Source organism: Streptomyces sp. NK15101, from assembly GCF_020400725.1.
GTDB lineage: Bacteria > Actinomycetota > Actinomycetes > Streptomycetales > Streptomycetaceae > Streptomyces.
The window spans coordinates 1-49,752 of sequence record NZ_JAINVG010000057.1; the positions used below are offsets into that span (position 1 = coordinate 1).

Consider the following 49,752-nt stretch of genomic DNA (forward strand, 5'->3'; position numbering starts at 1 on the left):
TCGTAACTCAAGCTGTTGCGCCCTGCCCGCGTCCCTCGGACGTGGGCGGGGCCGCCGCGCGCCTCCGGGACCGGCTGCCGGCGCCCCGGCGGCTGCTCGTCGTCGTCCCGGACGGCGACGGGATCGCCCGCCGGGCCGCCGGGGAGCTCGTCGCCGAGGCCGGGAGCGATCCCCGGCTGCGGACCGTGGAGGTCTCGGTGTCCCGGCCGATGGTGCCGGACCGCGAGGACGAGTCCGGTGCCCTGGTCCTGCTCAGCGCGGGCAGCTGGACGGCGGCGGAGCTCGCCGGCATCGCCGAGGCGTGCGCGGACGCGGGGCACGAGATCGTCGGCGTCGTCCTGGCCGGCGCGGTCCGGGCCCGGCCGTCGCGGTCCGCCGGCCGTCCCCGGGACGCCGCGCCGGCGCTCGTCGGGAGCGGCGACACGACGGGGGGCGCACGGTGACGACGCGTACGACGGCGGACTCGTCGGCCGCCGCTCCGCTGCTCGACCTGCAGGCGCTGGTGGCGGCGGTGCGGAGGCGGCGGCGCTTCTGGGGCTCCACGGCGCTGCTCGGCCTGCTCATCGGCGTGGCGGTGGCGGTCCTGCTGCCGCAGCCGCCGACCGCGGTGACCAAGGTGCTGGTCGCCCATCAGGAGGACCAGCCGAACGACCCGGGAACGCTGATCCGTACCGACGTCGCGCTGCTGCAGACCACGCGGATCGGCGGAGAGGCGCTGCGGGCCCTCAAGTCCTCGGAGAGGCCCGAGGACTTCATGCGGGACTACGAGGGCATCGGCCTGACCAACAACGTGCTGCAGATCAGTGTGCGGGGCGACAGCGAGGCGGAGGCGGTGGCCCGCGCCCGGGCGCTGGCCGACGCGTTCGTCGCGGACCACGTGCGGCGGCTGCGGGAGGCGGCGAACGCCGACGCCAAGGCCCTGCTCGACCAGCGTGACCGGCTGCGGGACGAACTCGCCCGGATCAACAGGGAGATCGGGGGCGCGTCGCCGGAGGGCGCGCCGAGGGCGTCGGCGAACATGGAGTCGCTCTTCGCCCGCCGGGCCGAGCTCACCTCGCGGATCTCCGATGTCGGCCAGCGCGCCGAGGAGGCGCGCATCGGCATGCCCCGGCTCATCGCCGGCACCCAGATCGTGGACGAGCCGCGCGCGGTGCGGCGCTCGCTGCTCAAGACGGCCGCCACCGACGCCGCGATCGGGCTCGCCCTCGGGCTCGCGCTCGGGCTCGCGGTGGCCGCGGTCGGCTCGGTGGTGGCGGACCGCCCCGTGCTGCGCCGGGAGATCGCGGCGCACCTCGGCGCCTCGGTCATCGCGGAACTGCCCGGCCGGCCGCCCCGGCTGTGGGGGCGCCGAAAGGGCCGGGCGGCACGGACGAGGCTCATCTCGTCCCTGGCCCGGACCGTGCGCAACTCCGCGGAACCGCTGTCGCTGCTGGAACTGGGCTGTGCGCGCGGCACCGGCGCGCTCGCCCTGGACCTCGCCGGGGTGCTGGCGGCGGAGCGGCCGGTGGTCGTCGTCGACGGTCTGCCCGGCGGGCAGCTCGCCGACCGCCGCCCGAAGCCGGGAGATCCGGCCGTGGTGGGCGTCGAGCGCGCCGCGACCGTGCCGCACCAGGAGCGCCGGCTCGGCGTCGGCTCGGTGGCGCCCGGCGCGGCGTGGACCGAGCTCCCGTACCTCGGCACCCGGACCGTGCTCCTCGTGCGCGCCGGGCACGGCAGCGCCGCGTGGCTGCACACCGTGGCGCGGCAGCTCGCGGACCAGCGCATCGCGGTGATCGGCGTGGTGCTGATCGACCCCGATCCGCGTGACCGGACCGACGGCACGCTGTGGGAAGGGCCGCGGACCGCGCCGCGCGGCCGGAACGAGCCGCCGGCCCGGCCGAACGGGGCGGGCCGACGGCGGAAGGAGCGGCTGCCGATGTGGGCGGCGGCGGGCTCGGAAAACGACCAGGAGGCGCGGTAGGACATGTGTGGCATCGCGGGTACTTACCGGTGGCCGGACGGGAAGGTCGTGACCGACCGGCTCACCGACACCCTCGCCCATCGCGGTCCGGACGGAGCGGGCCGGTACGGCCACCCCGTCGGTGACGGCGAGGTGCACCTCGGGCACCGCCGGCTCTCCATCGTCGACCTGTCCGAGACCGGCGCCCAGCCGATGGCCTCGGGCGGCCTCGTCCTGACGTACAACGGCGAGCTGTACAACGCGCCCGAGCTGCGTGCCGAGCTGACGGCGGCCGGTGTGCGCTTCCGCGGCGCCTCCGACACGGAGGTGGTCCTGGAGGCCTGGCGGCGCTGGGGCACGGACTGTCTGCCGCGGCTGCGCGGCATGTTCGCGTTCGGGATCTTCGACGAGCGCACCGGTGAGCTGGTGCTCGCCCGCGACCAGCTCGGGATCAAGCCGCTGTTCCTGGTCCGGCGCGGCGGGGGTCTGGTGTTCGCCTCCGAGCTCAAGGCGCTCGCGGCCGTGACCGGCGGGTCGCTCGAGGTGGACCACGGGGCGCTCGTGGCCTCGCTGCTGTACTACTGGGTGCCGGACTCCCGGTGCGCGTTCCGCGAGGCGGAGAAGCTGCCGCCGGGCAGCTGGCTGCGGTGCCGGCCCGACGGCCGGGTGGACCGCGGCCGGTTCTGGCACCTGAAGGACGTCGCCGCCGAGGGCCGGGACCGGGCCCGGGCGGGTGAGCGGCCGGACCTCGCCGCCATCGTCGAGGAGTCCACCCGGCGCCATCTGGTCGCCGACGTGCCGGTGGCGACCTTCCTCTCCGGCGGGCTCGACTCCAGCTATCTGACCGCGCTGGCGGCCCGGGAGCGGCCGGGGATCTCGGCCTACACGATCGGGTTCCGTGCCGAGGACGCCAGGTTCGAGGCGATGCCGGACGACCTGCGCTACGCCCGGCAGGTGGCCCGGCGGTTCGGTGTCGACCTGCACGAGATCGAGATCGCCCCGGACGTGCTCGACCTGCTGCCGCGGATGACGTACCACCTGGACGAGCCGATCGGCGACCCCGCCGCGATCAACACCTTCCTGATCTGCTCGGCCGCCCGGGAGGCCGGGGTCAAGGTGCTGCTCTCGGGGATGGGGGCCGACGAGCTGTTCGCCGGCTACCGCAAGCACCTGGCCAACCTGCTCGCGCTGCGCTACCAGCGCGTCCCGCGGCCCCTGCGGCGCGGTCTGTCGGCGGCCGTGGACCGGCTGCCGGTCGCCACGGCCCGCCGGGGCTACCGGTCGGTGCGCTTCGCGAAGCGGTTCCTCTCCTTCGCCGACCTGCCGGAGGAGACCGCGTTCCGGCGGAGCTACACCATGTACGACCGGGAGGAGCTGCTCGACCTGGTCGATCCGGACCTGGCGGGGACGGTCGAGGACGTGCTGACCGAGCACGCGGACGTCTACGCGGACAACGAGCTCGACGACTTCGTCAACCGCATGTGCCTGGGCGACGCGCGGATGTTCCTGCCGGGCCTCAACCTCGCGTACACGGACCGGTCGAGCATGGCCGCGTCGACCGAGGTGCGGGTGCCGTACGTGGACGTCGAGGTGGTCAGGGCGGCGTTCGCCGTGCCCGGCGACCGCAAGATCGTCGGACGGCAGGGCAAGGCGGTCCTCAAGGAGGCGGCCGCCTCGGTGCTGCCCCGGGAGATCGTGTACCGGCCCAAGGGCCTGTTCAGCGCCCCGCTGCGCGCCTGGATGAGCCGGGACCTGGCACCGCTGGTGCGCGAGGTGATCCAGGACGGCGAGCTCGTCCGTGCCGGCTTCCTGCGCCGTGACGCGCTGGCGCGGCTGGCCGCCGAGGACGCCGCCGGGCACCGGGACCACTCCAAGCATCTGTGGCACGTGCTGACCCTCGAGTACTGGTACCGCGGCGCGACCGCCAAGGCCGACCAGAGCCCTTCCTTCACGGCGTAGAGAACAAGAGGACTTCGGTGAAACAGGTTGTGCAGAACTACAAGAGCGGCGAGCTGGCGCTGCTCGACGTGCCGGTGCCCGGGTGCAAGCCGGGTGGCGTGCTGGTCCGGACCGCCTTCTCGCTGATCTCCACCGGGACCGAGCTCATGAAGGTCTCCGAGGCCGGCATGTCGATGGTGGGCAAGGCCCGTTCCCGCCCGGACCAGGTGGCCAAGGTCATGCAGAGCGTGGCCGTCAACGGCGTGCCGGCCACCTACCGCAAGGTGATGGGCAAGCTGGACTCGTACACGCCGCTGGGTTACTCCCTGTGCGGGGTGGTCGAGCAGGTCGGCGCCGGGATCGACGACGTGAAGGTCGGCGACCTGGTGGCCTGCGCCGGCAACGAGCACGCGCTGCACGCCGAGCTGAACTGGGTGCCGAAGAACCTCTACACGCCGGTGCCGGACGGTCTCGCGCCGCGGCACGCCGCCTTCGGCACCGTCGGGTCGATCGCCCTGCAGGGCATCCGCCAGGGCGAGCCGCAGCTCGGCGAGGTGGCGCTGGTCATCGGCCTCGGGCTGATCGGGCAGCTGGTCGTGCAGCTGCTCACCGCCGCGGGGGTCCGGGTCGTCGGCGCCGACCCCGATCCGGCGCGCTGCGAGCTCGCCGAGCGCCTGGGCGCCGCGGCCTGCGGCGATCCGGCGTCCGCGGCCGTGGAGGCCGCCGTCGCCGAACTGACCGGCGGTCACGGCGTGGACCAGGTGTACCTGGCGGCCGGCGGCGGCAGCAACGAGCCCGTCGAGCTGGCCGCCCGGCTGTGCCGGGACCGCGGCCGGGTCGTCGACATCGGCAAGTGCCGGCTGGACCTGCCGTGGAACGCGTACTACGAGAAGGAGCTCGACGTCCGGTTCTCCCGCAGTTACGGCCCCGGGCGCTACGACCCGGAGTACGAACTGGAGGGGCGGGACTACCCGATCGGCTACGTGCGCTGGACCGAGCGCCGCAACCTGGCGTGCTTCCTCGACCTCCTCGCCCGCGGCAGCGTCGACGTGGAGCCCCTGGTCTCCCACGTCGCCGACTTCGACGACGCCGTCGAGACGTACCGGTCCCTGAAGGACGGCGAGCTGAAGGCCGTGGCCGTGCTGTTCCGGTACCCCGGGCAGGCGGCGGAGGCCGAGGCGGGAGCCGAGGCGGTGGCACCGGCGGTGGCCGTGCCCGCGGTGCGCGTGAAGCGGAGTCCGGCCCGGCCCCTGAGGACGCCGGTGCGGCTCGCGTTCGTCGGCGCGGGCAACTACGCCACGTCGATGCTGCTGCCGCACCTGACGGGGCGCGAGGGCGTCGAGCTGTCCACGGTCGTCACCACGACGGCGCTGTCCGCGGCCAACGCGCAGCGGAAGTTCGGCTTCGCCGGGGCGACCACCGATCTCGACGCCGTGCTCGGCGACGGGTCCGTCGACGCGGTGTTCGTGGTCACCCGGCACAGCTCGCACGCCGAACTGACCCGGAAGGCGCTGCTCGCCGGCAAGGCGGTGTTCGTGGAGAAGCCCCTGGCGCTCACCGAGGACGAACTGGCCGGCGTGCTCGCGGCGGTGGAGGAGTCCGGCAACGACCGGCTGCAGGTGGGCTTCAACCGCCGGTTCGCGCCGCTGCTGCAGGAGGCGAAGCAGCGGTTCGGTGCCCGGAGCGGTCCGGCGAACCTCCGCTACCTGGTCAACGCCGGCCGGCTCCAGCAGGGCAGCTGGTACCTCCAGCAGGGCACGGAGGGCTCGCGGTTCGCCGGCGAGGGCGGGCACTTCATCGACACGGCGAGCTGGCTCCTCGACGCCGACCCGGTCTCGGTGTACGCGGTCGCCCCGTCCGGCAACGAGGACCTGCAGGTCGTCCTGCGCTACCCGGACGGCTCCACCGCCACCATCAGCTACGTCACCACCGGGGCGCCCGGCTTCCCCAAGGAGACCCTCGACCTGCTCGCGGACGGCAAGGTGCTGCGGCTCGACGACTTCGTCCGTTCCTCGGTGTACTTCGAGAAGAGCACGGCCGGCCGCAAGCGCTGGGTCAGTTCGCGGCTGCCGAAGGCCCGGGACAAGGGCCAGAGCGCCCAGCTGGCCGCGTTCGTCAGGGCCGTGCGGACCGGCGGGCCGATGCCGGTGCCGCTGGAGTCGCTGGTCGCCACCACGGCGGCCACCCTCGCCGTGCGGACCGGCCTGGCGGGCGGCGTGCCGGTGACGCTGGCGGGCGAACGATGACGATGAGCGCGGGCTGGTACCTGCGGCGGCTGTCCGCGATGGGGCCGCGGGAGATCGGCGGGCGGACGGTCGACGCGGTGCGCAGGCGGCGGTGGCGGTCGGCACGGCCGGTCTGCCCGGCCGTGACCGGCGCCCGGTTCACCGCCGTACTGCCCGCCGGGACGATCGACGCGATACCCCCGGACGCCGCGAAGCGCCTCGTCGCCGAGGCGGACCGGCTGATGGCCGGGCACGCCGAGTACTTCGGGGTGGCCCGCGACGACCTGGTCGACCCGGACTGGGGGTACGACCCGAAGACCGGGCGCCGGGCGCCGGGGGGCTACGCCTTCGACGTGCCGTACCGGGACGAGGACGCGATCGGGGACGTCAAGCAGATCTGGGAGCTGTCCCGGCACCAGTACCTCACCGTGCTCGCCGCCGCCTATGCGATCACCGGGGACGAGCGGTACGCCGAGCGGGTGGACGCGCACCTGCGGTCGTGGTGGGCGGCCAACGCGCCGCTGCGCGGTGTGCACTGGACCAGCGGCATCGAGCTGGGGATCCGGCTGCTCTCCTGGGTGTGGATCCGCCGGCTGCTCGACGGCTGGCCGGGGGCGGCCGGGCTGTTCGAGGGCAATCCGGTGGCACTCCGGCAGATCTGGCACCACCAGCGCTGGCTGGCCGCCTTCCCGAGCCGGGGGTCCTCGGCGAACAACCACGTCATCGCCGAGGCCGCCGGGCAGTTCGCCGCGGCCTGCGCGTTCGGCTGGTTCCCCTCCTCGGCGCGCTGGCGGACCGACGCGCTGCGGTCCCTCGACCGGCACCTGCGGAGCAACACCTTCCTCTCGGGCCTCAACCGCGAGCTGGCCTCCGAGTACCACGGCCTGGTCCTGGAACTGGGCCTGGCCGCGGTGGCCGAGGCGGACGCCGCCGGCGTGCCGGTCCCCCCGACGGTCCGGCTCGTGCTGCTGCGGATGACCGACGCGCTCGCCGCCGTCGTGGACGACCGGCTGCGGCCGCCGCGCCAGGGGGACTCGGACGACGGGCACGGTCTGGTCGTGGACGGCGAGGGCACCGACCGCTGGGGCTCGCTGCTCGCCACCGGGGACGCCGTGTTCGGCCGGCTCCCCTGGTGGCCCGGGGTGACCGGCACCGACGTGCGCACCCCGCTGCTCGCCGCGCTCGTCCGGCCCCATCGTCCCGCCGTGTCCCGCCCGGCGAGCCGGCCGGCCCATTTCGCCGACGCCGGCATGACCGTCCTGCGCGGTCCCGGGGGGATCTGGTGCCGCTGCGACGGCGGTCCGCACGGATTCCTGTCCATCGCCGCGCACGCCCACGCGGACGCGCTGTCCGTGGAGGTCCGGCACGACGGCGTCGACGTGCTCGCCGACCCGGGGACGTTCTGCTACCACGGGCAGCCCGAGTGGCGGCAGTACTTCCGGTCGACCCTCGGCCACAACACCCTGCGGCTGGACGGCGAGGACCAGTCCGTCTCCGGCGGTCCGTTCCTGTGGACCCGGCGGGCGGAGAGCCGCGTCCTGGTCGCGGACGCCTCCGGCGAGGGCGTGGCCCGCTGGTGCGCCGAGCACGACGGCTACCTGCCCTCCGTGCACCGCCGCCGGGTGGAGCTGACGGACGCGACCCGGGAGCTGAGGATCGTCGACGAGGTGCGCGAAGGGCCTCGCCGGGCCGTGCAGTTGGTGTTCCACCTGGGTCCGGCGATCACCGCGGACCTGGTGGGAAGCCGGGCGGAGCTCAGCTGGACGCGGGACGGCGAGGACCGCTCGGCGGTGCTCGACCTGCCCGGGCAGCTGTCCTGGCGGGCGCACCGCGGCGAGAGCGAACCTTCCCCAAGCTCTTCGGGCAGGGGATACCCCATCCTCGGCTGGTACTCCGCGGGCTTCGGGCGCAAGGAGCCCGCCACGACGCTGGTCGGCACGGGCTTCACCGACAGCGCCGAAGGGTTCACGACCGTGCTCGGGTTCCACGGCTAGGAAGGAAGACCTTGGGGATCAAGTGGCGGCACCGGGTGGTGCCGGCGGCACCGCTCGCGCTGGCGCTGCTCGCGGCGACCGGCTGCGACAGCACGCCGGCCGCGCGGCCGAAGCCCGCCGCCGCGCCGCCGGCCTCCGTGACCGTGGCCGGGAGCGGGGTGTGCGCCGAGCCGGCGGCCGGGCCGGCGAAGGCGCCGGCGGGCGCGGTGACGGTCGATCCCGGGGTGGCCGGTGACCTGGCCGCGAAGACCGAGAACAGCCCTCCGGGCACCACCTTCTGGCTTCGGCCGGGCCGGCACACACTCGGGCCCGGCCCCTACGACCAGGTCCTTCCCAAGGAGGGGAACCGCTACCTCGGCGCGCCGGGCGCGGTGCTCGACGGCCGGAAGTTCAGCCAGTACGCGTTCGGCGGCACCGCCCGCGACGTCACCATCCGGTACCTGACCGTGCAGGGGTTCGCCGCCCCGCACGACGAGGGCGTGGTCAACCACGACATGGCCGACGGGTGGGTGATCGAGCACGCGACGATCCAGCACAACTCGGGTGCCGGGCTGATGGCCGGTGCCCGCCAGCAGGTCCGCGCCAGCTGTCTGCGCGGCAACGGGCAGTACGGCATGAACGCGTACAAGACCGGTGACTCCATCAAGGGCCTGGTGGTCGAGGGGAACGAGATCACGGGCAACAACACCGACGACTGGGAGCGGCGGCAGCCGGGCTGCGGCTGCACCGGAGGCGTCAAGTTCTGGGCCGTCGACGGCGCCGACATCCGCGGCAACTGGGTGCACGACAACCGCGGAAGCGGGCTGTGGGCGGACAACAACAACAACGACTTCCGCATCGAGGGCAATCTCCTCGAGGCCAACGACGGTGCCGCGCTGATCTACGAGACCAGCTACAACGCGGTCATCCGGAACAACACGATCCGGCGGAACAACTGGGTCGAGGGCCGTAGGTACGCGGAGGACGGCGACGACTTCCCGTACGCGACCGTCTACGTGTCCGAGGCCGGCGGCGAACCACGGGTCCGGGCCCGCACCGACAAGATCGAGATCTACCGGAACGTGCTGGAGGACAACTGGTCCGGGATCACCCTGTGGGAGAACGCCGACCGGTTCTGCAACAGCCCGGCCAACACCTCCACCGGTTACTGCACGCTGCTGGTGAAGGACACCGGCCGCTGCGCGCGGCCGGCGATCGCCACCGCACCGCTCTACGCCGACTGCCGGTGGAGGACCCGGCGGGTGGACATCCACGACAACCGCTTCGTCCTCGACAAGTCCGTCGTCGGCTGCACGGCGATGTGCGACCGCATGGCGGTGCTCGCCAACTTCGGCACCTATCCGGACTGGTCGCCGTACCGGGGCGAGCGGGTGGCCGAGGCGATCACCCACGGACAGGACAACCGCTGGCACGACAACGTCTACGTCGGGCCGTGGAAGTTCGTCGCCCACGACCCGGGCCGGGTCCTCGACTTCGGGCAGTGGCGGGACGCGCCGTACCGGCAGGACGCGGGCAGCACCCTCCGCGCGCGGGCCGGTGGTTGAGATGCTCACGGACCACACGTCGATGCGCACGGACCACACGCCGAGGACCGTCGGGATCGCCTGGGGACTGCTCGCCCTCAACACGCTCGGCTCCGCCGGGGCGAAGACCGTCGTCCCGCTGCCCCGCTCCCTCATCCAGATGATCACCATGGGCGCGCTGGTCGCCGCGTTCGCGCTGGCGCTCCTCGTCAATCCCCGGCTGCGCATCCGGCCCAGCGCCTTCGTCTTCCTGCTGACCCTGCTGCTCGTGCCGAGCGTGATCTCCAGCTTGGACGCCGGGGCCGGCGCGCTGTTCCGCTGCGCCCGGCTGACCCTCTTCGTCGCCACGCTGTGGCTGCTCAGCCGCTGGTGGGACGGCGGCCTGACGTTCGTCCGCCACCACATCCGGATGTACTTCGCGGTGCTCGGTCTCGTGGCCGCCGGGCTGGTCGTCTCACCGGGCACGGCCATGCCCGAGTACTACGGCGGGCGGCTCGTCGGCGCCCTGTGGCCGCTCACCCCGCCGCAGATCGGACAGTACGCCGCGGTGATCACCGGGCTCGGCGTGCTGCTCCTGCTGGGCCGCCGGACCACCGGGGCCAGTGCGGCGGTGGTCGTCGTGCCGAGCCTCGTCCTGCTCGCGATGACCCACACCCGGACGGCCACGCTCGGCCTGATCATCGGGCTGGTCCTGGCGATCGGCTCGCTCTTCCTGACCAGCGGCGCCGCCCGCCGGGTCTTCGCCTGGGCGGTGGTGTGCGCCACGGTGGCCGCGGTGGTGTTCGGCTCCGCGCTGCGGGCCTGGTTCCTGCGCGGGCAGAGCCAGGAGAACTTCTCCAACCTCACCGGCCGGGCCAAGGTCTGGGACGCCCTCCTCGCCGCACCCCGGACGACCGGCGAGAAGGTGTTCGGCACGGGCCTGGGCGACAAGTCCTTCGGCGGGCTCCCGATCGACAACAGCTGGCTGGCCGTCTACAACGAGCAGGGCCTGATCGGCGTCGGCATCGTGGCGGCGCTCGTCATCGTGCTGGGCGGCGTCGCGCTGCTGCGGCCGCCGTCGCTGTCGCGGGCCTGCGCGATCTTCCTGATCAGCTACTGCGGGCTCTCCTCGTACACCGAGGTCGGGCTCGGCGACGCCTCGGCGTACCTGCTGCACCTGGCCCTGGCCGCCTCGCTGCTCGCCGCACCGGCCCCCGCCGCGGCCGCGCCGCTCCCGACGGCGGAAGTTCCTCGACGACGTATCCCGCAATGGGCCCGGAGGGTGACCTGAGCATGCATGTCCTGGTGGTGCACAACCGCTACTCCTCGGCGCAGCCGAGCGGGGAGAACAGGGTGGTCGACGAGGAGGTGGGGCTGCTGCGCGCGGCCGGCCACCGGGTCGACCTGTTCGAGCGGCGCAGCGACGACATCGCCGGCCGGTCCCTCCTCGGCAAGGCCGCGGTGCCGCTCCTCGTGCCGTGGAACCCGGCGGTCCGCACGGAGCTCGCCGCCCGGCTCCGCGCCGACCGGCCGGACGTGGTGCACGTCCACAACGTCTTCCCGCTCCTGTCGCCGGCGGTGCTCGCCGCCTGCGCCGACGTCGGCGTGCCCGTCGTCGCCACGCTGCACAACTACACCCAGGTCTGCCCGCCGGGCACACTGCACCGGGACGGCCGGCCGTGCACCGAGTGCGTCGGTTCGAGGACGTCGCTGCCCGCCGTCCGGCACGGCTGCTACCGGGACTCCCGCCTGGCGACGGTCCCGCTCGCGGTCAGCCTGTCGGTCAACCGGCGGCGGTGGTGGTCCGGCGTGGAGCGGTTCTTCTGCATCTCCGCGGCGCAGCGCGACCTCCTGGTGCGGTCCGGCATGCCGGCCGAACGCCTCGCGGTGAAGCACAACTTCGTTCCGGACACGGGCGCCCGGCGGACGGGCGACGGCGAGCACCTGCTCTTCCTCGGCCGGCTCGCGGAGCCCAAGGGCGTACGGCTGCTCATGGCCGCGTGGGACGAACTCGCCGCGGACGGCGGGGTGGGCGTGCCGCTCGTGCTCGCCGGGGCGGGGCCGCTGGAGCGGGAGGTGGCCGCCTGGGCGGCGGACCGGGACGACGTGCGGTACGTCGGCCTGTACGACCCGGAGGAGTGCCGGCGGGCCGTCGCGCGGTCGGTCGCCGTGGTGGCTCCCTCGACGGCCAGGGAGACCTTCGGCCTGGTGGTCGCGGAGGCGATGGCGGCCGGGGTCCCGGCCGTCGCCGCCGGTCACGGCGCCTTCGTCGAACTGGTCGAGGAGGGGGTGACCGGGCTGCTGCACCGGCCGGGCGAGGCCGCCTCGCTCGCGTCCTGCCTGCGCCGGATCACGGCCGGGCCGGTACGGGGCCGGGAGATGGGGCTGGCGGCCCGGCGCCGTTACGAGCAGGACTTCAGCCCGGCCGTCGGGCTGGAGCGCCTGGTGGATGGGTACCGCACCGCGATCGCGGGTCGGACGGAATCAATAGGGGGCAGTAAATGACACGATGCCGACTCTGCGGCTCGGCGGCGCTCACGAGCGTCGTCGACCTGGGGGCGACACCACCGTGCGAGAGCTTTCTCGCCGCGGACCAGCTGGACCGGCCGGAGCCCGCGTACCCGCTGCACCTGCGGGTCTGCACCGACTGCTGGCTGGCGCAGATCCCTCCGCTGATCACGCCGGAGGAGACCTTCGAGGAGTACGCGTACTTCTCCTCGTACTCGACCTCCTGGGTGGAGCACGCCCGCACGTTCGTCGCGGACGCCGTGGAGCGGCTCGCCCTCGGCGCCGACGCCTTCGTGGTCGAGGTGGCGAGCAACGACGGGTACCTGCTGAAGCACGTGGTGGACCGCGGGATCCGCTGCCTCGGCGTCGAGCCCTCGGTGAACGTCGGCGCCGCGGCACGAGAGGCGGGGGTGCCCACGGTCACCGAGTTCCTGAGCCCGGACACCGGCGCGGCCGTCCGCGCCGAGCACGGCCCGGCGGACCTGGTCGTCGCCAACAACGTGTACGCGCACATCCCCGACGTCGTCGGCTTCACCCGGGGGCTGCGCGCCCTGGTCGCCGACGACGGCTGGGTCTCCATCGAGGTGCAGCACCTGCTGACCCTCATCGAGGAGAACCAGTACGACACGATCTACCACGAGCACTTCCAGTACTACACGGTCGCGTCCGCGGCCCGGGCGCTCGCGAGCGGCGGCCTCGCGCTCGTGGACGTCGAGCTGCTGCCCACGCACGGCGGCTCCATCCGGCTGTGGGCCCGGCCCGCCGGGGTGGCCGGCGAGCCCACGGCGCGGGTGGCCGAGGTCCTGGACCGGGAGAAGGCCGCCGGACTGCAGGACCTGTCCGGGTACGCCGAGTTCTCCGACCGGGTGGCCAAGGTGCGCCGGGACCTGCTGCGCTTCCTCATCGAGGCGGCCGAGCGCGGCGAGACGGTCGTCGGCTACGGCGCGCCGGGCAAGGGCAACACGCTGCTCAACCACTGCGGCATCCGGCCCGACCTGCTCTCGTACACGGTCGACCGCAACCCCTACAAGCACGGCAGGTTCACACCGGGCACCCGCATCCCGATCCTGCCGCCCGAGCGGATCGCAGCCGACCGGCCGGACTACGTCCTCGTCCTGCCGTGGAACCTGCGGGCCGAGCTGGTCGAGCAGCTGTCCTTCGTGGGCGACTGGGGCGGCCGTCTCGTCTTCCCCATCCCGGAACTGAGCGTTGTCGAGGTGCCAGCGAAAGAGGTCACAGCATGAAGGTCGTCCTGTTCTGCGGCGGTTACGGGATGCGGATGCGCAACGGAACCTCCGACGACGTGCCCAAGCCGATGGCGATGGTCGGCCCGCGGCCGCTGATCTGGCACGTCATGCGCTACTACGCGCACTACGGGCACACGGAGTTCATCCTGTGCCTCGGCTACGGCGCGCACCACATCAAGGAGTTCTTCCTCAACTACGAGGAGACGACGTCCAACGACTTCGTGCTGCGCGGCGGCCGGACCGAGCTGCTGTCCACCGACATGTCCGACTGGACGATCACGTTCGCCCAGACCGGCATCGAGTCGCCGATCGGGGAGCGGCTGCGCCGGGTGCGGCACCACCTGGACGGCGACGAGATGTTCCTCGCCAACTACGCCGACGTGCTCACCGACGCGCCGCTGCCGGAGATGATCGACCGGTTCGCCCGGCGGGACGCCGGCGCGTCGATGATGGTGGTGCCGCCGCAGTCCTCCTTCCACTGCGTGGAGTTGGGCGAGGACGGGCTCGTGGGGGGCATCACCGCGGTCAGCGAACTGCCGCTGTGGGAGAACGGCGGCTACTTCGTGCTCCGCCAGGAGGTCTTCGACCACATACCGGAGGGCGGGGACCTGGTCGCCGACGGCTGTGCCGGCCTGGCCAAGGAAGGCCGTCTGGTGGCGCACCGGCACCGCGGCTTCTGGAAGCCGACCGACACGGTGAAGGAGCGGGCCGCGCTCGACGAGGCCTACGCCCGGGGCGACCGGCCGTGGGCCGTGTGGGAACGGGACACCACGGGGGTGACCGCTTGATCCGCCTCGGCACCGGGCGCCTGGACCGGATCGTCGCGGTGGGCGCGCACTGCGACGACATCGCCATCGGCGCCGGCGGCACGCTCCTCGCGCTGTGCCTCGCGCGGCCGGGCACACGCGTCGACGCGCTGGTGCTCTCCGGCGGCGGCGGCGAGCGGGAGCAGGAGGAGCGGGCCGCGCTCGCCGCCTTCTGCCCGGGCGCCGACCTGCGGCTGACCGTGCTCAAGCTGCCGGACGGCCGGCTGCCCGCCCACTGGGAGGAGGCCAAGGCGGCGGTCGAGGAGCTGCGCGAGCGGACCGATCCGGATCTGATCCTGGCCCCGCGCACCGAGGACGCGCACCAGGACCACCGCACCCTGGCGAAGCTGATGTCCACCGCGTTCCGCGACCATCTCGTGCTCGGCTACGAGATCGTCAAGTGGGACGCCGACCTCGGCCGTCCGGTGGCGTACCAGCCGCTGTCGCCGGAGATCGCCGAGGAGAAGGTGCGGCTGCTGCAGGAGCACTACCCCTCGCAGCGGCACCGGCCCTGGTACGACCGGGAGGCCTTCCTCGGCCTCGCACGGATCCGCGGCATCGAATGCCACGCGCGCTACGCCGAGGCGTTCGCCGTCACCAAACTCACTCTCGACCTGGGGGACTGAACCTTGCGCGTACTGCTGACCGGGCACCAGGGCTACCTGGGAACCGTCATGGCCCCCGTCCTCGCCGCCGCCGGGCACGAGGTCGTCGGGCTCGACTCCGGCCTGTTCGCCGACTGCGTGCTCGGCCCGGCGCCGGCGGACCCGGCGGGACACCGGGTGGACCTGCGCGACGTCACGGCCGAGCACGTGACCGGGGTGGACGCCGTGATCCATCTGGGCGCGCTGTCCAACGACCCGCTGGGATCGCTGGCGCCGGAGCTCACCTACGACATCAACCACCACGCGTCCGTGCGCCTCGCCCGGCTGGCCCGCGAGGCCGGGGTGAAGCGCTTCCTGTACGCGTCGACCTGCTCGGTGTACGGGGCCGCCGGCGGCGACGAGCTGGTGACCGAGGACGCCCCGCTGCGCCCGGTGACGCCGTACGCGGAGTCCAAGGTGCGGGTGGAGGACGACCTGCACGCGCTGGCCGACGACGACTTCACCCCGGTGTACATGCGCAACGCCACCGCCTTCGGCTACTCCCCCAGGCTGCGCGCCGACATCGTCCTGAACAACCTGGTGGGCCACGCGCTGCTGTCCGGCGAGGTGCTGGTGCTCTCCGACGGCACGCCCTGGCGCCCGCTGGTGCACGCCGCCGACATCGCGCGGGCCTTCACGGCCGCGCTCGAGGCGCCCCGGGAGGCGGTGCACGACCGGGCGTTCAACATCGGCAGCGAGGTCAACAACGTCACGGTCGCCGAGATCGCCGCGCAGGTCGCCGAGGCTGTGGACGGCGCGAAGGTGGTGATCACCGGCGAGACCGGTGCCGATCCGCGGTCGTACCGGGTGGACTTCTCCCGGCTCCGCGCCGCGATACCCGGCTTCGACTGCGAGTGGACGGTGAAGCGGGGCGCGCTGGAACTCGCCGAGGCGTACCGGAAGCACGGCCTCACCCGGGAGGACTTCGAGCGGCGCTTCACCCGCCTCGCCGTGCTGCGCGCGGCCTCCGGCACCGGCGCCGTCGACGACACCCTGCGGTGGCGCCGATGACGGCGGCCGGCGAGGAGATGCACGCGCTGGTGGAGCGGTTGTACCCGCTGTGCCGGAGCATCACCGGCGACGGGGTGCGCGCCACCCTGGACATCGTCGGCGAGCACGTCCCGCTCCAGGTGCACGAGGTGCCGACCGGGACGCGGGTGCTGGACTGGACGGTGCCGCAGGAGTGGAACATCCGGGACGCGTACGTGGCGGACCCCACCGGCAAGCGGGTCGTGGACTTCGCCGCGTCCAGCCTGCACGTGCTCGGCTACAGCGTGCCGGTGTCGGCGACCATGCCGCTGAGCGAGCTGCGCGGGCACCTGCACACCCTGCCGGAGCAGCCGAAGCTGGTCCCGTACCGCACCAGTTACTACAAGCCGGAGTGGGGCTTCTGCCTGGCCCAGGAGACCCTGGACGCGCTGCCGGACGGCGAGTACGAGGTGCGGATCGACTCCACGCTCGCCGACGGCCACCTCACCTACGCCGAGCACGTGGTCCCCGGGCAGGTCGCCGACGAGGTGATCGTCTCCTGTCACGTCTGCCACCCGTCGCTGGCCAACGACAACCTGGCCGGCATCGCGGTGGCGGTGTTCCTCGCCCGGGCGCTCGCGGAGGGCACGCCGTACTACACGTACCGGTTCCTCTTCGCGCCCGGCACCATCGGGGCGATCACGTGGCTGGCCCGGAACAGGGAGCGGATCGACCGGGTCAGGCACGGGCTCGTGCTGGCCTGCGCCGGCGACCGGGGCAGCCTGACGTACAAGCGGAGCCGGCGCGGCGACGCGGAGATCGACCGGGTGATGCGGCACGTGCTGACCGCCTCCGGACGGCCGCACGACATCGTCGAGTTCACTCCGTACGGCTACGACGAGCGGCAGTTCTGCTCGCCCGGCTTCGACCTCGGCGTGGGCTCGCTCACCCGTACCCCGTACGCCGGCTATCCCGAGTACCACACCTCGGCGGACAACCCGGACTTCGTCTCCCCGGAGGCGATGGAGGACACGCTCGCCGTCTGCCGCGAGGCGTTCGCCGTCCTCGACCGCAACCGGCGGTACCTCAACCTCAGTCCCCACGGCGAACCGCAGCTCGGCCGGCGCGGGCTGTACGACGCGCTCGGCGGCCGCAGCGACACCAAGCAGGCCCAGATGGCCATGCTCTGGGTGCTCAGCCTCTCCGACGGGGAGCACGGTCTGCTGGACGTCGCCGAGCGGTCCGGGCTGCCGTTCGACACCGTCGCCGCCGCCGCGGACGCCCTGGGTGCCGCCGGGCTGATCAAGGCATGACGCCGATGACCACCGAGGAGGAGGAGAAGACGGCGGCATCGGCCGGGTCCGTCCGGCGTGCCGTCGTCGGCCGGCTGTCCTGGGGACTGGCCGACCAGGCGGCCTCCAGCATGTCCAACTTCGTGGTGGGGTTCTACGTGGCGCGCTCGCTGGGGGTGACCGCCTTCGGCGTGTTCAGCCTGGCGTGGGTGACCTACGGCGTGGTGCTCGGCGTCTCCCGCGGGCTCGCCACCGATCCGCTGGTGGTGCGCTTCAGCGGCGTGCCGGAGGCGTCCTGGCGCGGGGCGGTGGCCCGGTCGTCGGGCGCCGCGCTCGCCGTCGGCGCCGCCGTCGGCACGGTGTGCCTGCTGGTCGGGCTCGCCCTCGGCGGCGGCGTGGGGGCCGCGTTCGCCTGCCTGGGCGTCGCCCTGCCGGGGCTGCTGCTGCAGGACGCCTGGCGGTTCGCCTTCTTCGCCGCCGGCGCCGGACGGAAGGCGTTCGTCAACGACCTGGTGTGGGGCGCCGCGCTCGTCCCGGCCATGCTCGTGGCGGCCCGCGTGGGCAGCGTGGCCGCCTTCCTGCTCGCCTGGGGCGCGTCCGCCGCGGTCGCCGCGGCGTACGGCCTGCTCCAGTCCGGCATCCGGCCCCGGCCGGCCGAGGCGCGCGGGTGGCTCCGCGAGCAGCGCGACCTCGGCTACCGGTACCTGGTCGAGAACGGCAGCCTCAGCGGCGCGGGCCAGCTGCGGTCGTACGGACTCGGCGTGATCGTCGGGGTCGGCGCGGTGGGCGCGGTCCGGGGCGCCGAGCTCCTGCAGGGCCCGTTCCTCGCCCTGCTGATGGGCCTTTCGCTCGTCACCGTCGCCGAGGCGGCACGGGTGCTGCGCCGGGCCCCGCACCGCCTCGGCAGGTTCTGCCTCCTGCTCGGCGGCGGGCAGGCCGTCGCCGCGCTGCTCTGGGGCGCGGCGCTGCTCCTGGTGCCCGACCGACTCGGCGAGTTCGTGCTCGGCGGCGTCTGGCACTCCGCCTCGGAACTCATCGTGCCGGCCACGCTCGGCGTCGCGGGCGCCGGCCTCGGCACCGGCGCGGCGGCCGGGCTGCGCGCGCTCGGCGCGGCCCGGCGCAGCCTGCGCGCCCAGCTGTTCGCCTCCGCCTGCTACGTCGCCGGCGGGCTCGGCGGGGCGGTCGTGGCCGGCACCGTCGGCTCGGCCTGGGGCGTCGCCACCGCGACCGCCGCCGGCTCGGCCGTGTGGTGGCTGCAGCTGCGCTCCGCCCTGCGGGAGCACCACCGGAACCCGAACCACGAAGTGAGGACCTCATGACCGCCCGACCCCGGCTGAGCATCGGCCTGCCCGTGTACAACGGCGAGGAGTACCTCGCCGAGTCGCTCGACGCGCTGCTCGGCCAGACGTACGAGGACTTCGAGCTGGTCGTCTCCGACAACGCCTCGACCGACGGCACGCGGGACATCTGCCGCCGGTACGCCGAGAAGGACTCCCGCATCCGCTACATCCGGCTGTCCCGGAACATCGGGGCCGCGCCCAACCACAACTACGTCTTCACCGAGTGCCGGGGCGAGCTGTTCAAGTGGGCCTCGCACGACGACCTGTACGCCCGGGACCTGCTGCGGCGCTGCGTGGAGGCGCTCGACGAGCGGCCGGAGGTGATCCTCGCCCACGCCGACCAGGCCGTCATCGACGCCGACGGCCGGGTGAAGGTCCCGTACGAGTACAAGCTCGCCACCGCCTCCCCGCACGCGCCGGAGCGCTTCCGCAGCATGCTCTTCGAACCCGGTGGCGACGACTTCTACGGGGTGATGCGGGCCGACGTGCTGCGCCGGGTGAAGCCGCACGACAGCTACCACCACGCGGACCGCACCTTCGTCTCCGAGATCGGCCTGCACGGGCCCTTCCACCAGGTGCCGGAGCTGCTGTACTTCCGTCGCGACCACCCCACCCGCGCCGAGCGGGCGAACCCCTCCAAGCGCTCCCGGTGCGTCAACCTGGACCCGCGCCGGGCAGGTCCGCTGCACCCGACGCCCCGGCTGCTCGCCGAGTACGTCTGGGGCTTCGTCTCGGCGATCCAGAGGGCCCCGCTGTCCGCCGCCGACCGGCGCGCCTGCTACCGCCACCTCGCCGCCTGGGCGACCAGCCGGGCCCGGCCGGGCGCCGGCGAGCGGGTCGAGGACCGCACGCCGGTCGACCCGGCGCTGCTCGCCGTCTCCGTCGACGACCTCGTGGCCGGGCGTGTGGGAAGGCGGTCATGACTCCGGTGCGGGTCGGGGTCTTCGGCCTGCTCGGCTCCGGCAACCTCGGCAACGACGGATCGCTCGAAGCCGTGCTCGGGTACCTCCGCGCCGAGCACCCGGAGGCGGTCGTCGACGCGCTGTGCGGCGGACCCGAGACCGTGACGGCCCGGTACGGGATCCCCGCGACCCGCCTGCACTGGTACCGCGGGGAGTACCGGACCGCGTCGCGCGCGGGCGCGGTCGCGGGGAAGGGCCTGGGCAAGCTCGTCGACGTCGTCCGCACCGCCGCCTGGGTGCGCCGGCACGACGTGGTGATCGTGCCGGGCATGGGCGTGCTGGAGGCCACGCTGCCCCTGCGGCCGTGGGGCTTCCCGTACTCGCTGTTCCTGCTCTGCGCGACCGGCCGGCTCCTCGGCACCCCGGTCGCGCTCGTCGGCGTCGGCGCCGCCGCGATCCGCGACCGGCCGACCCGGGCCCTGGTGCGCTGGTCGGCGCGGCTCGCCGCGTACCGGTCGTACCGGGACGTCCAGTCCCGCGACGCCATGCGGGCGATGGGCGTGGACACCACGCGCGACGAGGTGCATCCGGACCTGGCGTTCTCCCTGCCGACACCGCCTTCCCCCGAGCTCTCGGCTTCGCTCGAGCAGGGAGGTGCCCCCGCCCCGGCCGGCCCTCCGGGCCTGGTCTGCGTCGGCGTCATGGCCTTCCACGGCGGCAACGACGACCGTGCCCGGGCCGAGGAGATCCACCGGCGCTATCTCGACGGGACGATCCGCTTCGTCCGCGCGCTGGTCGAGGACGGCAGGCCGGTCCGGCTGCTCACCGGCGACGGCGTCGACGCGACGGTGGTCGCCGCGATCCTCGGCGCGGTGGACTCGCCGCTGGTCACCGCCGCCGAGGCGTCCTCACTGGCCGGCCTGATGAAGGAGACGGCGGCCGCCGACAGCGTGGTGGCGATCCGCTACCACAACCTGATCTGCGCGCTGAAGACCGGCACTCCGGTGCTCGCGCTCAGCTACGCGGCGAAGAGCGACGCCCTCATGGCGCAGATGGGTCTCGCCGAGTACTGCCACCCGGCGCGCGAGGTCGACGCCGACCGGCTGCTCGAACAGTTCCGGGAGCTGGAGAAGCACTCGGCGGAGCTGCGGCAGACGCTCGCCGAGCGGAACCGGGCAGCCGCACGACAACTCAACGTCCACTTCGCCGCCTTGACGGCGACCCTGTTCCGTACAACCTCTCGGAAGGCTCCATGAAAGCGACCGAAGTCCCGGAGATCGCCGGCGCGTACCTGTTCGAGCCGACGCCGTACGCCGACGAACGCGGCTTCTTCTGCCGCACCTTCGACGCCGACGTGGTGCGTTCGGTGGGCATCGACCCGGACGCCTTCGTCCAGGACAGCCTGTCCCGCTCGGTCCGGGGCGTGCTGCGCGGTCTGCACCTGCGCTCCGGCGAGGGCGAGGCCAAGCTGGTGCGCTGTTCGTACGGGAAGGTCTTCGACGTCGTCGTGGACCTGCGGCCCGACTCGCCGACGTACCTGAACCGGGCCTCCTTCGAGCTGTCCGGCGAGACGCAGACGACCCTGTACATCCCGGCGGGGTGCGCGCACGGCTTCCAGGCGCTGACCGAGACCGCCGACACCTCGTACCGGATCGACCGCCCGCACGATCCGGCGGAGGACGTGACGATCGCCTTCGACGACCCGGAGCTGGCCATTCCCTGGCCGCTGCCGGTCACGTCGGTGTCCCGGCGGGACCGCGAGGCGCCGAGCCTCGCCGAGGTCCTGAAGCAGAAGGAGAGCTGAGGCGGCCGTGGACACCGAAGAGTTCGAACTCCCCGCGTCCCGGCGGGCGAACGAGCGCCTGCACACCCTGATCCCCGGGGGCGCGCACACCTATGCCAAGGGCGACGACCAGTACCCCGAGAACCTGGCTCCGGTCATCAGCCACGGCCGCGGTGCCCATGTGTGGGACGTCGACGGCAACCGGTACGTCGAGTACGGCTCCGGCCTGCGGTCGGTCAGCCTCGGCCACGCCCACCCGCGCGTGGTCGAGGCGGTCCGGCGGGAACTCGACCGCGGCAGCAACTTCGTCCGGCCGTCGATCCTGGAGGCCGAGGCGGCGGAGCGCTTCCTGGCCACGGTGCCGACCGCCGAGATGGTGAAGTTCGCGAAGAACGGCTCGGACGCCACGACGGCCGCGGTCCGCCTCGCCCGCGCCGCCACCGGACGTCCGCGGGTGGCGATCTGCGCCGACCACCCGTTCTTCTCGGTCGACGACTGGTTCATCGGCACGACACCGATGAAGGCGGGAATCCCGCCCACGGACCTCACGCTGACGTTCCCCTACGGAGACCTGAAGGCCACGGAGGCCCTGCTCGCCGAGCACGAGGGCGAGATCGCCTGCCTGATCCTGGAACCCGCCACCCACGCGGAGCCGCCGCCCGGCTACCTCGCGGGCCTCCGTGACCTGGCCGACCGGCACGGCTGCGTCCTGGTCTTCGACGAGATGATCACCGGCTTCCGCTGGTCCGAGGCGGGCGCCCAGGGCCTGTACGGAGTCGTCCCCGACCTCTCGACGTTCGGCAAGGCGCTGGGCAACGGATTCGCCGTCTCCGCACTGGCGGGCCGCCGCGACCTGATGGAGCGGGGCGGCCTGCGCCACTCCGACGACCGGGTGTTCCTCCTCTCCACCACGCACGGCGCGGAGACGCACTCCCTGGCGGCCGCGATGGCCGTACAGACCACTTACACGGAGGAGGGGATCACGGCCCGGTTGCACGCCCTGGGCGAGCGCTTGGCAGCCGGAGTCCGCGAGGCCGCGACGGCGATGGGCGTGGGCGAGCACGTAGTCGTACGGGGCCGGGCCAGCAACCTGGTCTTCGCCACCCTCGACGAGAACGGGCAGCCCTCGCAGGAGTACCGCACCCTGTTCCTGCGCCGGCTCCTCGCGGGCGGGGTGCTGGCCCCGTCGTTCGTGGTGAGCAGCGCGCTCGGCGAGGCGGACATCGACCGCACCGTCGACGCCGTGGCCCAGGCCTGCGCGGCGTACCGGAAGGCGCTGGACGCCGGCGACCCCACCCCGTGGCTGGCGGGCCGCCCGGTGAAGCCGGTCTTCCGACGCCTGGCATGACGTCGCCTCCTGACGTCGCCTCCTGACGTCACCTCCTGACGTCACCGACGACCGTCGGCCACCCGATCGACGCCCCAGGCGACCGCCGGTACCACCGCCATCGCGGTGCACCAGCCGCCGAGGGCGTCGGTCGGGTAGTGCGCGCCCAGGACGACCTGCGCCCAGCCCATGGCGGCGCCGGCGACGAGCGCCGCGGTGAACACGAACGACACTCCGGCCGCCCTGCCGAGGCCGAGCCGTCCGGCCAGGAGCAGCGCCACCACGAGAGCGAACGCGGTCAGAAAAGCGGTGTGCCCACTCGGGTAGGACAGGTTGTCACCGTGGATGGTGCGCCCCACCAGGAACTTGAGCAGCCTTGCCGTCCCCACGGCCGCGGCGACCCCGACCCCGACGAGCACGGCGGCCCGGGGCCACCGGAGCAGCAGGCACCCCGCCACGGCGGCCACGACCAGAGCGGCGGCCCCCACGGGCTCCCCCAGGAAGTCCGTGGCCAGGGCGACGTCCCGCCAGGATCCGGCCACCCCACCCAACACGTCCCGAACCCGCAGGTCCATCCCACCGGGCTGACCGTCACCGGCGTACCGGACCCCGAACACGAAGACCACCGCCGCGGCGAATCCCGCGATCCCCCCGAGCCCCACCCGTACCGCCGAAGGCAACACCCCGGCGACAGAAGCCCCGTTCACCCGTTCACGCCGCATTCTCCCCCGCCCGTCAGGACCGAATCCCACTCCGCACCCGGCACTTGCCACCCTAATCAACAAAGCGGGCACGGGCGTGGGGGACGGCCAGGTGCCGTCACCACGGCCCGGATCCGTCCACGCGAGCGCCGCGGGGGGGGGACGGTCGAGGGCGGGACTCCCCCGCGACGGGGGCCCGGGCGGTCCCGCCCGCGACGCCCGTGCCCGCACGGGATCGATCGGCCCGGGGTCAGGGACAGATGATCACCTGCGCCGCGTAGCTGAGGCCCGCGCCGAAGCCCATCAGGAGGATCGGGTCGCCGGGGCGGACCTGGCCGAGGTCGATGAGCCGGGAGAGCGCCAGCGGGACGGATGCCGCCGAGGTGTTGCCGGTCTCCACGATGTCCCGGGCCACGGCGGCGTTCGTGGCGCCCAGGCTCGTCGCCAGCCGCTCGATCATCCGCAGGTTCGCCTGGTGCGTCACGAAGCCCTTGAGCTCGGACGGGGCGATTCCGGCGCGCGCACAGGCGGCCGCGGCCACCGCGGTCAGTTCCGAGGTCACCCATCGGTAGACGGCCTGGCCCTGCATGGTCACGCTGCCGTGCCGGTCGGGAATGGCGACGAGACCGGCCTTGTCGCCGTCCCCTCCCCACTCCACCGGGTGGATCCCGGTCCGCTCGGCGGCGACGACGACCGCGGCACCGGCCCCGTCCGCGAACACGGTGGCGGTGTCCACGTCGTCCGGGTCCACCCAGTCGGTCATCCGCTCGGCCCCGATGACCAGGGCACGCCGGCTGACGCCGGAGCGGACGAGGCCGTCGGCGACTCCGAGGGCGTAACAGAAGCCCGCGCAGGCCGCGTTCACGTCGAAGGCGGCGATGTGCGGGACTCCCAGGAGCGCCGCGACGGATGCCGCGCCGCTCGGCATGGGGGACGGCATGGAGCAGGTGGCGAGGACCAGCAGGTCGACGTCGGCGGAGGTGAGGCCCGCCGCGGAGAGCGCCTTGGCCGCCGCGTCGGCCGCCATTCCGGTGACGGTCTCCTCCGGTCCCGCGAACCGCCGCTCGCGGACGCCCACCCGCCGCTCTATCCACTCGGCGGTGACGCCGAGGCCCCCGCCCAGCTCCTCGTTGCCGACGAGGCGTTCGGGGCGGACACCGGCCACCGCCGCGATCCGGGAACCGGCCCCGGCCCCGGCCCCGGCTCCGAAACCGTCCAGAGCAGATGAATTGGACAACATACGGTCACCTCGACTGACTGCGGTGGCGGACGGTCCGGAGGAAACCGGGAATTCGGCTCTCCGGAGACTCCGGAAATTTGAGATGTCACACTTTGGGGCACTACGGATGACATGACGAGCGCCATCCTTTGCACGGAGTCGTCAATTCCACTTTTTGACGGGATTCCCTTGCCGCACGACCGGCCGAAGGGATCGCACGGCGGCGCGGATTGCATTTCACCAGCGCTCCTCCTGCGGCGAACAGCCGTTTCACCATGGGGAGTTGACCCCTCAACAAATCTTGTGCACGATCACTGACTCAGGCCGCATTGGCTTGATCGAGACCGCCGCGTCGACATACGCTCCCCGGGCGGCGGACAAAATCGTTCGGATTCCTTCGCTGCGACGACTTCCTCAAGGAGTTGGAGAGCACATGCACGGGGACAGGCTTCAGGTCGGCGGACGCGCCGAAAAAAGAAGAGAGATCGGTGGCGGCCGATTCGCCTCGGTGGAACGGTCCGCCTTAGGGGTGCTGACGCCACGGGAGCTCGAAGTGTTCAGCGTGTTACCGGACGGCGAGGGCAACCGGGAGCTCGCCCGAAGGCTCGGCATCGCGGAGCGGACGGTCAAGGCCCATCTGACAAGCATCACGAGGAAGCTGGGGCTGCGGTCCCGGGTGGAGGCCGCCCTGCTCTCCGCGGAGTGGTCCGACGAGCTCCGGCCGGACCCGAAGGGCCTCGACAGGCCGTAGTGACACCTTCATGACCGGGTCTCTTCCGATGCGTCCGGGCGGGCCGCCCGGACCTCACGACGTCGATGTGTGGACGCTCCGGATTCCGGACCACGCGGCGGCGGCCGCCGCACGCGCCGGGATCCTCGACGCCGAGGAGGCGAGGCGTGCCGCCGGGTTCCAGGACCCGGCGGCGCGCACGCGCTTCGTCACCTCCCACGTGGGGCTGCGCGTGCTGCTCGGCGCCCGTCTCGGAACGCCTCCGCAGGACGTCACCCTGGTCCGCGAACGGTGCGGGATGCCCGGCTGCGAGAAGCCGCACGGGCGTCCCGCCGTCTCCGGCCACCCGGGCGTTCACTTCTCGCTCTCGCACGCCGGGGACCTCGCGCTCTACGCGCTGGCCGCCGCACCGGTCGGGGCCGACATCGAGTCCCCGGAACTCGCAGGCGACGGCCTCGAACGGATGGCCAGGCGCCTGCACCCCGACGAGCGGCGCGCCCTCGACGCCCTGCCTCCCGCCGCGCGCCCGGAAGCGCTGCTCGGCTGCTGGGTGCGCAAGGAGGCCTTCCTCAAGGGGATCGGCACCGGACTGCCCGGTGGGGTCGGCGCCCATCACGTCGGCCTCGCCGCGGCGCTGGCGCCGTCCTGGGCGCCGCCCGCGCCCGCCGGCTGGACGCTCTTCGACGTGCCCGCGCCCGACGGCTGCCACGCGGCCGTCGCCGTGCGCCTCCGGGCGTCCGCGGGACAGGAACGGCACCCCGTCATGCGTACCTCCCCACTGGTACTGGAGTGACGCGCTACCGCTCCGCCGCCGATGTGACCACCTTGTTCAGCCGGTGCATCCGGGTCGCCAGGCTCATCCGGCCCTCGAGACGGAACGCCGGCGGCCGCCGTCCGTCCACGTCGGCGAAGCCGTACTCCACCGCCAGGTCGCCGGTGCTGAGCACCTTGCCCGAGCGCTCCATCACCCCGGGGTCCGCGAGGAGGGCCGTGATCGCCCGCCCCACGTACTCCGGGGAGTGCACCACCGACGCCGGACCGTCGCCCATCGCCTCCCACGCGGCCTCCACCCGTTCCGTACGGACGAAGCCGGGGTGCAGGGAGAGCGCCGCGACACCCTTCTTGCGCAGATCGGCGGCGAAACCGCGGCACATGCGGTCGGAGGCCGACTTGAAGACGTCGTAGCCGACCTGGCCGAGGTAGATGTCGCCGTCGGAGAAGCTGATGCCGACGACCAGGCCGCTCTGCCGCGGCAGCATCAGCGGAACGAGCCTGCGGGTGACGTCGTACTGTGCGCGCAGCGAGGTCTCGAACAGGTCGTAGCGCCACATCGGCTGGTCCCAGAACGGCGCGTCGAAACGCACCTCGGCGGAGCGCTCGTAGCCTCCCCAGGCGTTGTTGACCAGCAGGTCGAGGCCGCCGTGATCGGCCTGGACGCGGTCGGCGAGCGCCTCGTTGTCCGCGGCCGTTCCGTGGTCGCAGCGGACCGCGACGCCCTTGCCACCGCGCGCGGTGACCTCCTCGGCGGTCTCCTCCACCGTGCCGGGCAGCCCCTCGGTGCGCGCGCCGTCCCGAGTGCTGCGGCCCGTGACGTACACGGTGGCGCCCGCCGCGCCCAGCGCGAGCGCGATGCCGCGGCCCACGCCGCGGCTGGCGCCGGTGACCACGGCCACCTTGCCGCTCAGGTCCGGCGCGTTCCAGTCCTCGTTCACAGCACTGTCCTTCCGTTCGGTCTAGCCGAGGTGCTCGGCCGCGTACGCCAGGCTCGTCAGATACGCGGTCGTGTCGTCGACGTGGGGGATGCCGTAGCGCTCGCGCAGCTCCGGCATGGAGGTGGGCAGCACGCCACCGCTGCACCGGGTGACCTCGCTGACGTCACGCAGGACGGACAGGTAGGAGCGGGTCCGCGGTGGGGTGTTCTCGATGGCGTCCGGGGCGAGCTCGTCGGCGTCCACCACCGGCGGCGGCGTCAGCGAACGCCCGCGCCCGGCGGCGTGCTCGACCAGCAGCTTCAGGCAGGTCTCCACGTCCATGGCCTCCGGGCCGTACGTCACCCAGAACTCGCCGGCTTCGTCGCCGAGTTCCACGCAGCGCAGCACCGCCTTCGACAGCAGGTCCTGCGGGACGAAGTCCATCCGGATGCCCGGGTGGGCCGGCACGAAGGGCGCCCTGCCGCGGCCCAGCCAGTCCGACATCAGCTGCACGATCTGGCCCTGCGAGGTCCAGCCCGTGGTGGAGTCGCCGATGAGGTTGGTGGGGCGGAAGACGGTGTGGCGCACCCCGCTCTCGCGCAGGACGCGCTCCGCCTCCCGCTTGGAGCTGATGTAGTTGCGGCAGACGTTGTCCGCGCCGAGCGGGACGGGCGCGGTGTCCGCGAGCGCGGCGACGAACGCCGTGCTCATGAAGTGGACGGTGGCGTCGGCCCGTCCGGCGAACTCCGCGATCCGCCGGGTGCCCTCGATGTTGATCCCGCGGTAGGCCTCGGCCGGCAGGCCCCACTCGGTCAGGCCCGCGGAGTGGATGACGACGTCGACCTCGGAGGCGAGGGCGGCGTAGCTGTCCTCGTCGAGCCCGAAGCGCTCCGCGGTCAGGTCGAGACGCACCGGCCTCGCGTCCCCGGCCTCGGGTACCGGCGTGCTGTGGGTGGCGACGATGAACCGCGGACCGTCCGGCTCCCGCAGCAGGGAGCGTCCGACGACCCCGGACGCACCGGTCAGCAGGACGGTGGGACGCGCGCCCCCGCCGCTCACGACGGGCCTCATGCGCGGGATTCCTTCCAGTCCATCAGCCGTGTCATGGCGCGGGCGCCGGCGAACAGGAGCGGGTCGGGCGGGAAGGAGGCCGGCGGCTTGCGCCGCTCGTCGTCCACGAACAGCAGCCGCGAGTAGTCGGTGTCCTTGCCGAGCGTCAGGTCGCGCAGGACCTTGCCTCCGGTGTGGGTGGCCGCGATGCCGTTGCCGCAGTACCCGTATCCGTACAGGATGTTGCCGCCGCCGAGCCTGCCGAAGTGCGGGGCGAAGTCCCGTACGACATCGGCGGTGCCGCCGTACGCGTAACTGAACTCCACGTCGCCCCACATCGGGAAGAACCGCATGAACTCCCGGTGGATCTCCCGGTAGACCCCGGGCCTGTTCATGTTCCGCTGCCGCTTGTCCCTGCCGTAGTAGTACGGAGCCGGGCCGCCGGCGAACATGATGCGGTTGTCGTGCGTGAAACGGGCGCAGGTCAGCAGGGACTTGGCCTCGACCAGGCCCTCGCGGCCCGCCCAGTTCACGCGGGCCAGCTGCGCCTCGGTGAGCGGCTCGCTCACCATCGCGTACGTCCAGACCGGGATGACCTTCCGGCGGAACGGCGGGAAGGCGTCCATGTGGACGTTGGTGGCCAGGACCACCTTGTCGGCCCTGATCTGCCCGCCGGCGGTCACGACGGTCGGCCGCACGCCCGGCTCCACCCGCAGGCACGGCGTGTTGTCGTAGATCGTCACGCCCTTCTCGCGCACCACGCGGGCGATGCCGCGGGAAAGCTTGAAGGGGTTCACGAGCGCCCCGCCGGTGCGCATGCTGCCGATCACCGCGGGCGAGCCGATGACGGCCTGGGACTCCTCGCGCGGGAGGATCTCCGCCTGCGCGGCGCCCATCCGCTCGGCGAGACCGCGGTCCTGCTCCAGTCGCCTGAGCTGGGCGGCGTCGGTGGCCACCATCAGGTAGTCGTTGGCCTCGTACTCCGCGTCGACGCGGTTCCTGCGGGTGAACCTGCCGATCTCCAGGATCGAACGGCCGACCGCCTGCGAGGCCTCCAGCGCGCGCTGGAGGCCGAACTCCTTCACCAGCGCCTGGATGTCCTTGCCGATGGTCGGCGTCACGAATCCGTCGGCACGGCCCGAGGCGCCGTAACCGGAGTGGTTCGCCTCGACGATGCGGATGTCGAGGGCGGGCTCGGCCTCCTTGAGGAAGTAGGCGGTCCAGAGCCCCGTGAAACCACCGCCGACGATGCAGACGTCGCAGTCGACGCGCTCGCGGAGCGGGGCCTCCACGGCGACCTTCTCGGTGTCGTGCCAATAGACGACGTGCTTGTACGCGTTCAAATCAGTGCTCCTCAAGAGGACCCGCAGGTGGAGCTGTCGGTCACACGGCTTCGAGGACGATCCTCGACAGACCCAGATGGCGGTTCCTGAAGTGGCCGACCGTGGAACTCAGATACCGCTCGTAATGGGCGACGACTTCCTCGCCGGCCACCTTCACGGCCTGATCCCGGTTGGCCCGCAGCCGGTCGTACCATTCCTGGCAGGTGCGGCTGTAATGGTCCGGGTCGTTGCGCAGGCGGACGATGTCGAAGCGCTTCTCGCTCGATTCGACGACCTCGGAGAGCGCCGGAATCTCGGATTCGGGGAAGATCATGTCGATGATGAAGAGCAGATCCCGAACGGTCTGCTTGTCCATCCGGACGTTGTTCCCCTTGATGTTCGTCTGCAGCGCGATCCTGCCGCCCCTGGGCAGCCAGGCACGACAGCGCTCGAAGAACTCGCGGTACGCGGCGACCCGCTCCGCACGGGAAAGACCGGTGCGCGCGAAGTGCTCGAACGCGCCGATCGAGATGATCGCGTCGTACGGCTCGACGGGCTCGTGGTCGAGCCAGTTCTCCACCCGCACCTCGGTGCGCTCCAGCGCGCGCTCACGCAGGTGTTCCGCCTGCTTGTCGCTGAGGGTGAGGCCGACGGCCTGCTGCACCCCGTGGGTGCGAACCAGCCGTTCGAGCAGGCTTCCCCAGCCGCAGCCGACGTCGAGGACGCGGCGCGCGCCGGCCGCCCGCGCGCCCTCGATGAGGTGGTCGAGCTTGCGCGTCTGGGCGGTTTCGAGCGTGTCGCCCTCGGCCCACAGCGCGCACGTGTACGTGAGGTCCTTGTCCAGCCACAGCGCGAAGAAGTCGTTGGAGACGTCGTAATGGTGTCGGATGGACTCCGCGGTGGCGCCCTGGTAGTCGGTGGACGTCACGCGGCGGCGCTGCCCTGCTTGGTCTCCTCGGCGAGCTTCACCAGGTCCCCGACCGTCTTCACGCTCGCGGCCCGGCTCTCGTCGAACTCGATGTCGAGGTCGTCCTCGATGGAGTAGACGATGTCGGCGATCTGCAGGCTCGACAGACCCACGGACTCGAAAGCGGTGTCCTCGTTCAGGGTGTAGGAGTTCGCCTTGCCGCCGAGCTTCTTGGCAATGCGGGCACACACTTCTTCAGCAGTGATCACAGGTCAGCCTTTCCGATGCACGGTGATGAAATGACCGATGTTCCGTGGAGCCGCGATCCGGCCAATTGGCCAGGAGATCGGGATATTCCGGGGTGATGACCTCTCGGATGCGGTTCTGAGCCGCACGGCGTATCGCGTCCGGGTACTCCTCCATCACCTGGTGACAGGCGGCTCCGGCACGGGAGTTGTCACCGTACCCAGCCTGCAGACGGCCGACTATTGCCCTTAAGGGCAATGATCGTTCACGGGTCCGAGTTGTTGGTGGCGAAACAGAGTCTGAGATGTTTTGCTTGCCTCGGCCCACCCGTCCGGGCGGCTGCGTCGCCGCCCAACTGGGCTTCGTCTGCCGTCTCCCGGGCGAGCAAGCCTTCGCGACCTCTCGAACCCCTTACGATCCGAGGAGCTGAGAAATGGCTGAGGTAGACCTTTCGGCCGGCACGGTGGAGTATCTCGACACGGGCGGTGAGGGGCCGGTCGTGGTCCTGCTGCACGGTGTCGCGATGGACGGCTCCCTGTGGCGGAACGTGGTGGAGTCGCTGCGCTCCCAGTTCCGCTGCGTGGTGCCGACGTTGCCGCTGGGTGGTCACCGCCGGCCGATGAAGCCGGACGCGGACCTGTCGATCGCCGGCGTGGCACGGCTGGTCGCGGAGTTCCTCGACCGGCTCGACCTGCGCGACGTCACGCTGGTGATGAGCGACTGGGGTGGCGCGCAGGCCCTGGTCGCCGAGGGCAGGGACGAACGGATCGGGCGCCTCGTCATCACCTCGTGCGAGGCGTTCGACAACTTCCCTCCGGGCCTGCCCGGAAGCAACCTCCTCACCTCGGCGAAGCTGCCGGGCGGCATCAACTTCGCCTTCAAGCTGCTGAAGTGGAAGCCGATGCGGCGGCTGCCGATGACCTGGGGCTGGATGAGCAAGCGGCCGGTCCCGCACGAGGTGATGGACGCCTGGTTCGAACCGCTGTGGACCTCCGAGGAGATCCGCCGCGACCTGCGCAAGTACGTGCTCGGTGTCCCGCCGAAGGACGAACTCCTGCGCTGGGCCGAGAAGTTGCGTGACTTCGACCGCCCCGCCCTCGTGGTATGGGCGGCCGAGGACAAGGTGATGCCGCCCGAGCACGGGCGCAAGCTCGCCGAGCTGCTGCCCAAGGGGCGGCTCGTCGAGATCGAAGACAGCTACACCCTCATTCCCGAGGACCAGCCGGAACAGCTCAGCGCCCACATCCGGGCGTTCCTGCTGACCGACGAGCCCGCCTCCTCGTAGAGGGCCCCCCGCACGCGGGGGCGGCGGAAGGGCACGGGGGAGCGGGGAGACGACGTGGAGGACGGCATGGCTGACCCGATGGACGACCGAACCCGGCGAGCGAAGCCGGCCGAGAACGCGTTAGCCGGAGACCTCGGACCGACCGAGGGTTCGACGGGTCAGCCGGCCGGGGCTCCCGGACCGGACCAGGGCCTCACGGATCCCCCGGTCGGACAGCCCGGACCGGACCAGGGCCTCACGGGTCGGCTGGCCGGGCTGTCGGCCGACCGCCGCGCCGCGGCCCTGCTCGACCTCGTCCGCGAGGAGACCGCGGGTCTGGCGGGCACGGACCCGCTCGACATCGACCCGGAGATGGCCTACCGCGACTACGGCTACAACTCCCTCGCGGCCGTGGAGCTGACCAGTCGGCTGAGTCAGGCCACCGGCCTCGAACTGCCCCTCACCCTCCTCTTCGACCACCCGACCGCGGCCGCCGTGGCCGATCACCTGCTCGACCTGCTCGGCTTCGCGCCCCGCGAGGACGACGCCCCGCGGGCGGAGGCGGCGGACGCCGTCGAGGGCCCGGACCACGACGACGACCCCATCGCCGTCGTGGGCATGGCCTGCCGGTACCCGGGCGGCGTGACCTCCCCCGACGAGCTGTGGGACCTGGTCGCCGCCGGGCGCGACGTCATCACGGACTTTCCCGCCGACCGGGGCTGGGACGTCGACGGCCTCTACTCCTCCGACCCGGAGCAACCCGGTACGAGTTACGCCCGCTCCGGCGGATTCCTCGACGGGGTCGCCGACTTCGACGCCGAGTTCTTCGGCATCGCGCGCCGCGAGGCCCTGGCGATGGACCCGCAGCAGCGGCTGCTCCTCCAGGCCGTCTGGGAGTCCCTGGAGGACGCGGGCATCGTCCCGGGCCGTCTGCGCGGCTCGCGGACGGGTGTGTTCGTGGGCAGCAGCGGCCAGGACTACGAGAACGTGGCGCGGTCCGGCCCCGGCGAGCTGGAGGGCTACTGGGGCATCGGCTCGGCCGGCAGCGTCCTGTCGGGCCGGGTCGCCTACACCTTCGGCCTCGAAGGTCCGGCCCTCACCGTGGACACGGCCTGCTCCTCGTCGCTCGTGGCCGTGCACCTGGCGGCGCAGGCCCTCCGCCGGGGCGAGTGCGCGCTCGCCGTGGCGGGCGGCGCCGCGGTGATGGCCACGCCGAAGGTCTTCACCGAGTTCAGCAGGCAGCGCGCGCTCTCGCCGGACGGCCGGTGCCGTTCGTACGCGGAGGCCGCCGACGGCACCGGCTGGGCCGAGGGCGTCGGCGTCCTCCTCCTGGAACGCCTCAGCGAGGCGCGCCGCAACGGCCACCGCGTCCTCGCCCTCATACCGGGCACGGCGGTCAACCAGGACGGCGCCAGCAACGGACTGACCGCCCCGAACGGCGGCTCCCAGCAGCGCGTCATCACCCAGGCCCTCACCGCGGCACGGCTGCGCCCCGGCGACATCGACGCCGTCGAGGGCCACGGCACCGGCACCACGCTCGGCGACCCCATCGAGATCGACGCCCTCACGGCCGTCTTCGGCCAGGACCGGCCCACCGGACAGCCCCTGCGCCTGGGCTCGCTGAAGTCCAACATCGGACACAGCCAGGCCGCCGCGGGCGTCGGCGGACTGATCAAGATCATTCAGGCACTGCGCCACGAGACGCTCCCCCGGACCCTGCACGTCGACCGGCCCACGCCCAAGGCCGACTGGTCGGGCGACGCGGTCTCCCTGCTGACCGAGGCAGTCCCGTGGCCACGCGGCGAACGTGTCCGCAGGGCCGGGGTGTCCTCGTTCGGCATCAGCGGCAGCAACGCGCACGTCGTGGTGGAGGAGGCACCGCTCGACACCGACGTCGTCGTGGCGGATCCCGATACCCGGCCGGAGCCCGGCACCCCGGCCGAGCCCGAGGCCCCGCCGGTGGTGCCCTGGCTGCTCTCCGCCAAGACACCCACCGCCCTGCGCGCCCAGGCGAACCGCCTGCACACCCACCTCACCACCCGACACCCCGACGCCACCCCCACCCACATCGGCGCCGCCCTCGCCCACACCCGCACCCACTTCGACCACCGCGCCGCCCTCATCGGCACCACCCGCACCGAACTCCTCGCGGGACTCGCCGCGGTCGCCCGGGGCGAGGAGGCGGATCAGGTGACCCGGTCCCGCGCCCGCGCCGGGAAGACCGTCTTCGTCTTCCCCGGCCAGGGCTCGCAGTGGATCGGAATGAGCCGTGAACTCGCCGCCTCGTACCCGGTGTTCGCCGAGGAGCTCCGCGCCTGCGCCGAGGCCCTCGCGCCCCACATCGACTTCTCGCTCGACGAGGTCCTGGCCGGGGTGCCCGGCGCTCCCCCGTTGGACCGGGTGGACGTCGTACAGCCCGCGCTGTTCGCGGTGATGGCGGCGTTGGCCGCGCTCTGGCGGCACCACGGCGTGCACCCGGACGCCGTGGTCGGGCACTCGCAGGGCGAGATCGCCGCCGCGTACGTCGCCGGCGGGCTGTCGCTCCAGGACGCCGCCCGCGTCGTGGCGCTGCGCAGCAAGGCCATCGCGGAGATGGCGGGCCGGGGCGGCATGGCCTCGGTGACGGCGTCGCCCGAGCGGCTGCGGCCGCTCCTGGAGGACTGGGACGGACTCATATCCGTCGCCGCCGTGAACGGGCCCTCCTCCATGACGGTCTCCGGGGACTCCGACGCTCTGGACGGGCTGCTCGCCCGCTGCGCCGCCGAGGACATCTGGGCCCGGCGGGTTCCCGTCGACTACGCCTCGCACTCCTCGCAGGTCGAGTCGATCGAGGAGCGGCTGGCCGAGGTCCTGGCACCCGTCGCGCCACGCTCCGGAGACGTGCCCTTCCACTCCACGGTCACCGCGGGCGAGTTCGACACCAGCGGTCTCGACGCCGGCTACTGGTACCGGAACCTGCGCGGAACCGTGCGGTTCGAGGAGGTCGTCCGCGCGCTCCTCGACCAGGGCCACACCACGTTCATCGAGGTCAGCCCGCATCCGATCCTCACCTTCGCGATCGAGCAGACCGTCGAGGAGGCCGTCGGGCAGACCGCCGAGCGGGCGAAGGGACGCGCAGGCGGTCCCGGCGGTCCCGGCCGTACCCCCGCGGCCGTCCTCGGCTCGTCCCGGCGCGAGCGCGAACGGGCCGAGTTCACCGCCTCGCTGGCCGCGGCGCACGCCCACGGGGTGTCCGTGGACTGGGGCACGGTGTACGACGCGGCCGCCGCGCGTGACGTCGAACTCCCCACGTACGCCTTCGAGTCGACGCGCCACTGGGCGACGCCCCGGCCGGTCGCGGGCGATGTCGGCGGTGCGGGACTGCACTCCACCGGGCACCGGCTTCTGACCGCCGGGACCGAACTAGCCGACGGCGGATGGATGTTCACCGGGCGGATCTCGCGGGACACGCACGACTGGCTGGACGACCACGCGGTCTACGGCACGGTCCTGCTGCCGGGCACCGCCTTCGTGGACATGGCCGTCCTCGCCGCCTCGCACACCGGCTGCGACCTGGTCGAGGAACTGACGCTCGAGGAGCCGCTGGTGCTCCCCGACGACGGCGCCGCCGACCTCCAGGCGTCGGTCGGCGTCCCGGACGACCGGGGACGGCGGCCGGTGACGGTCCACTCCCGGCCGGCCGACCCGGTGGGAGGCGGCGGCGAGTGGACGCGGCACGCCGCCGGCTTCCTCGCCCCCTCCGCGGCACACGGCGACACCGCTCCCGCACCCGCGTCCTGGCCTCCGCCGGGCGCCGAGCCGCTGGACGTCGACGGCCTCTACGAACGGCTCGCCGACCGGGGCTTCGGATACGGGCCCGTCTTCCGCGGGCTGCGCGCGGCCTGGCGGCGCGACGGTGAGCTCCTCGCCGAGGTGGACGCCGCCGAGGTGCTCGACGGAGGCCACGCCGCCGAGGGGTACGGGGTGCACCCCGCCCTGCTCGACGCCGCGTTCCACGCCCGGCTGACCGAACTGGCCGGTGCCGACGGCGCGTCCGGGCAGGCGTGGCTGCCGTTCACCTGGTCCGGTGTGCGTGTCGTCCGGACGGGCGCCACGCACCTGCGGGTGTCCCTCGGCACGCTCGGCGAGGGCACCGTACGGATGTCCGCGGTCGACGCGTCGGGGGCCCCGGTGGTCACCGTCGGGTCGGTCGTGGCCCGTCCGGTGTCCCCGGCCCGGCTCGCGGGTGCCCGCGGGGCGGCCGACTCCCTGTTCCGCGTGGAGTGGCGGGCCGTACCCACGCCCGCCCCCGCTCCGGACTCCGTGTCCGGACGCTGGGCGGTCCTGGACGAGGACGGCACGGTCATGGTCCGCCCGGACGCCGAGGCCGGATCCACCGCCTCGGACCTCCCCGCGTTCCCCACCTTCACCTCGCTCCCCCGCCTCGTCGAGACGCTCGACGCGGGCGGCACCGTGCCGGACGTCGTCGTGGCGTTCGTGCCCGCGGCGCACGGCTCGCCCACGGCGGAGGCGGCCCGCGGCCGCGCCCGGCACGCCCTCGCGCTGCTGCGCGGCTGGCTGGCCGACGAGCGGTTCGCCGACGCGCGTCTGGTCCTGGTCACCCGGGACGCCGTCGCCACCGTTCCCGGCGCGGCCGTCTCCCCCGACCTCGCGCCCCTGTGGGGTCTGGTGCGTTCCGCGCAGTCCGAGCACCCCGGCCGTTTCACGCTGGTCGACCTGGCCGGCGACGCCTCCGACGATCCCGCGCGGATCCTGCCCGTCGCGCTCGCCGCCGAGGAGCCCCAGATCGCGGTACGGAACGGAGTGCCCCACGTCCCGCGTGCGGTCCGGGTGCGTGGCGCCTCCGGCGAGCCGCTTCCCTTCGACCCCGACGGCACGGTCCTGATCACCGGGGGCACGAGCGGGCTCGGCGCCCAGGTGGCCCGGCACCTCGTCGCCGAGCGGGGCGCCCGGCGCCTGCTCCTGAGCAGCCGTCGCGGCGAGGACGCCGAAGGCGTGCCGGAGCTGAGGGCCGAACTGGAGGGCCTCGGCGCCCGGGTGACCGTCGCGGCCTGCGACGTCACGGACCGGTCGGCGACGGCGGCGCTCCTCGCGTCGGTCGACTCCGCGCATCCGCTCACCGCCGTCGTCCACTCCGCGGGGGTGCTCGACGACGGCCTCCTGGAGGCGCTGACGCCCGAGCGTCTGGACCGCGTGCTGCGACCCAAGGTGGACGCGATCCTGCACCTGCACGAGCTGACCGCCTCGGTGCCGCTCGCTTCCTTCGTCCTGTTCTCCTCGGTCGCCGGCACCATCGGCGGCCCGGGGCAGGGCAACTACGCGGCGGCCAACACGTTCCTCGACGCCTTCGCGCAGTGGCGCCGGTCCCAGGGCCTGCCCGCGCTGTCGCTGGCCTGGGGCCTGTGGGAGGAGGCGAGCGACATGACCCGGCACCTCGGGGACGCCGGGGTGGCCCAGCTGGGCAGGTCGGGGCTCGCGCCGCTCGGCACCGACGAGGGGCTGCGCCTGTTCGACGCGGTCCACGGCACGGAGGACGCGCTGCTGCTGCCCGCGCGGCTGGACCTGGGCGCCCTGCGTGCCCAGGCCCGCGAAGGCTCGCTGCCGGCCGTGCTGCGGGCCCTCGTGCCGGCGGCGCAGGGGCCCGCGGCCCGGCCGGCCGCGACGCTGCCGGCGCGTCTCGCGGTCGCTCCGGCGGAGGAGCGGGACGCGCTGGTGTCGGCGGCGGTCTCCGCGGAACTCGCCGTGATCCTCGGGTACGGGGACGCGGACGCGGTCGACCCGGAGCGCCCTTTCAAGGAACTGGGCCTGGACTCGCTGGGCGCGGTACGGCTGCGCAACCGGCTGAGCCAGGTGACGGGCCTCACCCTGCCGTCCACCCTCGTGTTCGCCCACCCGACGGTGCCGTCGCTCGCCGCGCATCTGCGCACGCTCCTCGACGAGCGGGCTCCCGGGGAGGACGAGGAGACCGCGGCACCCGGTGTGCACGCGGATCTGGACCGCCTGGCGGGGCTGCTCCCCTCGGTCGCCGAGTCCGATGTGGCGGAGGTCCGCGCCCGGCTCCGGTCCCTGCTCGGGGCGCTCGACGGCCGGGGCGGCGACGACACCGGCGAGCTGCGCAGGGAACGCATCGACGAGGCGTCCGCCGACGACCTGTTCGACCTGATCGACAACGACTTGGGGGTGGGCTGAACCATGACGGACGACGACAAGACCCTGCGGTACCTCAAGCGCGTCACCGCCGAACTCCAGTCCACCCGAGCGCAGTTGAAGCAGGCCGAGCAGCGCGCGTACGAGCCGGTCGCGGTGGTGGGCATGGCCTGCCGCTATCCGGGCGGCGCGACCTCCCCCGACGGGCTGTGGGACCTGGTGGCCGCCGGGCGCGACGTGGTCACGGACTTCCCCGCGGACCGGGGCTGGGACCTGGACCGGCTCTTCCACGACGACCCGGACCACCCCGGCACGACGTACGCCAGGGCCGGCGGGTTCCTGGAGGGGGCGACGGAGTTCGACGCGGAGTTCTTCGGCATCGGCCGCACCGAGGCCCTGGCGATGGACCCGCAGCAGCGGCTGCTCCTGCAGACCGTCTGGGAGTCCCTGGAGGACGCGGGCATCGTCCCGGGCCGTCTGCGCGGCTCGCGGACGGGCGTGTTCGTGGGGACGACGGGCCAGGACTACGCGCAGCTCGCGCGGTCGGGTCCGGCGGATCTCGAAGGCTACTGGGGCATCGGCTCGGCGGGCAGCGTGCTCTCCGGTCGGGTCTCGTACGTGCTGGGGTTCGAGGGTCCGGCCCTCACCGTGGACACGGCCTGCTCCTCGTCGCTCGTGAGCGTGCACCTGGCGGCGCAGGCCCTCCGCCGGGGCGAGTGCGCGCTCGCCGTGGCGGGCGGCGTGACGGTGATGTCCACACCGGGCGTCTTCACCGAGTTCAGCAGGCAGCGCGCGCTCTCGCCGGACGGCCGGTGCCGTTCGTACGCGGAGGCCGCCGACGGCACCGGCTGGGGCGAGGGCGTCGGCGTGGTCGTGCTTGAGCGCCTCGGTGAGGCGCGCCGCAACGGCCACCGCGTCCTGGCGGTCATCACCGGCTCCGCGGTCAACCAGGACGGCGCCAGCAACGGACTGACCGCCCCGAACGGCGGCTCCCAGCAGCGCGTCATCACCCAGGCCCTCACCGCCGCACGGCTGCGCCCCGGCGACATCGACGCCGTCGAGGGCCACGGCACCGGCACCACGCTCGGCGACCCCATCGAGATCGACGCCCTCACGGCCGTCTTCGGCCAGGACCGGCCCACCGGACAGCCCCTGCGCCTGGGCTCGCTGAAGTCCAACATCGGACACAGCCAGGCCGCCGCGGGCGTCGGCGGACTGATCAAGATCATTCAGGCACTGCGCCACGAGACGCTCCCCCGGACCCTGCACGTCGACCGGCCCACGCCCAAGGCCGACTGGTCGGGCGACGCGGTCTCCCTGCTGACCGAGGCAGTCCCGTGGCCACGCGGCGAACGTGTCCGCAGGGCCGGGGTGTCCTCGTTCGGCATCAGCGGCAGCAACGCGCACGTCGTGGTGGAGGAGGCACCGCTCGACACCGACGTCGTCGTGGCGGATCCCGATACCCGGCCGGAGCCCGGCACCCCGGCCGAGCCCGAGGCCCCGCCGGTGGTGCCCTGGCTGCTCTCCGCCAAGACACCCACCGCCCTGCGCGCCCAGGCGAACCGCCTGCACACCCACCTCACCACCCGACACCCCGACGCCACCCCCACCCACATCGGCGCCGCCCTCGCCCACACCCGCACCCACTTCGACCACCGCGCCGCCCTCATCGGCACCACCCGCACCGAACTCCTCGCGGGACTCGCCGCGGTCGGCGCGGGGGAACTGCCCGGCAACGCCGTCATGGGCGTGGCGGCGCGGGCCGGCAGGACCGCCTTCCTCTTCTCCGGGCAGGGCTCCCAGCAGGCCGGCATGGGCAGCGGGCTCGCCGCCGCCCACCCGGTGTTCGCCGACGCCCTGGACGCGGCCCGCGCCGAGCTCGACCGGCATCTGGAGCTGCCTCTGCGCCAGGTGATGGAGGCCCCCGAGGGCACTCCCGAGGCGGAGCTGCTGCACCGTACGGGCTGGACGCAGCCGGCGCTGTTCGCCCTTGAGGTGGCCCTCTACCGGCTCGTCGAGTCCTGGGGGTTCACGCCGGACTTCCTGATGGGCCACTCGCTCGGCGAGCTGTCCGCCGCGCATGTCGCCGGGGTCCTGTCCCTGGCCGACGCGAGCGCTCTCGTGGCCGCTCGCGGCAGGCTCATGGAGGCCCTGCCGGAGGGCGGCGCGATGGTCGCGGTGGAGGCGACGGAGGACGAGGTCCTGGAGCGCCTGCGCGATCAGGGACGGCTGGCCGTGGCCGCCGTGAACGGGCCCCGATCGGTCGTCGTGTCCGGTGCCGCCGACGCCCTCGCGGACTGGCTGCGCCCCTGGCAGGAGGAGGGCCGCCGCACCCGCCCGCTGCGGGTCAGCCATGCCTTCCACTCGCCCCTGATGCGGCCCGTGCTCGACGAACTGTCCTCCGTGGCAAGCGGATTGAGCTATCACGCGCCGACCGTGCCGATCGTCTCGAACGTGACGGGGAACGTCGCCGACGCAGCGACCCTGGCCTCGCCCGACTACTGGGTCCGCCACGTGGAGCGCCCCGTCCGCTTCCACGACGGGGTACGGCGCCTGGAGGACGCGGGGGTGACGGCGTTCCTGGAGCTCGGGCCGAGCGGCGTGCTGACCGCGATGACCCGGCGCTGCCTGCGCGAACCGGGCTCCGCGGTGCTCGCCACCGCCCTCGACGGGCGGGGACCCGAGCCCGCCGCGCTCATGACGGCGCTCGCCGAGCTGCACACGCACGGCCGGGGCGGCGACCTGGCGGCTCTCCTCCCCCGGGACGCCGCAAGCCGGGTGAGCCTTCCCACGTACGCCTTCCAGCCGCGCCGCCACTGGATCGACGTACCGCAGACCGTACGGGACACGGCTCCCGGCCCGTCGGCGGACGACCGGACGACCGCGGCTCCCGGCGCGTGGGACGCACCGGACGGGGACGCACCGGACGGGGACGGGCCGGGGCGGGCGGACCAGGAGCGGGACGTGCTCGCGCTGGTCAGCACCCAGGCAGCCCTCGTGCTCGGTTACGAGGACGGCGCAGGGATCGACCCGGAGCTGACGCTGCTGGAGCTCGGCATCGACTCGCTCGGCGCCGTCCGCCTCCAGCGTCGCCTGACCACGGTGACCGGTCTCGACCTCCCGGCCACCCTCCTGGTCGACCACCCCACCCCGGCGGCCCTCGCCGAGCACCTGAGGCCTCTGCTCACCCCGAGCGCCCCGGCCGACCCGCTCACACCGAGCACCGCGAACACCCCGAGCGGTACCGCCGACCCGCTCACCCCGAGCACACCGAGCGGCCCGGCCGACCCGCTCGCTCCGAACACGCCGAGCACCCCGACCGCCCCGAGCAGCCCCGCCGACCTGCTCAAGGACCTGCACCGACGAGGCCGGCTCGACGAGGCCGTACCGCTGCTGCGGGCGGCCTCCGCGGACCGGCCCGTCTTCTCCACGGCCGACCGGGCCGCGGGCGCGGGCGAATCCGTACTGGTCTCCGAAGGGCCCGCCCGGCCCGCCGTGGTCTGCGTCCCGTCCTTCCTGGCCGGGTCGGGCCCGCACCAGTTCGCGCGGTTCGCCGCCGGATTCACCCGCCGGCCGCGGATGTCCGCGCTCACCCTGCCCGGCCTGGGCGCCTCGCCGCTGCTGCCCGGTTCCTGGCGTGCGGCGGTCGACGGCCTGGCCGCGGCCGCCCTGCGTGCCGCGGCCGGTGCCCCGCTGGTCCTCGCGGGGCATTCCATCGGCGGCGCCCTCGCGCATGCCGCCGCCGCGTCGCTGGAGCGCGCCGGGCACCCCGTCGAAGGGGTCGTCCTGATCGACACGTACGAGCCCGAACCCGCGCAGCAGCGCGCGGTGTTCGCCTGGGCGATGGGTCGCATCCTCGACCGGGACGGCGCGGCCGGGGGCGTCGACGACGACGCCGTACTGGCCATGGGCGGCTATCTGCGCCTCTTCGACGACTGGGCGGCCGACCCGCTGAGGGCGCCCGCGCTGCTCCTGACCGCGGAGCGGGGTCCCGACGCGCCGGACGGCGCGGACTGGCGGCTCTGGCAGGCCGCGGACACCGTCGCGCCCGTCGCCGGCGACCACTTCTCGCTCCTCGAGGAGCACGCCGCTCACACGGCGCACACCGTCGAGGACTGGCTTCGAAAGGAACTGTCATGCAGCCCGTCGGCATAGTCGACTTCGGGAGCTATCTGCCCGAGAACGTGGTGGGGCCCGAGTTCTTCCTGGACGAGAACGCCCCGGTGGACCCGCTCGCCAACGCCCCGCTGTTCCGCGTGCCCCCGACCCGGCACCACGTCGCCCCCGGCGAGCGGGCCGCCGACATGATCGCCGAGGCGGCCCGGCCGGTCTTCGAGCGTCTCGGCAAGGAGCCCGCGGGCCAGGTCGACGTGCTGCTGACGAACGTGCTGCTGCCGGACGAGCCGTTCATGGGCGTCGGCGCCCAGGCCGCGCACGCCCTCGGCATCGATCCCGAGTGGATCGTGGACCTGCACAACGGCGGCTGCGCCTCGTTCCCGTACATGCTCTCGCTGGCCCGGAAGATCATGGCCGACGGAGCGGCGCGCACCGCGCTGATCGCCAATGTGCAGAACACCGCGGGCCAGATGTTCGCCCAGTCCGAGGTGCGCAGGCTGTCGCACGCGCCGATCCCCGGCGACGGCTGCGGGGTGGCCTATCTGGAGGCCGGTGCGGGCTCGCCGATCCTCGGTGTACGGACCCGCAGCATCCCCGCGTACGCGGTGGACCTCGGCATCAAGACCACGGACGGGCGCAAGTACTGGGAGCCGGGCGACGGCCAGATGGACATCGGGTTCGCCGCCGACAAGACGGCGGAGATCCTCCAGCGCGGCAACACCCTCGTGCCCGAGCTCGTCGGCGAACTCTGCGCCGACCTCGGCGAGCTGCCGTCCGACATCGACGTGCTCGTCACCAACCAGCCGAACCGGATCTTCCTCAAGAACTGGCGCCAGGCCCTGAAGCTGGACGAGGCTCGGCACCTGGACACCTTCGACCGGTACGGGAACCTGTACGGAGCCGCCGTACCCGTCACCCTCGACCGGGCGGCCCGCGCCGGGCGGCTGCGCGACGGCGACCTCGTGGTGATGTCGGGCTTCGCGCACGCCGGCGACTTCGCGGCCGCCGCGGCGGTGCGCTGGAACGGCGCCTCATGACCGTGGAGTTCGACGTGATCGTCGTCGGCGCGCGCTGCGCCGGGGCCACGCTCGCCGCCCTCCTCGCCCGCCGCGGTCTGCGGGTCGTGGTGCTCGACCAGGCCGCCGAGATCCGCTCGACGCTGTCCTCGAACATCCTCCAGGCCGATTCCCTGGCGTTCCTGGACCGCCTCGGCGTGATGGACAGGCTGCGGGCGGCCGGGGTCACCACGATGAGCCACGTCGACATGCGTCTCGAGGAGTTCCGCTGCCGGGCCGCGTTCCCGCAGGAGCCCGGCGACGCGGGCGGCGCGGCGTGCATCCGCCGCGAGGTCCTCGACCCGGTCCTGGTGGACGAGGCACGCGCGTCGGGCGCCGAGGTGCGGCTGGGCACCCGGGTCGTCGGCGTGATCCGTGAGGGCGGTCGCGTCACGGGCGTCCGTACCGTGTCGGGCGGCGTCGAGTCGCGGCTGCGGGGGCGCCTGGTGGTCGGCGCGGACGGGCGGAACTCGAAGGTCGCCGAGGCCTGCGGGGCGCGCATGTACCACGTGAGTCCCGGCGAACGCAGCTACTACTGGACGTACTTCGAGGGCGCCGACCCCGGTCCGGAGCCGACGTTCGTCTTCCACCGCTGGGGCGACCGGCACATGCTGGGCGGCCCCGCCGACAACGGCCTCTACATCGTGGGCGTCTCCCCGCAGCAGCACGAGCGGGAGAGCTTCCGCGCCGACCTCGACGCCAACGTGCGCGCCCACGCGCTGCGCTGCGCGCCGATCGCCGAGGCCCTCTCCGGAGCCACCAGGGCGAGCAGGATCTACGGCATCCGGCGCTTCTTCGGCTACTTCCGCGAGGCGGCGGGCGCCGGCTGGGTGCTGCTCGGCGACGCCGGGCACTTCAAGGACCCGGCGGGCGGCCGTGGCATCGGCGATGCCTTCCACCAGGCGGAACGGCTCGCCGACGCGGTCGGCGACGCCATCGGGTCGAGCGTCGGGCTCGACCGCGCCGTCGCCGGATTCGGCCGCTGGCGGGACCGTACGTACGCCGAGTACTACGGCCTGGCCGCGGACCTCGGCGTGGCCGGACCGATCGCGGGCATCGTCCCGCGGGTCGTGGGCGGGCTGCACGCGCGCGGCAGGATCGACGGCGTCCTGAACCTGCTGAGCCACCGCGCCTCCGTCCTGGACGTCCTCACCCCGGCGCGGGTGCTCGGCGCCACGGGCGGGCACCTGTTGCGCGCCCCCGGCCGGCGCCGCGCCGCGCTCGGCGAGCTCGGGCGGCTCGCGTCCACCGAGATCCGGCGCAGGAACGCGATGCGCAGGCCCGTCTTCCAGAGCGGCCCGGCGCCGCGCCCCGTACTGCAGGACACCCCAGAACCGGAGCTGAGCCGATGACCCGCACGACCCCGCTCGCCGCCGCACGCGGTCAACTGCCGCCCCCGGGCGTCGAGCTGGCCTTCGATCAGACGGTGCCGCGCTCCCTCGCCCACCGCCGGCAGGTCGGCGAGGTGTTCGTCACCGACTCCGCGCAGGGGTCCGAGGAGGACTTCCACCTCTCCTTCCAGATCCCCCGCGCCCACAGCCTGTGGTCGGACCGGCAGGCCGGATTCCACGACCCGTTCGCGTCGGCGGAGGCCGCGCGGCAGTCCATCTTCGTGCTGCTGCACCGCCATGTCGGGGTGCCCGTCGGGCTGCCCTTCAGCCTCCAGCGGATCACTCTGCGGGTGGCGGACCCACAGGCGTACGCCCACGACGGGACGTCGGCGCTCCAGGGCTATGTGCACTACCGGGTCGCCGAGCGGCAGGGCAAGGGCTCCGACGTCGTGAGCATGGTCCTGGAAGGCGTCATGGAGATCGGCGGGCGCCGGGCGATGACCCTGAGCGCCGTCCTGGCCTTCATGTCGCAGGAGGACTACGACATCTTCCGGGCCTTCCAGCGGGCGCGCAAGCCGGTGGCGGAAGCCCGCAGGACCCCGGTGCGGCGGCTCGACCCCGGCCTGGTGGGGCGCGAGAACCCGCGGAACGTCGTCATCGGCCTGCCGGAGCACGGTGCGCCCGAGGACGCCGTGCCCCACGACGGCGTGTTCCGCTTCCTGCCGGCGGCCGACCCGCACCACCCCGCCTTCTTCGACCACGAGTACGACCACGTGCCGGGTCCCCTGATGGTCGAGGCGATGCGGCAGGCCGCCCTGGTCGCGGCCTGCCGGACCGGCGCGGCCGGTCCGCACGCCCTCACCGTCGGCTGCGAGGCGGCCTTCCTGGACTTCGCCGAATTCGAGGCGGACCTCGTCCACGAGGCCGTGGTCGGCGCCCCAGGCGCGGACGGCCGCGTCCCGGTGACCGTGGTCCTGCGCCAGTTCGGCAAACCGGTCGTCGAGGGCCGCATCGAGCTGCTTCCCGACGCGGCTCCCCTTTCCCCATCGAGAACGCGAGCGCACGGAGTCTGATCCATGGCAGTTGCACACACTGGTGAAAGCGCAAGGAACCGGCGGCGCGTGGCGGTCGTGGGAGGCGGCGTCTCCGGCCTCACCGCGGCGCTCCGCCTCGACCTCCTCGGGTACGACGTGGAGCTCATCGAGGCGGACGGGGTCCTCGGCGGCCGCTTCGGCCTCGACAGGCTCGGCGACCGACCGGTGATGACGGGCGGGAAGAACATCGGCCGCCGCTACCACACGTTCCGCTGGTTCACCTCGGAGCTCGGCGTGGACGCGTACGAGTCCTTCGGCTACAACGCGTCCCGCATCAAGGACGGCGAGATCCTCACCCTCGACAGCGAGCGGCGGAGCCAGACCCTGAAGAACATCCGGCGCATGGGCTCGGCCCGTGACTTCGCGCGGATGGCGGCGATGGCGGCGCGGATCCGCGCCGACGACCGCAACCGCTTCCTCGGCTCGCGCTACTTCAGCGGCGTCTCGCGGCGCCACGACCACGCCCCGCTCAGCGCGTTCTTCGGACGCGAGATGACGGACATGCTGGTGCGGCCCATGGTGATCCGCAACAACGGGGCCGAGCCCGACGAGGTCTACCCCGGCTCGTTCGGCACGAACCTGTCGATGCTGATGGACCACTACGACCAGCTGTCCGGTGGCATCCAGCCGGTCCTGGAAGCGTTCGCCAAGCGGGTCCCGGTGCGGCTCGGCGCCACCGTGGAGGGCCTGGAGACGCGCGACGGCAGGGTCACCGGGCTGCGTGTCTCCGAGGGCGGGGCACCCGCGCGGACCAGCGACTACGACGGCGTGGTGCTGGCCACCCCGGCCCACGCGACCGCCGGGATCGTCCGCTCCGCGCGGCCCGCGCTCGCCCGGCGCCTCATGGACGTCAACTACTTCCCGTCCACCGTGGTCCTCGTCGAGTACGACCGGCCCGTCTTCGGCCACGACGTGCGCGCGCTCGCCATGGACGACGGGCCGTGCAGCAACGCCGGCTCGTACGGCATGGAGGAACGCCACATCGTCCGCTACACGTACAGCGGGCGCGAGGGGCGTCTGACCGACCTCAGCCCGGAGAACATCGACCGGCTGACCGGTGAGACCGAGGACCGGCTGGTGAAGTACCTGGGGGCGCCGCGCGCCGAGCGCGTCAACCTCCTGGTCAAGCACTGGAAGGCGGCCTACAGCGGCTACCTCCCGTACCACGCAGAGTTCCTCGCCGACGTGCGGCACGGCGTCGAGGGCCTGGCCGGCCTGGAGCTCGCGGGCGACTACATCCAGGGCGTGTCCCTCGAGGCGTGCGCCCGGACCGGCCGTGCCGCGGCCGGCCGGCTCGCCGCCCACCTCGGTTCGCCCTCGGTGCCCGCGCGGGCGGCGGCGTGACCGGCCCGGCCGACTGGGCGGTGGTCACCGGTGCCTCCTCCGGCATCGGCGAGCACCTCGCCCGGGGCCTGGCCGCCCGGGGGTACGGGCTGTGGCTCGTGGCCCGCTCCACCGACACGCTCGAACGGATCGCCGAGGAACTGCGCGACCGGCACGGCGTACCGGTGCACGTGCGGACCTGCGACCTCGCGGACCCGGACGCCCGGCGCGCACTGGAGGAGGAGCTGGCCGGGCAGCCGGTCTCCGTGCTCTGCGCCAACGCGGGCTTCCCCACCTGCGGCCCGTTCAGCGAGAACGACCCCGCCAAGGAGCGCGCCGAGGTCCAGGTCAACGTCGTCTCGCTGCACTCGCTCACCCAGGCGCTGCTGCCGGGCATGCTGGCCCGGCGGCGCGGCGGGATCCTGGTCACCGGCTCGACCGCGGGCTGCCAGCCCGTGCCGACCGCGGCCACCTACTCGGCCGGCAAGGCCTTCGCCAACACCTTCGCCGAGTCCCTGCACGTCGAACTGCGCGGCACCGGAGTGACCTGCACCCTGCTCGCCCCCGGCCCCGTGCGCACCAACTTCTACGCCGTGGGCGGCATGTCACGGCTCCAGGAGCGGAGCTTCCTCGCCTGGCTGACGCCCGAGCGGGTCGCCGAGGCCGGCCTGCGCGGCCTGGCGCAGGGGCGCCGCCTGGTGGTCCCCGGGCCGGTCGCCAAGGCCCAGTACCTCGCGGGCCGGCACACGCCGCGCCCCCTGCTCTTCCCCGTGCTGCGCTCGGTGCTGCTGCCCCTCTTCCGCAGCGCCCGGAGCGCTCCCGCATCCACCCGTGGTCGGAGCGCTCCCGCATCCACCCCTGGTCGGTACGCCCGACTTCCGTAAGACGCCCGACTTCCGCAAGCGAGAGGCACAGTCACATGGACGGCATAAAACACCGTTGGTTCATCCTCGGGGCGTCGCTGATACCGCTGGTCGCGGTGTTCGGCGCGATGGCCCTGCTGTGGAACGAGATCTTCGGCTGGTCGGACGTGGCGGTCCTGGTGATCATGTACGCGATCTCCGGCTTCGGCATCTCCACCGGCTACCACCGGATGCTCACCCACCGCTCCTTCGAGACGTACAAGCCCATCCGCGTCGCCCTGGCCACCGCCGGGGTGATGGCCGGGCAGGGACCGCCGCTGATCTGGGCGGCCCACCACCGCAAGCACCACCGCGTCGCCGACAAGCCCGGTGACCCGCACAGCCCGCACCTGGACTTCGAGCCGGGCTTCAAGGGCACGGTCGCCGGTCTCTGGCACGCCCACCTGGGCTGGCTGTTCGACGTCAACCTCAGCTCCGACCCGATGCGCTACTGCCCCGACCTGGTGCGCGAGAAGCCGCTGCGCTGGCTCAGCGAGCACCTCGTCCTGGTCACCGTCTCCAGCATCGTGCTGCCCGGTCTCCTCGCCTACGCCTTCACCGGCGGCGACTGGCGGGCCGGCCTGACCGGCATGCTCTGGGGCGGCCTGGTCCGCATCTTCCTGATCAACCACATGACCTACGCGGTCAACTCGGTCGGCCACGTCTTCGGCCGCCGCCGCTTCGAGACGACCGACCAGTCGCGCAACGTCGCCTGGCTCTCCATCCCCTCCTTCGGCGAGGCCTGGCACAACAACCACCACGCCTTCCCGCGCTCCGCCCGCCACGGCATGAAGTGGTACGAGATCGACCTCTCCGCGATCCTCATCTGGAGCCTGGAGAAGACCGGCCTCGCCTGGAAGGTCGTGCGCATCGACCCCGACCGCATGGAGATGCGGGAGGCGGGCGTCAGCCGCGTCCACGCGGCCTCCCAGGACAAGCGGGAACTCTTGGAGACCCAGCAGAACATCGCGCCGATGGCGGAGCGCCGCCGCGAGGTCCGCGAGGCCGACGCCTCCCTGGTGGACGTCGAATAGCGCGGCCACCGCACGAGCAGACGAACAGACGGGGATCACGTTCATGGAGTTCTTCCACGCCCTGACGAACGGGGCTTCGCACGGCGTCCTGCACGAGTGGACGGGCGAGCGGTTCGAGCACACCCCCTGGCGCGAGGTCGTCAGGGACGCCCACGGCATGGCCGCCGGGCTCCGCACCCTCGGCGTCGGGCCGGGCACCCGGGTCGCCGCCATCCTCACCAACACGCCCGACACGGTGCGCGGCCTGCTGGCGATCTGGCTGGCCGGCGGCGCGGTGGCCTCGCTGCCGCTGCCGACCCGCGGCCAGAGCCAACAGGCGTACGGCGAGCAGCTGATGGCTCTCTCGGCGCGGCTCGACCCGACGCTGCTGCTCGTCGACGACTGGCTGACCGCGATGGTCCCGGTGGAGCTCGGCAAGGAGCTGCCGGTGCGCGGCTGGGCCTCGTTGCGCGGCGGGGGACGCATCGAGCCGAGCACGCCGGGCCGGGACGACGTGGCGTTCGTCCAGTACTCGTCCGGGTCCACCAGCACCCCCAAGGGCTGCGCGCTGACCACCCGGGCGATCGAACAGCAGCTGCAGATCATCCTGCACCTGACCGGCGGTCGCCCCGGCGCCGACACCGTCGCCTCCTGGCTGCCGCTCTCCCACGACATGGGCATGTTCGGCTGCCTGCTGTACTCGTGGGCGTACGACTTCGACTTCGTGCTGTCCTCGCCCGACCGGTTCGGGATGGCGCCGCGCACCTGGTTCCGGGACATGTCGGAGTACGAGGCGACGATGACGGCCGGCACGAGCACCGCCGTGTACCTCGCGGCGCGGGCGCAGGGCCGGGGCACGCTGCCCAAGGAGCTGAAGCTGCGGGCGGCCGTGATCGGGGCGGAGCGCGTCGACTGGGACACGCTGGCGGCGGCGACGGAGAGGTTCCGGCCGTTCGGTCTGTCCGACACCGCGTTCCAGCCCGCGTACGGCATGGCCGAGGCGACGCTCGCGGTGACCGGGAAGCCGTGGGCCCGGGCACCGAAGGCGCTCGCCTTCGACGGCCCCGCGCTGGTCGAGGGCTCGGTGGTCGAGGTGGCGCCCGACCACCCGAAGGCGACCCGGCTGGTCTCCAACGGTGTGGCGCTGCCCGGGGTGTCGGTCCTGGCGGGGAGCGGCGGGGGGGGGCCCGGGGACCCGGGGGCCCCCGCCCGGCCGGGCCCCCGC

General features: G+C 73.3%; 36 protein-coding genes and 1 pseudogene. 30 read left to right on the plus strand and 7 right to left on the minus strand.

Annotated elements, in window-relative coordinates; all coding sequences use genetic code 11:
* The 18 genes and pseudogenes from K7G60_RS26255 to K7G60_RS26340 form a co-directional block, all read left to right on the plus strand.
* A pseudogene (locus tag K7G60_RS26255) lies at positions 1-443 on the plus strand (polysaccharide biosynthesis protein); the annotation flags it as partial.
* Positions 440-1,960 carry a Wzz/FepE/Etk N-terminal domain-containing protein gene (locus tag K7G60_RS26260; protein WP_225803418.1) on the plus strand — a complete coding sequence of 507 codons (1,521 nt, stop codon included), beginning with the start codon at positions 440-442 and terminating at the stop codon, positions 1,958-1,960. The pseudogene K7G60_RS26255 and the gene K7G60_RS26260, both read left to right, overlap by 4 nt.
* Before the next feature lie 3 nt (positions 1,961-1,963).
* On the plus strand, positions 1,964-3,898 hold the full coding sequence (gene asnB, locus K7G60_RS26265; RefSeq protein ID WP_225803419.1) for an asparagine synthase (glutamine-hydrolyzing): 1,935 nt from the start codon (positions 1,964-1,966) through the stop codon (positions 3,896-3,898).
* A 17-nt stretch (positions 3,899-3,915) separates the two neighbouring features.
* Positions 3,916-6,123 carry a bi-domain-containing oxidoreductase gene (locus K7G60_RS26270; protein ID WP_225803420.1) on the plus strand — a complete coding sequence of 736 codons (2,208 nt, stop codon included), beginning with the start codon at positions 3,916-3,918 and terminating at the stop codon, positions 6,121-6,123.
* Positions 6,120-8,096: an alginate lyase family protein gene (locus K7G60_RS26275; RefSeq protein ID WP_225803421.1), complete on the plus strand. Its 1,977-nt coding sequence runs from the start codon at positions 6,120-6,122 to the stop codon at positions 8,094-8,096. Before K7G60_RS26270 ends, K7G60_RS26275 begins: the two co-directional genes overlap by 4 nt.
* An 11-nt stretch (positions 8,097-8,107) precedes the next feature.
* Entirely contained in the window at positions 8,108-9,640 is a 1,533-nt protein-coding gene (locus K7G60_RS26280) for a right-handed parallel beta-helix repeat-containing protein (protein WP_225803422.1), read from the plus strand.
* A 1-nt stretch (position 9,641) separates the two neighbouring features.
* Positions 9,642-10,889 carry an O-antigen ligase domain-containing protein gene (locus tag K7G60_RS26285; RefSeq protein ID WP_374115688.1) on the plus strand — a complete coding sequence of 416 codons (1,248 nt, stop codon included), beginning with the start codon at positions 9,642-9,644 and terminating at the stop codon, positions 10,887-10,889.
* A 2-nt stretch (positions 10,890-10,891) separates the two neighbouring features.
* A complete protein-coding gene (locus K7G60_RS26290; protein WP_225803423.1) occupies positions 10,892-12,103 on the plus strand; it encodes a glycosyltransferase in 1,212 nt (403 codons plus the stop codon).
* A complete protein-coding gene (locus tag K7G60_RS26295) occupies positions 12,100-13,350 on the plus strand; it encodes a class I SAM-dependent methyltransferase (protein WP_225803424.1) in 1,251 nt (416 codons plus the stop codon). The genes K7G60_RS26290 and K7G60_RS26295 overlap by 4 nt, the downstream gene beginning before the upstream one ends.
* Complete coding sequence (locus K7G60_RS26300) at positions 13,347-14,141, plus strand: sugar phosphate nucleotidyltransferase (protein WP_225803425.1); 795 nt, start codon at positions 13,347-13,349, stop codon at positions 14,139-14,141. The genes K7G60_RS26295 and K7G60_RS26300 overlap by 4 nt, the downstream gene beginning before the upstream one ends.
* Positions 14,138-14,785, plus strand: coding sequence for a PIG-L deacetylase family protein (locus K7G60_RS26305; RefSeq protein WP_225803426.1), 648 nt, complete (start codon positions 14,138-14,140; stop codon positions 14,783-14,785). The genes K7G60_RS26300 and K7G60_RS26305 overlap by 4 nt, the downstream gene beginning before the upstream one ends.
* Positions 14,786-14,788: 3 nt before the next feature.
* Positions 14,789-15,814: an NAD(P)-dependent oxidoreductase gene (locus tag K7G60_RS26310; protein ID WP_225803427.1), complete on the plus strand. Its 1,026-nt coding sequence runs from the start codon at positions 14,789-14,791 to the stop codon at positions 15,812-15,814.
* Positions 15,802-17,085 carry a DUF4910 domain-containing protein gene (locus K7G60_RS26315; protein WP_225803428.1) on the plus strand — a complete coding sequence of 428 codons (1,284 nt, stop codon included), beginning with the start codon at positions 15,802-15,804 and terminating at the stop codon, positions 17,083-17,085. Before K7G60_RS26310 ends, K7G60_RS26315 begins: the two co-directional genes overlap by 13 nt.
* Positions 17,082-18,383: a hypothetical protein gene (locus K7G60_RS26320; RefSeq protein ID WP_374115689.1), complete on the plus strand. Its 1,302-nt coding sequence runs from the start codon at positions 17,082-17,084 to the stop codon at positions 18,381-18,383. The genes K7G60_RS26315 and K7G60_RS26320 overlap by 4 nt, the downstream gene beginning before the upstream one ends.
* Entirely contained in the window at positions 18,380-19,327 is a 948-nt protein-coding gene (locus K7G60_RS26325; RefSeq protein WP_225803430.1) for a glycosyltransferase family 2 protein, read from the plus strand. The genes K7G60_RS26320 and K7G60_RS26325 overlap by 4 nt, the downstream gene beginning before the upstream one ends.
* Positions 19,324-20,562, plus strand: a complete 1,239-nt coding sequence (locus K7G60_RS26330; protein ID WP_225803431.1) for a polysaccharide pyruvyl transferase family protein — start codon at positions 19,324-19,326, stop codon at positions 20,560-20,562. The genes K7G60_RS26325 and K7G60_RS26330 overlap by 4 nt, the downstream gene beginning before the upstream one ends.
* Positions 20,559-21,110 carry a dTDP-4-dehydrorhamnose 3,5-epimerase gene (gene rfbC, locus K7G60_RS26335; protein ID WP_225803432.1) on the plus strand — a complete coding sequence of 184 codons (552 nt, stop codon included), beginning with the start codon at positions 20,559-20,561 and terminating at the stop codon, positions 21,108-21,110. Before K7G60_RS26330 ends, rfbC begins: the two co-directional genes overlap by 4 nt.
* Before the next feature lie 7 nt (positions 21,111-21,117).
* Entirely contained in the window at positions 21,118-22,437 is a 1,320-nt protein-coding gene (locus K7G60_RS26340; RefSeq protein ID WP_225803433.1) for a glutamate-1-semialdehyde 2,1-aminomutase, read from the plus strand.
* 41 nt (positions 22,438-22,478) lie between these two features.
* Here the strand turns inward: K7G60_RS26340 and K7G60_RS26345 are convergent, their stop codons facing one another.
* Positions 22,479-23,138, minus strand: coding sequence for a phosphatase PAP2 family protein (locus tag K7G60_RS26345; RefSeq protein WP_225803434.1), 660 nt, complete (start codon positions 23,136-23,138; stop codon positions 22,479-22,481).
* Between the two features lie 229 nt (positions 23,139-23,367).
* Positions 23,368-24,357, minus strand: a complete 990-nt coding sequence (locus K7G60_RS26350) for a beta-ketoacyl-ACP synthase 3 (protein ID WP_225803435.1) — start codon at positions 24,355-24,357, stop codon at positions 23,368-23,370.
* Positions 24,358-24,889: 532 nt separating this feature from the next.
* Here K7G60_RS26350 and K7G60_RS39490 point away from each other — a divergent pair.
* Complete coding sequence (locus K7G60_RS39490) at positions 24,890-25,087, plus strand: helix-turn-helix transcriptional regulator (RefSeq protein ID WP_374115690.1); 198 nt, start codon at positions 24,890-24,892, stop codon at positions 25,085-25,087.
* Between the two features lie 67 nt (positions 25,088-25,154).
* Positions 25,155-25,859 carry a 4'-phosphopantetheinyl transferase superfamily protein gene (locus tag K7G60_RS26360; RefSeq protein WP_225803437.1) on the plus strand — a complete coding sequence of 235 codons (705 nt, stop codon included), beginning with the start codon at positions 25,155-25,157 and terminating at the stop codon, positions 25,857-25,859.
* Between the two features lie 4 nt (positions 25,860-25,863).
* On the opposite strand, the gene K7G60_RS26365 is transcribed toward K7G60_RS26360, so the two are convergent.
* From K7G60_RS26365 to K7G60_RS26385, 5 genes are read right to left on the minus strand one after another with little or no spacing between them, the layout of a single operon-like run.
* Positions 25,864-26,778, minus strand: coding sequence for an SDR family NAD(P)-dependent oxidoreductase (locus K7G60_RS26365; RefSeq protein ID WP_225803438.1), 915 nt, complete (start codon positions 26,776-26,778; stop codon positions 25,864-25,866).
* Positions 26,779-26,799: 21 nt separating this feature from the next.
* Positions 26,800-27,828 carry an SDR family oxidoreductase gene (locus K7G60_RS26370; protein WP_225803439.1) on the minus strand — a complete coding sequence of 343 codons (1,029 nt, stop codon included), beginning with the start codon at positions 27,826-27,828 and terminating at the stop codon, positions 26,800-26,802.
* Complete coding sequence (locus K7G60_RS26375; protein ID WP_225803440.1) at positions 27,825-29,150, minus strand: FAD-binding oxidoreductase; 1,326 nt, start codon at positions 29,148-29,150, stop codon at positions 27,825-27,827. Before K7G60_RS26375 ends, K7G60_RS26370 begins: the two co-directional genes overlap by 4 nt.
* 40 nt (positions 29,151-29,190) lie before the next feature.
* Complete coding sequence (locus K7G60_RS26380; protein ID WP_225803441.1) at positions 29,191-30,057, minus strand: cyclopropane-fatty-acyl-phospholipid synthase family protein; 867 nt, start codon at positions 30,055-30,057, stop codon at positions 29,191-29,193.
* Positions 30,054-30,287 carry an acyl carrier protein gene (locus K7G60_RS26385; protein ID WP_308082260.1) on the minus strand — a complete coding sequence of 78 codons (234 nt, stop codon included), beginning with the start codon at positions 30,285-30,287 and terminating at the stop codon, positions 30,054-30,056. The genes K7G60_RS26380 and K7G60_RS26385 overlap by 4 nt, the downstream gene beginning before the upstream one ends.
* 428 nt (positions 30,288-30,715) lie before the next feature.
* On the opposite strand from K7G60_RS26385, the gene K7G60_RS26390 reads away from it, so the two are divergent.
* The 10 genes from K7G60_RS26390 to K7G60_RS26435 form a co-directional block, all read left to right on the plus strand.
* Positions 30,716-31,567, plus strand: coding sequence for an alpha/beta fold hydrolase (locus K7G60_RS26390; RefSeq protein ID WP_225803443.1), 852 nt, complete (start codon positions 30,716-30,718; stop codon positions 31,565-31,567).
* Positions 31,568-31,633: 66 nt separating this feature from the next.
* Positions 31,634-37,735 carry a type I polyketide synthase gene (locus tag K7G60_RS26395; RefSeq protein WP_225803444.1) on the plus strand — a complete coding sequence of 2,034 codons (6,102 nt, stop codon included), beginning with the start codon at positions 31,634-31,636 and terminating at the stop codon, positions 37,733-37,735.
* 3 nt (positions 37,736-37,738) lie between these two features.
* The gene (locus tag K7G60_RS26400) at positions 37,739-41,848 is read left to right on the plus strand and encodes a type I polyketide synthase (protein WP_225803445.1); all 4,110 of its coding nucleotides are present in this window, start codon (positions 37,739-37,741) and stop codon (positions 41,846-41,848) included.
* Positions 41,830-42,846 carry a 3-oxoacyl-ACP synthase III family protein gene (locus K7G60_RS26405; RefSeq protein WP_225803446.1) on the plus strand — a complete coding sequence of 339 codons (1,017 nt, stop codon included), beginning with the start codon at positions 41,830-41,832 and terminating at the stop codon, positions 42,844-42,846. The genes K7G60_RS26400 and K7G60_RS26405 overlap by 19 nt, the downstream gene beginning before the upstream one ends.
* Positions 42,843-44,216, plus strand: coding sequence for an NAD(P)/FAD-dependent oxidoreductase (locus K7G60_RS26410; RefSeq protein ID WP_225803447.1), 1,374 nt, complete (start codon positions 42,843-42,845; stop codon positions 44,214-44,216). The genes K7G60_RS26405 and K7G60_RS26410 overlap by 4 nt, the downstream gene beginning before the upstream one ends.
* Positions 44,213-45,268 carry an AfsA-related hotdog domain-containing protein gene (locus K7G60_RS26415; RefSeq protein WP_225803448.1) on the plus strand — a complete coding sequence of 352 codons (1,056 nt, stop codon included), beginning with the start codon at positions 44,213-44,215 and terminating at the stop codon, positions 45,266-45,268. Before K7G60_RS26410 ends, K7G60_RS26415 begins: the two co-directional genes overlap by 4 nt.
* Before the next feature lie 48 nt (positions 45,269-45,316).
* Positions 45,317-46,633 (plus strand): NAD(P)/FAD-dependent oxidoreductase, encoded by a 1,317-nt coding sequence (locus K7G60_RS26420; RefSeq protein WP_225803449.1) that lies wholly within the window; start codon positions 45,317-45,319, stop codon positions 46,631-46,633.
* The gene (locus tag K7G60_RS26425; RefSeq protein WP_225803450.1) at positions 46,630-47,496 is read left to right on the plus strand and encodes an SDR family oxidoreductase; all 867 of its coding nucleotides are present in this window, start codon (positions 46,630-46,632) and stop codon (positions 47,494-47,496) included. Before K7G60_RS26420 ends, K7G60_RS26425 begins: the two co-directional genes overlap by 4 nt.
* 35 nt (positions 47,497-47,531) lie before the next feature.
* Positions 47,532-48,548, plus strand: coding sequence for an acyl-CoA desaturase (locus tag K7G60_RS26430; RefSeq protein WP_225803451.1), 1,017 nt, complete (start codon positions 47,532-47,534; stop codon positions 48,546-48,548).
* Positions 48,549-48,591: 43 nt separating this feature from the next.
* The coding region (locus K7G60_RS26435; protein WP_225803452.1) for an AMP-binding protein at positions 48,592-49,752 on the plus strand (1,161 nt) is incomplete at its 3' end.

Excerpts from the sequence above, each read along its gene's own strand:
- K7G60_RS26400 (WP_225803445.1), top strand. The coding sequence starts at position 37,739 with ATGACGGACGACGACAAGACCCTGCGGTACCTCAAGCGCGTCACCGCC.
- K7G60_RS26430 (WP_225803451.1), top strand. The coding sequence starts at position 47,532 with ATGGACGGCATAAAACACCGTTGGTTCATCCTCGGGGCGTCGCTGATA.
- K7G60_RS26415 (WP_225803448.1), top strand. The coding sequence starts at position 44,213 with ATGACCCGCACGACCCCGCTCGCCGCCGCACGCGGTCAACTGCCGCCC.
- K7G60_RS26405 (WP_225803446.1), top strand. The coding sequence starts at position 41,830 with ATGCAGCCCGTCGGCATAGTCGACTTCGGGAGCTATCTGCCCGAGAAC.
- K7G60_RS26350 (WP_225803435.1), bottom strand. The coding sequence starts at position 24,357 with ATGTTGTCCAATTCATCTGCTCTGGACGGTTTCGGAGCCGGGGCCGGG.
- K7G60_RS26345 (WP_225803434.1), bottom strand. The coding sequence starts at position 23,138 with ATGCGGCGTGAACGGGTGAACGGGGCTTCTGTCGCCGGGGTGTTGCCT.
- K7G60_RS26275 (WP_225803421.1), top strand. The coding sequence starts at position 6,120 with ATGACGATGAGCGCGGGCTGGTACCTGCGGCGGCTGTCCGCGATGGGG.
- K7G60_RS26285 (WP_374115688.1), top strand. The coding sequence starts at position 9,642 with ATGCTCACGGACCACACGTCGATGCGCACGGACCACACGCCGAGGACC.
- K7G60_RS26320 (WP_374115689.1), top strand. The coding sequence starts at position 17,082 with ATGACGCCGATGACCACCGAGGAGGAGGAGAAGACGGCGGCATCGGCC.
- asnB (WP_225803419.1), top strand. The coding sequence starts at position 1,964 with ATGTGTGGCATCGCGGGTACTTACCGGTGGCCGGACGGGAAGGTCGTG.
- K7G60_RS26295 (WP_225803424.1), top strand. The coding sequence starts at position 12,100 with ATGACACGATGCCGACTCTGCGGCTCGGCGGCGCTCACGAGCGTCGTC.
- K7G60_RS26370 (WP_225803439.1), bottom strand. The coding sequence starts at position 27,828 with ATGAGGCCCGTCGTGAGCGGCGGGGGCGCGCGTCCCACCGTCCTGCTG.
- K7G60_RS26395 (WP_225803444.1), top strand. The coding sequence starts at position 31,634 with ATGGCTGACCCGATGGACGACCGAACCCGGCGAGCGAAGCCGGCCGAG.
- K7G60_RS26290 (WP_225803423.1), top strand. The coding sequence starts at position 10,892 with ATGCATGTCCTGGTGGTGCACAACCGCTACTCCTCGGCGCAGCCGAGC.
- K7G60_RS26300 (WP_225803425.1), top strand. The coding sequence starts at position 13,347 with ATGAAGGTCGTCCTGTTCTGCGGCGGTTACGGGATGCGGATGCGCAAC.
- K7G60_RS26410 (WP_225803447.1), top strand. The coding sequence starts at position 42,843 with ATGACCGTGGAGTTCGACGTGATCGTCGTCGGCGCGCGCTGCGCCGGG.
- K7G60_RS26330 (WP_225803431.1), top strand. The coding sequence starts at position 19,324 with ATGACTCCGGTGCGGGTCGGGGTCTTCGGCCTGCTCGGCTCCGGCAAC.
- K7G60_RS26325 (WP_225803430.1), top strand. The coding sequence starts at position 18,380 with ATGACCGCCCGACCCCGGCTGAGCATCGGCCTGCCCGTGTACAACGGC.
- rfbC (WP_225803432.1), top strand. The coding sequence starts at position 20,559 with ATGAAAGCGACCGAAGTCCCGGAGATCGCCGGCGCGTACCTGTTCGAG.
- K7G60_RS26390 (WP_225803443.1), top strand. The coding sequence starts at position 30,716 with ATGGCTGAGGTAGACCTTTCGGCCGGCACGGTGGAGTATCTCGACACG.